At 68.5% G+C, this 55,573-nt stretch carries 53 protein-coding genes and 1 rRNA gene (1 of these 54 cut by a window edge); 25 read left to right on the top strand and 29 right to left on the bottom strand.

Features of this window, described 5'->3' with window-relative positions:
• Positions 1-358: the 5' portion of a RadC family protein gene (gene radC / locus FG99_RS05930; RefSeq protein WP_009614120.1), read on the bottom strand. 317 nt of this gene lie to the left of the window's left edge; only the first 358 of its 675 coding nucleotides appear in the window; the start codon lies at positions 356-358; the stop codon falls past the left edge of the window.
• A gap of 140 nt (positions 359-498) precedes the next feature.
• On the opposite strand from radC, the gene coaBC reads away from it, so the two are divergent.
• From coaBC to FG99_RS05905, 5 genes are read left to right on the top strand one after another with little or no spacing between them, the layout of a single operon-like run.
• Positions 499-1,707 (top strand): bifunctional phosphopantothenoylcysteine decarboxylase/phosphopantothenate--cysteine ligase CoaBC, encoded by a 1,209-nt coding sequence (gene coaBC / locus FG99_RS05925; RefSeq protein WP_009614121.1) that lies wholly within the window; start codon positions 499-501, stop codon positions 1,705-1,707.
• Positions 1,708-1,714: 7 nt separating this feature from the next.
• Complete coding sequence (gene dut, locus FG99_RS05920) at positions 1,715-2,170, top strand: dUTP diphosphatase (protein WP_009614122.1); 456 nt, start codon at positions 1,715-1,717, stop codon at positions 2,168-2,170.
• A 37-nt stretch (positions 2,171-2,207) separates the two neighbouring features.
• Positions 2,208-4,814 carry a phosphomannomutase/phosphoglucomutase gene (locus FG99_RS05915; protein WP_043268117.1) on the top strand — a complete coding sequence of 869 codons (2,607 nt, stop codon included), beginning with the start codon at positions 2,208-2,210 and terminating at the stop codon, positions 4,812-4,814.
• A gap of 25 nt (positions 4,815-4,839) precedes the next feature.
• The gene (gene argB / locus FG99_RS05910; RefSeq protein ID WP_009614127.1) at positions 4,840-5,748 is read left to right on the top strand and encodes an acetylglutamate kinase; all 909 of its coding nucleotides are present in this window, start codon (positions 4,840-4,842) and stop codon (positions 5,746-5,748) included.
• 57 nt (positions 5,749-5,805) lie between these two features.
• Positions 5,806-6,249 (top strand): acyl-CoA thioesterase, encoded by a 444-nt coding sequence (locus FG99_RS05905; protein ID WP_043268115.1) that lies wholly within the window; start codon positions 5,806-5,808, stop codon positions 6,247-6,249.
• Between the two features lie 4 nt (positions 6,250-6,253).
• Here FG99_RS05905 and FG99_RS05900 read toward each other — a convergent pair whose 3' ends face one another.
• Together FG99_RS05900 and pyrE are read right to left on the bottom strand one after the other, a co-directional pair.
• Entirely contained in the window at positions 6,254-6,892 is a 639-nt protein-coding gene (locus tag FG99_RS05900) for a DUF4124 domain-containing protein (RefSeq protein ID WP_141766245.1), read from the bottom strand.
• 19 nt (positions 6,893-6,911) lie between these two features.
• Complete coding sequence (pyrE, locus tag FG99_RS05895) at positions 6,912-7,553, bottom strand: orotate phosphoribosyltransferase (protein WP_009614134.1); 642 nt, start codon at positions 7,551-7,553, stop codon at positions 6,912-6,914.
• Between the two features lie 82 nt (positions 7,554-7,635).
• Between pyrE and FG99_RS05890 the strand changes: the two genes are divergently transcribed.
• Positions 7,636-8,415, top strand: a complete 780-nt coding sequence (locus FG99_RS05890) for an exodeoxyribonuclease III (protein ID WP_009614136.1) — start codon at positions 7,636-7,638, stop codon at positions 8,413-8,415.
• A gap of 62 nt (positions 8,416-8,477) precedes the next feature.
• Here the strand turns inward: FG99_RS05890 and FG99_RS05885 are convergent, their stop codons facing one another.
• Both FG99_RS05885 and rph read right to left on the bottom strand, forming a co-directional pair.
• Positions 8,478-8,840: a DUF4870 domain-containing protein gene (locus tag FG99_RS05885; protein ID WP_043268113.1), complete on the bottom strand. Its 363-nt coding sequence runs from the start codon at positions 8,838-8,840 to the stop codon at positions 8,478-8,480.
• A gap of 16 nt (positions 8,841-8,856) precedes the next feature.
• On the bottom strand, positions 8,857-9,576 hold the full coding sequence (rph, locus tag FG99_RS05880) for a ribonuclease PH (RefSeq protein ID WP_009614139.1): 720 nt from the start codon (positions 9,574-9,576) through the stop codon (positions 8,857-8,859).
• A gap of 164 nt (positions 9,577-9,740) precedes the next feature.
• Between rph and FG99_RS05875 the strand changes: the two genes are divergently transcribed.
• From FG99_RS05875 to FG99_RS05850, 6 genes are all read left to right on the top strand, one after another.
• Entirely contained in the window at positions 9,741-10,604 is an 864-nt protein-coding gene (locus FG99_RS05875) for a YicC/YloC family endoribonuclease (RefSeq protein WP_009614141.1), read from the top strand.
• 41 nt (positions 10,605-10,645) lie between these two features.
• Complete coding sequence (gene gmk / locus FG99_RS05870) at positions 10,646-11,266, top strand: guanylate kinase (RefSeq protein WP_009614143.1); 621 nt, start codon at positions 10,646-10,648, stop codon at positions 11,264-11,266.
• 89 nt (positions 11,267-11,355) lie between these two features.
• Positions 11,356-11,622 (top strand): DNA-directed RNA polymerase subunit omega, encoded by a 267-nt coding sequence (gene rpoZ / locus FG99_RS05865; RefSeq protein WP_009614145.1) that lies wholly within the window; start codon positions 11,356-11,358, stop codon positions 11,620-11,622.
• Positions 11,623-11,676: 54 nt separating this feature from the next.
• Positions 11,677-13,788, top strand: a complete 2,112-nt coding sequence (gene spoT, locus FG99_RS05860) for a bifunctional GTP diphosphokinase/guanosine-3',5'-bis pyrophosphate 3'-pyrophosphohydrolase (RefSeq protein WP_043268111.1) — start codon at positions 11,677-11,679, stop codon at positions 13,786-13,788.
• 24 nt (positions 13,789-13,812) lie between these two features.
• Complete coding sequence (locus FG99_RS05855) at positions 13,813-14,193, top strand: RidA family protein (RefSeq protein WP_009614149.1); 381 nt, start codon at positions 13,813-13,815, stop codon at positions 14,191-14,193.
• A 70-nt stretch (positions 14,194-14,263) separates the two neighbouring features.
• Entirely contained in the window at positions 14,264-14,995 is a 732-nt protein-coding gene (locus FG99_RS05850) for a hypothetical protein (RefSeq protein ID WP_043268109.1), read from the top strand.
• 28 nt (positions 14,996-15,023) lie between these two features.
• On the opposite strand, the gene FG99_RS05845 is transcribed toward FG99_RS05850, so the two are convergent.
• The 3 genes from FG99_RS05845 to FG99_RS05835 form a co-directional block, all read right to left on the bottom strand.
• On the bottom strand, positions 15,024-15,647 hold the full coding sequence (locus FG99_RS05845) for a LysE family translocator (RefSeq protein WP_043268107.1): 624 nt from the start codon (positions 15,645-15,647) through the stop codon (positions 15,024-15,026).
• Positions 15,648-15,714: 67 nt separating this feature from the next.
• Complete coding sequence (locus FG99_RS05840; protein WP_009614155.1) at positions 15,715-16,515, bottom strand: helix-turn-helix transcriptional regulator; 801 nt, start codon at positions 16,513-16,515, stop codon at positions 15,715-15,717.
• Between the two features lies 1 nt (position 16,516).
• Positions 16,517-17,374 (bottom strand): NAD-dependent epimerase/dehydratase family protein, encoded by an 858-nt coding sequence (locus tag FG99_RS05835; RefSeq protein ID WP_043268105.1) that lies wholly within the window; start codon positions 17,372-17,374, stop codon positions 16,517-16,519.
• 94 nt (positions 17,375-17,468) lie between these two features.
• Between FG99_RS05835 and FG99_RS05830 the strand changes: the two genes are divergently transcribed.
• The 3 genes from FG99_RS05830 (at position 17,469) to FG99_RS05820 (ending at position 21,967) form a co-directional block, all read left to right on the top strand.
• Entirely contained in the window at positions 17,469-18,401 is a 933-nt protein-coding gene (locus tag FG99_RS05830) for a hydrogen peroxide-inducible genes activator (protein ID WP_009614159.1), read from the top strand.
• Positions 18,398-20,473 (top strand): ATP-dependent DNA helicase RecG, encoded by a 2,076-nt coding sequence (gene recG / locus FG99_RS05825; RefSeq protein ID WP_043268103.1) that lies wholly within the window; start codon positions 18,398-18,400, stop codon positions 20,471-20,473. The genes FG99_RS05830 and recG overlap by 4 nt, the downstream gene beginning before the upstream one ends.
• A gap of 93 nt (positions 20,474-20,566) precedes the next feature.
• Positions 20,567-21,967, top strand: coding sequence for an aminoacyl-tRNA deacylase and HDOD domain-containing protein (locus FG99_RS05820; protein ID WP_009614164.1), 1,401 nt, complete (start codon positions 20,567-20,569; stop codon positions 21,965-21,967).
• Positions 21,968-22,376: 409 nt separating this feature from the next.
• On the opposite strand, the gene FG99_RS05815 is transcribed toward FG99_RS05820, so the two are convergent.
• The 10 genes from FG99_RS05815 to glcD all read right to left on the bottom strand — a co-directional run bounded on the left by FG99_RS05815 (position 22,377) and on the right by glcD (position 31,999).
• Positions 22,377-22,781 carry a helicase gene (locus tag FG99_RS05815; RefSeq protein WP_043268101.1) on the bottom strand — a complete coding sequence of 135 codons (405 nt, stop codon included), beginning with the start codon at positions 22,779-22,781 and terminating at the stop codon, positions 22,377-22,379.
• Positions 22,782-22,917: 136 nt separating this feature from the next.
• Positions 22,918-23,190 (bottom strand): HU family DNA-binding protein, encoded by a 273-nt coding sequence (locus FG99_RS05810; protein ID WP_009614168.1) that lies wholly within the window; start codon positions 23,188-23,190, stop codon positions 22,918-22,920.
• Between the two features lie 197 nt (positions 23,191-23,387).
• On the bottom strand, positions 23,388-24,542 hold the full coding sequence (locus FG99_RS05805; RefSeq protein ID WP_043268099.1) for an NAD(P)/FAD-dependent oxidoreductase: 1,155 nt from the start codon (positions 24,540-24,542) through the stop codon (positions 23,388-23,390).
• A 71-nt stretch (positions 24,543-24,613) separates the two neighbouring features.
• Positions 24,614-24,781 carry a rubredoxin gene (locus tag FG99_RS05800; protein WP_009614171.1) on the bottom strand — a complete coding sequence of 56 codons (168 nt, stop codon included), beginning with the start codon at positions 24,779-24,781 and terminating at the stop codon, positions 24,614-24,616.
• Positions 24,782-24,955: 174 nt separating this feature from the next.
• Complete coding sequence (locus FG99_RS05795) at positions 24,956-25,123, bottom strand: rubredoxin (RefSeq protein WP_009614173.1); 168 nt, start codon at positions 25,121-25,123, stop codon at positions 24,956-24,958.
• Between the two features lie 443 nt (positions 25,124-25,566).
• On the bottom strand, positions 25,567-27,744 hold the full coding sequence (locus FG99_RS05790; protein ID WP_043268097.1) for a malate synthase G: 2,178 nt from the start codon (positions 27,742-27,744) through the stop codon (positions 25,567-25,569).
• Between the two features lie 30 nt (positions 27,745-27,774).
• Positions 27,775-28,176: a heme-binding protein gene (locus tag FG99_RS05785; RefSeq protein WP_043268095.1), complete on the bottom strand. Its 402-nt coding sequence runs from the start codon at positions 28,174-28,176 to the stop codon at positions 27,775-27,777.
• A 4-nt stretch (positions 28,177-28,180) separates the two neighbouring features.
• Positions 28,181-29,407 (bottom strand): glycolate oxidase subunit GlcF, encoded by a 1,227-nt coding sequence (gene glcF / locus FG99_RS05780; RefSeq protein ID WP_043268093.1) that lies wholly within the window; start codon positions 29,405-29,407, stop codon positions 28,181-28,183.
• A gap of 13 nt (positions 29,408-29,420) precedes the next feature.
• On the bottom strand, positions 29,421-30,500 hold the full coding sequence (gene glcE / locus FG99_RS05775) for a glycolate oxidase subunit GlcE (RefSeq protein WP_043268091.1): 1,080 nt from the start codon (positions 30,498-30,500) through the stop codon (positions 29,421-29,423).
• Entirely contained in the window at positions 30,500-31,999 is a 1,500-nt protein-coding gene (gene glcD / locus FG99_RS05770; RefSeq protein WP_043268089.1) for a glycolate oxidase subunit GlcD, read from the bottom strand. The genes glcE and glcD overlap by 1 nt, the downstream gene beginning before the upstream one ends.
• A gap of 251 nt (positions 32,000-32,250) precedes the next feature.
• Here glcD and glcC point away from each other — a divergent pair, with 251 nt between their 5' ends.
• The 3 genes from glcC (at position 32,251) to ubiA (ending at position 34,586) form a co-directional block, all read left to right on the top strand.
• Positions 32,251-33,024, top strand: coding sequence for a transcriptional regulator GlcC (gene glcC / locus FG99_RS05765; RefSeq protein ID WP_043268087.1), 774 nt, complete (start codon positions 32,251-32,253; stop codon positions 33,022-33,024).
• Positions 33,025-33,109: 85 nt separating this feature from the next.
• Entirely contained in the window at positions 33,110-33,667 is a 558-nt protein-coding gene (locus FG99_RS05760; protein WP_043268085.1) for a chorismate lyase, read from the top strand.
• 28 nt (positions 33,668-33,695) lie between these two features.
• A complete protein-coding gene (gene ubiA / locus FG99_RS05755; protein WP_009614183.1) occupies positions 33,696-34,586 on the top strand; it encodes a 4-hydroxybenzoate octaprenyltransferase in 891 nt (296 codons plus the stop codon).
• A gap of 100 nt (positions 34,587-34,686) precedes the next feature.
• Here ubiA and FG99_RS05750 read toward each other — a convergent pair whose 3' ends face one another.
• Positions 34,687-35,052, bottom strand: coding sequence for a COG4315 family predicted lipoprotein (locus FG99_RS05750; RefSeq protein WP_009614185.1), 366 nt, complete (start codon positions 35,050-35,052; stop codon positions 34,687-34,689).
• Between the two features lie 246 nt (positions 35,053-35,298).
• Between FG99_RS05750 and phoB the strand changes: the two genes are divergently transcribed.
• The 6 genes from phoB to FG99_RS05720 all read left to right on the top strand — a co-directional run bounded on the left by phoB (position 35,299) and on the right by FG99_RS05720 (position 41,999).
• Positions 35,299-35,988 carry a phosphate regulon transcriptional regulator PhoB gene (gene phoB, locus FG99_RS05745; protein WP_009614187.1) on the top strand — a complete coding sequence of 230 codons (690 nt, stop codon included), beginning with the start codon at positions 35,299-35,301 and terminating at the stop codon, positions 35,986-35,988.
• A 39-nt stretch (positions 35,989-36,027) separates the two neighbouring features.
• Complete coding sequence (gene phoR, locus FG99_RS05740) at positions 36,028-37,323, top strand: phosphate regulon sensor histidine kinase PhoR (protein ID WP_009614188.1); 1,296 nt, start codon at positions 36,028-36,030, stop codon at positions 37,321-37,323.
• 70 nt (positions 37,324-37,393) lie between these two features.
• Positions 37,394-38,734 carry a hemolysin family protein gene (locus FG99_RS05735; protein WP_043268083.1) on the top strand — a complete coding sequence of 447 codons (1,341 nt, stop codon included), beginning with the start codon at positions 37,394-37,396 and terminating at the stop codon, positions 38,732-38,734.
• Positions 38,735-39,220: 486 nt separating this feature from the next.
• On the top strand, positions 39,221-40,534 hold the full coding sequence (locus FG99_RS05730; protein ID WP_043268081.1) for a C4-dicarboxylate transporter DctA: 1,314 nt from the start codon (positions 39,221-39,223) through the stop codon (positions 40,532-40,534).
• Between the two features lie 65 nt (positions 40,535-40,599).
• A complete protein-coding gene (locus tag FG99_RS05725; RefSeq protein ID WP_043268079.1) occupies positions 40,600-41,301 on the top strand; it encodes a FadR/GntR family transcriptional regulator in 702 nt (233 codons plus the stop codon).
• Entirely contained in the window at positions 41,298-41,999 is a 702-nt protein-coding gene (locus FG99_RS05720; RefSeq protein WP_043268077.1) for a GntR family transcriptional regulator, read from the top strand. Before FG99_RS05725 ends, FG99_RS05720 begins: the two co-directional genes overlap by 4 nt.
• On the opposite strand, the gene FG99_RS05715 is transcribed toward FG99_RS05720, so the two are convergent.
• The 4 genes from FG99_RS05715 to FG99_RS05700 form a co-directional block, all read right to left on the bottom strand.
• On the bottom strand, positions 41,989-42,885 hold the full coding sequence (locus tag FG99_RS05715) for a peptidoglycan DD-metalloendopeptidase family protein (protein ID WP_043268075.1): 897 nt from the start codon (positions 42,883-42,885) through the stop codon (positions 41,989-41,991). The two genes, FG99_RS05720 and FG99_RS05715, sit on opposite strands and share 11 nt — an antisense overlap.
• Positions 42,886-42,977: 92 nt before the next feature.
• The gene (locus FG99_RS05710) at positions 42,978-43,883 is read right to left on the bottom strand and encodes a response regulator (RefSeq protein ID WP_043268073.1); all 906 of its coding nucleotides are present in this window, start codon (positions 43,881-43,883) and stop codon (positions 42,978-42,980) included.
• An 89-nt stretch (positions 43,884-43,972) separates the two neighbouring features.
• Positions 43,973-45,283: an MFS transporter gene (locus FG99_RS05705; RefSeq protein WP_009614199.1), complete on the bottom strand. Its 1,311-nt coding sequence runs from the start codon at positions 45,281-45,283 to the stop codon at positions 43,973-43,975.
• Between the two features lie 24 nt (positions 45,284-45,307).
• Complete coding sequence (locus FG99_RS05700; RefSeq protein ID WP_043268071.1) at positions 45,308-46,483, bottom strand: M20 aminoacylase family protein; 1,176 nt, start codon at positions 46,481-46,483, stop codon at positions 45,308-45,310.
• Between the two features lie 156 nt (positions 46,484-46,639).
• Here FG99_RS05700 and FG99_RS05695 point away from each other — a divergent pair, with 156 nt between their 5' ends.
• A complete protein-coding gene (locus FG99_RS05695) occupies positions 46,640-47,590 on the top strand; it encodes a LysR family transcriptional regulator (protein ID WP_043268069.1) in 951 nt (316 codons plus the stop codon).
• Between the two features lie 391 nt (positions 47,591-47,981).
• Here FG99_RS05695 and phoU read toward each other — a convergent pair whose 3' ends face one another.
• From phoU to rrf, 6 genes are all read right to left on the bottom strand, one after another.
• Positions 47,982-48,710 carry a phosphate signaling complex protein PhoU gene (gene phoU / locus FG99_RS05690; protein ID WP_009614205.1) on the bottom strand — a complete coding sequence of 243 codons (729 nt, stop codon included), beginning with the start codon at positions 48,708-48,710 and terminating at the stop codon, positions 47,982-47,984.
• 74 nt (positions 48,711-48,784) lie between these two features.
• Positions 48,785-49,621 carry a phosphate ABC transporter ATP-binding protein PstB gene (gene pstB, locus FG99_RS05685; RefSeq protein WP_043268067.1) on the bottom strand — a complete coding sequence of 279 codons (837 nt, stop codon included), beginning with the start codon at positions 49,619-49,621 and terminating at the stop codon, positions 48,785-48,787.
• Positions 49,622-49,676: 55 nt separating this feature from the next.
• Positions 49,677-51,353: a phosphate ABC transporter permease PstA gene (pstA, locus tag FG99_RS05680; protein WP_043268065.1), complete on the bottom strand. Its 1,677-nt coding sequence runs from the start codon at positions 51,351-51,353 to the stop codon at positions 49,677-49,679.
• 26 nt (positions 51,354-51,379) lie between these two features.
• Positions 51,380-53,356 (bottom strand): ABC transporter permease subunit, encoded by a 1,977-nt coding sequence (locus tag FG99_RS05675; protein WP_371263861.1) that lies wholly within the window; start codon positions 53,354-53,356, stop codon positions 51,380-51,382.
• Between the two features lie 438 nt (positions 53,357-53,794).
• A complete protein-coding gene (locus FG99_RS05670; protein ID WP_043268061.1) occupies positions 53,795-54,766 on the bottom strand; it encodes a phosphate ABC transporter substrate-binding protein PstS in 972 nt (323 codons plus the stop codon).
• Positions 54,767-55,331: 565 nt separating this feature from the next.
• Positions 55,332-55,447, bottom strand: a 5S ribosomal RNA gene (rrf, locus tag FG99_RS05665).
• Positions 55,448-55,573 lie beyond the last annotated feature (126 nt).

Here is a 55,573-nt window from a genome sequence, read left to right as displayed (position 1 = left end):
CGTGGCGCAGCCGCGCCTTGAGGAAGTCGCGCACCGCCTGCGGGCTCTCCAGGGCGGAATCGCGGCGCAGCTGCTCGGCCAGGTGGCGGCGGGCCATCTCCAGCACCGCCTGCAGCTGGGCGTACTTGGCGCGGCCCAGGCCCAGGTGGCTGCTGAAGCTGGCCTGGTCCGCCTCCAGCAGCGCGCGCAGGCTGCCGAACTCGTGGAGCAGGCGCCGCGCCAGCTCCACCGCGCTGCAGCCGACCACGCCGGTGCGCAGGAAGATGGCCAGCAGCTCGGCGTCGCTGAGGCTCGCCGCGCCGCGTTCGAGGAGTTTTTCCCGCGGGCGTTCTGCCGCGGGCCAGTGACGAATGCTCATGCAACCTCCCTGTCGAGCCGCCCGCTGTGCCGGGGCGGGCGCTGTGCTATCTTAGCCCGTCCCTTTCGCGCGACCGGAGGCCTGGGGAGGCGTCTCCGGCCCTGACGCGCGTCATCCAATTCCGAAGATAAGGCGGGCCTATGCAGCGGCTCTATCGAAAACGCATCGTCCTCGGCGTGGGCGGCGGTATTGCGGCCTACAAGAGCGCCGAACTGGTCCGCCGCCTGCGCGACCAGGGCGCGGAAGTCCGCGTGGTGATGACCCAGGGCGGCCGTGAGTTCATCACCCCGCTGACGCTCCAGGCGCTGTCCGGCCACCCGGTGCACCTGGACCTGCTCGACCCCGCCGCCGAAGCGGCCATGGGCCACATCGAGCTGGCCCGCTGGGCCGACCTGGTGCTGATCGCCCCGGCCACCGCCGACGTCATGGCGCGCCTGGCCCAGGGCGTGGCCAACGACCTGCTGACCACCCTGGTGCTGGCCACCGATGCCCAGGTCGCCCTGGCCCCGGCGATGAACCAGGCCATGTGGCGCGACCCGGCCACCCAGGCCAACGCCGAACTGCTGCGTGGCCGCGGCCTGCACTTCTTCGGCCCGGCCGCCGGCAGCCAGGCCTGCGGCGACGTCGGCCCCGGGCGCATGCTCGAGGCCGAGGAGCTGGCCCAGCGCGCCGCCGACTGCTTCCAGTTCCTCTCGCTGACCGGCCAGCACGTGCTGATCACCGCCGGCCCGACCCAGGAAAACATCGACCCGGTGCGCTACATCACCAACCACAGCTCCGGGAAGATGGGCTTCGCCCTGGCCGAGGCCGCCGCCGAAGCCGGCGCGCGGGTGACCCTGGTGACCGGCCCGGTGCACCTGCCGACGCCCGACCGGGTGAGCCGCGTCGACGTGGTCAGCGCCCGCGACATGCTCGCCGCCTGCGAAGCGGCGATGCCGGCCGACCTGCTGATCGCCGCCGCCGCGGTGGCCGACTACCGCCCCGAGCTGGTCGCCACGCAGAAACTGAAGAAGGACCCGACCACGGGCGACGGCCTGCTGCTGCAGCTGGTGCGCAACCCGGATATCCTCGCCACCCTCGCCCAGCGCGCCGACCGGCCGTTCAGCGTGGGCTTCGCCGCGGAGACCGAGAACCTGCTGGAGTACGCCTCGCGCAAGCTCAAGGACAAGAACCTCGACCTGATCGTGGCCAACGACGTGGCCAACCCCTCGATCGGTTTCAACAGCGAAGAGAACGCGATCACCGTGATCGACCGCGAATTGCACGAAACTGCCTTCGCCCAGACCAGCAAGGGCAAGATCGCCCGCCAGCTGATCGCCTTCATCGCCGACCGCCTGAAACGACACTGAGAACCCGATGCATTCCCTGCAAGCCAAGATCCTCGACCCGCGCCTGGGCGCCGAATTCCCCCTGCCGCAGTACGCCACCCCCGGTTCCGCCGGCCTGGACCTGCGCGCCATGCTCAAGCAGGACACCGTCCTCGAACCCGGCCAGACGCTGCTGATCCCCACCGGCCTGTCCATCTACATCGCCGACCCGGGCCTGGCCGCGCTGGTGCTGCCGCGCTCCGGCCTTGGCCACAAGCACGGCGTGGTACTGGGCAACCTGGTCGGGCTGATCGACTCGGACTACCAGGGCGAGCTGATGGTCTCCTGCTGGAACCGCGGCAACACCCCCTTCACCATCGCCATCGGCGAGCGCATCGCCCAGCTGGTGCTGGTGCCGGTGGTGCAGGCGCATTTCGAGCTGGTCGACAGCTTCGACGAAAGCCAGCGTGGCGCCGGCGGTTTCGGGCACTCGGGCAGCCACTGACACAATCCTCCAGGACGATTCGCCGAGGAGATGTTGCATGAAACTTTTCCAACGCAGTGCCAAGGGAACGGCCGACCTGCCGGAAGTCGCCCCGCCGCCGAAGGCTTCGGCAGGCCCGGCGGCCCGGCCGGAACTCAAGTCGCTGCTGCCGGCCCTGGGCGTGGCGACCCTCGGCGTGGCCGCCGCCGGCGCCCTGCTGTGGCTGACGCTGTTCGGCAGCGCCGAGCAGATGCACCGCCAGCAGTTGGCCAGCGCCTGGGGCGAAAGCCAGTCCGGTGTCCTGCGCCAGGCCCTGCTCCAGCTCGCCGCCGATACCCGTAGCGCCGCCGCCAACCCCGCGCTGCTGCCGGCGCTGGCCGATGCCAACAGCGCCCGCTCCCTGGAGGCCACCCTCGCCCACTGGCGCCAGGACGGCCTGGTGGACGTCCATCTCAACGCCAGCGGCCAGGCCAGCCAGGACAACCAGCGCCCCGGCCCGCTGAACTACGCCGCCCTGGACATGCTGCGCCGCGCCGAGAGCGGGCAGAACGTCGCCCCCGAGGCCTACCGCGTCGGCCAGCGCTGGCTGCTCTACAGCGCCACCGCGCTGCGCGGCCCGGACAACGCCATCCAGGGCAGCCTGATGCTGGTCTTCGACCTGCAGCGCCTGCTCAAGGCCCTGCCGGACATGCCCGCCGACACCGGCCAGCTGCAGCTGGCCCAGCAGTTCGGCAGCTCGCCGGCGCAGGTCCTGCTGCAACGCGGCGAGGCCGGCAACGCCGCGCCGCTGAACCTGGCCAGCGGCAACCCGAACTGGAAACTCAGCTTCACCCCCGGCCCGGCCCTGACCGCCGCGCTGTATCCGCCGGCGCTGTTGGGCTGCGCCGCACTGCTGGCGCTGGCCGGCGCGCTGCTCGGCGTGTACCTCGCGCAGAGCGCCCTGCAACGGCGCCTGCGCCAGGACGCCCAGGCCATCGGTCAGTACTTGCAGGAACTCGGTGGCCAGCGCACTGCCAAAGCACCTGAAGTCGGCCTCGCCGCACTGCAACCGCTGGCCCAGGCGCTGGCGCGGCAGCCCAGGCGAAAGGCCGAGCCCCCGGCCCCCGCCAGCCCCGCACCGGCCCCCGAGCCCCGCCCGGTGGCGGCGAAGATCGACAAGCCGGCCAGCGCCGAGACGCAGCTGGTCGACCCACTGTTCCAGAACACCGACATTCTGGACATCGACATTCTTGATGAAGACCAGGACCTCCTGGGATTGGAGCAAACCCCCGCCATGAGCACGCCCAAAGCCCCGCAACTGCCCGCCAGCATCTTCCGCGCCTACGATATCCGCGGCGTGGTCGGCGACACCCTGACCGCCGAGACCGCCTACTGGGTGGGCCGCGCCATCGGTTCCGAGAGCCTGGCCCGCGGCGAGCCCTGCGTCAGCGTCGGCCGCGACGGCCGCCTGTCGGGCCCGGAGCTGGTCCAGCAACTGATCCAGGGCCTGCTCGACTGCGGCTGCCAGGTCACCGACATCGGCATGGTGCCGACCCCGGTGCTGTACTACGCGGCCAACGTCCTGGAAGGCAAGTCGGGCGTGATGCTCACCGGCAGCCACAACCCGCCGGACTACAACGGCTTCAAGATCGTCGTCGCCGGCGAGACCCTGGCCAACGAGCAGATTCAGGCCCTGCGCGAGCGCATCGAGAACAACGACCTCGCCAGCGGCGTGGGCAAGGTGCAGCAGGTGGACATCCTGCCGCGCTACTTCCAGCAGATCCGCGACGACATCGCCCTGGCCAAGCCGCTGAAAGTGGTGGTGGACTGCGGCAACGGCGTCGCCGGGGTGATCGCCCCGCAGCTGATCGAGGCCCTGGGCTGCACCGTCATCCCGCTGTACTGCGATGTCGACGGCACCTTCCCCAACCACCACCCGGACCCGGGCAAGCCGGAGAACCTCGAAGACCTGATCGCCAAGGTCAGGGAAACCGGCGCCGACCTCGGCCTGGCCTTCGACGGCGACGGCGACCGCGTGGGCGTGGTGACCAACGAAGGCACCATCATCTACCCCGACCGCCTGCTGATGCTGTTCGCCAAGGACGTGGTCTCGCGCAACCCGGGCGCCGACATCATCTTCGACGTCAAGTGCACCCGCCGCCTGATCTCCCTCATCAGCGGCTACGGCGGCCGCCCGGTGATGTGGAAGACCGGCCACTCGTTGATCAAGAAGAAGATGAAGGAGACCGGCGCGCTGCTGGCCGGCGAGATGAGCGGCCACATCTTCTTCAAGGAGCGCTGGTACGGCTTCGACGACGGCATCTACAGCGCCGCCCGCCTGCTGGAGATCATCAGCCTCGACAAACGCGACAGCGAGCATGTGTTCTCGGCCTTCCCGCTGGACGTCTCAACACCGGAAATCAACATCACCGTCACCGACGAGAGCAAGTTCGCCCTGATCGAAGCGCTGCAGCGCGACGGCCAGTGGGGCGAGGCCAACCTCACCACCCTCGACGGCGTGCGTGTCGATTATCCCAAGGGCTGGGGCCTGGTACGCGCCTCCAACACCACGCCGGTGCTGGTGCTGCGCTTCGAGGCGGATTCCGAAGCCGAACTGGAACGCATCAAGGACGTGTTCCGCAACCAGCTCAAGGCGGTCGACCCCGCCCTGACCATCCCCTTCTGACCTGACCATGCCGGAGCCCAGCACCATGTCCCAGAGCCGCGATGACGCAGCCCAGGTAGCCCGCGTCCTTGCCGAAGCGCTTCCCTACATCCGCCGTTTCGTCGGCAAGACGCTGGTCATCAAGTACGGCGGCAACGCCATGGAGACCGACGAGCTGAAGAACAGCTTCGCCCGCGACGTGGTGCTGATGAAGGCGGTCGGCATCAACCCGGTGGTGGTGCACGGCGGCGGCCCGCAGATCGGCGACCTGCTCAACCGCCTGTCCATCGAGAGCCACTTCATCGACGGCATGCGCGTCACCGACGCGCAGACCATGGACGTGGTGGAGATGGTCCTCGGCGGCCAGGTGAACAAGGACATCGTCAACCTGATCAACCGCCACGGCGGCAGCGCCATCGGCCTGACCGGCAAGGACGCCGAGCTGATCCGCGCGAAGAAGCTCACCGTCACCCGCCAGACGCCGGAGATGACCAAGCCGGAAATCATCGACATCGGCCACGTCGGCGAGGTCACCGGGGTCAACACCGACCTGCTGAACATGCTGGTCAGGGGCGACTTCATCCCGGTGATCGCGCCCATCGGCGTGGGCGCCAACGGCGAGTCGTACAACATCAACGCCGACCTGGTCGCCGGCAAGGTGGCCGAGGCGCTGAAGGCCGAGAAGCTGATGCTGCTGACCAACATCGCCGGCCTGATGGACAAGCAGGGCCAGGTGCTCACCGGCCTGACCACCGAGCAGGTGGACAGCCTGATCGCCGACGGCACCATCTACGGCGGCATGCTGCCGAAGATCCGCTGCGCCCTGGAAGCGGTGCAGGGCGGCGTGACCAGCGCGCACATCATCGATGGCCGCGTGCCCAACGCCGTGCTGCTGGAAATCTTCACCGACAGCGGCGTCGGCACCCTGATCAGCAACCGCAAGCCGCGCCACTGAGCACTACCCGCCACGGCGCCCGCCGTGGCGGTTCCCCTCTGCCTCCCGGAGGCCGCAATGCCTTCAGCCTTTCCCGAACGCCACGAGTTCCGCTTCTTCCACGGCCTGCGCGTGCGCTGGTCGGAGGTCGACCCGCAGGGCATCGTCTTCAACGGCAACTACCTGACCTACGCGGACGTCGCCACCACCGAGTACTACCGCAACCTGGAGATCCGCTACCCGGCCGACCTGCTGCGCGGCGGCGGCGACTTGTTCGCGGTGAAGAGCAGCCTGGAGTACTTCGCTCCGGCGCGCTACGACGACTGGCTGGACATGGGCGTGCGCGTCGCGCGCCTGGGGCGCAGCAGCCTGACCTTCCAGGTGGCGATCTGGTGCGAGGAGCAACCGCTGACCCTCGGCGAGCTGATCTACGCCTACGCCAACGACCAGCGGCAGAGCCAGCCCCTGCCGGGCTGGCTGCGCGAGCGCATCGCGAAATTCGAGCACCTGCCCGTCGACTGACGGACTAGCGGGAGGCGCCGAGCAATTGCGCGAGGCGCGCGCGGTCCGCCTCGAAGGCGGCCTTGGCCTGGGCGCGCAGCTGCTGGTAGTGGGCGATGTCGCGCAGCAGGCGCTGCTCCTCGTCCTTCAGGTTGGCCAACTGCTCGACCAGTTGCTGCGGCACCTGGCGCCCGGCGCGCTCGGCGTCGGCGGCCTGGGCCTGCAGGTTGCCCTGCTGCGTCTTCAGCGACTGCAGGTTGCCCCGCGCCACGCTGCTCAGGCCATCCAGCTCGGACAGCTTGCGCTCGCGGGCGCGGTCGACGTCCTCGACGCTGGTATACAGGCGCAGCAGCTGGGCATCGGAACTGGCCTGGGCGGCAGCGGCCTTGCGCTGCTGGATTTCCTCCGCGGTCGGCGCCGGCGGCACCACGCGGATCACCCGCCCCTGCTCGTTGAGCACCTCGTAGCCCTTGCCGATGTACTGCGACGGTACGCCCAGGCGATCGATGACGGTCACACCCTTGTCGTTGACGTAGCGGTACATCTCGACGGCGCCGCCAGACGAGGGTTTGCCGGCGGAATTCGCCGCCAGCGCCGGCCCGGCCAGTCCGAAGGCCAGCAACCCCATCAATGCACCACGGCGTAAAGCACCCTGCTTGGCCATGCCGGACACCCTGTTCTGGTTAGATTCCGTACTGCGCGCGATAGGCCTCGACCGCCGGCAGGTGACGCTTGAGCTCGGCGTCGCCGGCCAGGTATTCGAGGACCTGCTCCAGGGACACGATGCTGACCACCGGCATGCCGAAGTCGCGCTCCACTTCCTGGATCGCCGACAGCTCGCCGCGGCCTCGCTCCTGGCGGTTCAGCGCGATCAACGTGCCGGCGGCCCTGGCGCCCTGGGCCTCGATGATCTGCATGACCTCGCGGATCGCGGTGCCGGCGGTGATCACGTCGTCGACGATCAGCACCCGGCCGGCCAGCGGCGCGCCCACCAGGGTGCCGCCTTCGCCGTGATCCTTGGCTTCCTTGCGGTTGAAGCACCAGGGCAGGTCGCGCCCGTGCTGCTCGGCCAGCGCCACCGCTGTAGCGGCCGCCAGCGGGATTCCTTTATAGGCCGGGCCGAACAGGACATCGAAATCGATGCCGCTGTCGACGACCGCGGCGGCGTAGAAGCGCCCCAGCTTGGCCAACGCCAGGCCACTGTTGAATAGGCCGGCATTGAAGAAATAAGGGCTGGTGCGCCCGGACTTGAGGGTGAATTCGCCGAAGCGCAGTACGCCGCGCTCGATGGCGAAACGGATGAAATCGCGTTGATATGCCTGCATGGGAATAGAACCGGCCGGTATGAATTTAGCTAAACCGTTTGAGCTCGGGTATCATACACACACGTGATTTTGGGGGCCATTTATGCGGATCATCAGTGTGAACGTGAATGGTATTCAGGCTGCAGCCGAGCGGGGATTGCTCAGCTGGTTGCAAGCCCAGAATGCCGACGTGATCTGCTTGCAGGATACCCGCGCCTCCGCTTTCGATCTGGACGACCCGTCCTACCAGCTGGACGGCTACTTCCTGTACGCCTGCGACGCCGAAGTGCCCAGCCAGGGTGGCGTCGCAATCTATAGTCGTCTGCAACCCAAGGCCGTCATAAGCGGGCTGGGTTTCGAGATGGCCGATCGTTACGGGCGCTACCTGCAAGCCGATTTCGATAAGGTGAGTATTGCCAGCATTCTTCTGCCGAGCGGGCAGGAGGGTGACGAGAACCTGAACCAGAAGTTCAAGTTCATGGAAGACTTCGCCGCCTACCTGAACAAGCAGCGCCGCAAGCGCCGCGAGTACATCTATTGTGGGTCGCTGTACCTGGCCCACAACAAGCTGGACGTGAAGAACTGGCGCGAATGCCAGCAGATGCCCGGCTTCCTCGCGCCCGAGCGCGGCTGGATGGACGAGGTGTTCGGCAACATGGGCTACGTCGATGCCCTGCGCGAGGTCAACCGCGAAGGCGACCAGTACAGCTGGTGGCCGGACAGCGAGCAGGCCGAGATGCTGAACCTGGGCTGGCGCTTCGACTACCAGATCCTCACCCCGGGTCTGCGCCGCTTCGTGCGCAGCGCCAAGCTGCCGCGGCAGCCGCGCTTCTCGCGCCACGCGCCGCTGATCATCGACTACGACTGGACGCTCAGTATTTGAGAGCTGGAAGCTAGAAGCCTGAAGCTGGAAGCAAAAGCCGCCACGCTTCCAGCTTCTAGCAGCTACTTCAACGGCCGCCAGGTGAACGGATAGCGGTAGTCGCGGCCCTCGTTGGCCTTGACCCCGGCGATCACGGTCAGCACCAGGGCGCCGGCGCAGACCAGCGCCAGCAGCAGGAAGCCGATCACCAGCAGGCAGAGGAAGAAGCTGACCAGCATCGCCAGGCTGACGGTGATCTGGAAGTTCAGCGCTTCCTTGCCCTGGCTGTCGACGAAGGGATCGGACTCGCGCTTGATCTGCCAGACGATCAGCGGCCCCAGCAGATTGCCGAAGGGAAAGACCAGCCCGAGGAAGGCGGAGAAGTGGCAGAACATCGCCCACTGCCGGGCTTCCTGGCTCGGTCGCGCTTGCAGTTCGTCGTTCATCCCCGCCCCTCCCGCGTCAGTCGGCCAGCGCGGCGCGCTGCAGTTCGAAGATTTCCTGCATGCCCTGCTGCGCCAGTTCCAGCATGGCGTTCAGCTCGGCCGGCTTGAACGGCTCGCCTTCGGCAGTGCCCTGCACCTCGATGAAGCCGCCGGCGTCGGTCATCACCACGTTCAGGTCGGTCTCGGCGGCGGAATCCTCCAGGTAGTCCAGGTCGAGCACCGGCACGCCCTGGTAGATGCCCACGGAGACCGCGGCGACCATCTGCTTGAGCGGGTTGCCCTTGAGCGCGCCGCGCTTCTTCAGCACCGCCAGGGCGTCGATCAGCGCCACGGTGGCGCCGGTGATGGACGCGGTGCGGGTGCCGCCGTCTGCCTGGATCACGTCGCAGTCGATGTACAGGGTGTTCTCGCCCAGTTTGGTCAGGTCCAGCGCGGCGCGCAGCGAACGGCCGATCAGGCGCTGGATCTCCAGGGTGCGGCCGCCCTGCTTGCCGCGGCTGGCCTCGCGGGCATTCCGCTCGCCGGTGGAGCGCGGCAGCATGCCGTACTCGGCGGTCAGCCAGCCCTGCCCCTGGCCCTTGAGGAAGCGCGGCACGCCGCTCTCGGCGCTCACAGTGCAGATCACCTTGGTGTCGCCGAACTCCACCAGAACCGAACCCTCGGCATGCTTGGTGTAGTGGCGGGTGATGCGGATCGGGCGCAACTGGTCGGCGGCGCGGCCACTGGGACGGTTCATCGAGACTTCCTATGCGAGATTGAATCGGATACTGGCCGCCATTATAGAGGCCCCGGCAGCCAGGCAACCACCGCCGGCGTGCGGCGGCCGGCCCCGCTGGGGTACAATTGCCGGTTCACGATGACATTTCATCGCTTTCAGCCGAATCACAGCGAGGTAGCCCCATGGTTCACAGCATGACCGCCTTCGCCCGCGTCGAACGGGCCGGGACCAATGGGACCCTGAGCTGGGAACTGCGCTCGGTGAACCACCGCTACCTGGAACCGAACCTGCGCCTGCCGGAAACCTTCCGCGACCTCGAAGGGCCGGTGCGCGAGGCGCTGCGCCAGGGCCTGTCGCGCGGCAAGGTGGAATGCACCCTGCGCTTCAACGAGGACACCGCCGGCAAGCCGCTGCAGGTCGACCGCGAGCGCGCCGCGCAACTGGTGGCCGCCGCCGAGGGCGTGGCCGCGCTGATCAGGCAGCCGGCGCCGATCGATCCGCTGGCCGTGCTGGCCTGGCCGGGCGTGCTGGTGGGCGACGCCGCCGACCCGCAGGCGCTCAACGCCGAGGCCATGACCGCCTTCAACCAGGCGCTGGACGAGCTCAAGGCCGGCCGCGCCCGCGAAGGCGCGGAGCTGGCGCGGATCATCGACGAGCGCCTGGGCGCCATGCAGGAAGAAGTGGCCAACCTGCGCGAGCTGGTGCCGCAGATGCTCGGCAACCAGCGGCAGAAGATCCTCGACCGCTTCGCCGAACTGAAGCTGGAAGCCGACCCGCAGCGCCTGGAGCAGGAAATGGTCCTGCTGGCGCAGAAGAGCGACGTCGCCGAGGAACTCGACCGCCTGAGCACCCACGTCGCCGAGGTGCGGCGCGTGCTCAAGGCCGGTGGCGCCGCCGGCCGCCGCCTGGATTTCCTCATGCAGGAACTCAACCGCGAGGCCAACACCCTCGGCTCCAAGGCCTTCGACCCGCGCTCGACCCAGGCCGCGGTGAACCTCAAGGTGCTCATCGAACAGATGCGCGAGCAGGTCCAGAATATCGAGTGAGCCGCGCGCTCGCTTTCCACCCATAGCCCCAGGATTCAGTCATGTCCGGCACCCTCTACATCGTTTCCGCGCCTTCCGGCGCCGGCAAGACCAGCCTGGTGAAGTCGCTGCTCGAGGCGATGCCCAGCGTGCGCGTCTCGGTCTCCCACACCACCCGCGGCATGCGCCCGGGCGAGGTGGACGGGGTGAACTACCACTTCGTCGGCCGCGACACCTTCACCGCCATGCTCGAACGCGACGAATTCCTCGAGCACGCCGAAGTCTTCGGCAACCTCTACGGCACCTCGCAGCGCTGGGTGGAAAAGACCCTCGCCGAAGGCCTCGACCTGATCCTCGAGATCGACTGGCAGGGCGCCCAGCAGGTGCGCCGGCTGATGCCCCACGCACAGTCGATCTTCATCCTGCCGCCGAGCCAGCACGCCCTGCGCCAGCGCCTGACCAACCGCGGCCAGGACAGCGACGAGGTGATCGAGCGGCGCATGCGCGAGGCGGTCAACGAAATGAGTCACTACGTCGAATACGATCACCTGGTGATCAACGACGATTTCGCCCATGCTCTGGAAGACCTCAAGTCGATCTTCCGTGCCCGCCAGCTGCGCCAGGACGCCCAGCAGAAGCGCCACGAGCGGTTGCTCGAGGAGCTGTTGCAGCCGTCGGCATAACAAACGGCCCTTCCATAAAGATTGGCGATTTTTTAGACTATTCAGTCCGCCCGGAAACCCGGGCTCCATTTTCCGCAACGAGGAACACCATGGCCCGCGTCACCGTCGAAGACTGCCTGGACAACGTCGATAACCGTTTCGAGCTGGTCATGCTCGCCACCAAGCGCGCGCGCCAGCTGGCCACCGGCGGCAAGGAGCCGAAGGTAGCCTGGGAAAACGACAAGCCCACCGTGGTCGCCCTGCGCGAGATCGCTTCCGGCCTGGTCGATGCTGAAGTCGTTCAGCAGGAGGACGTGGTTGAAGAAGAACCGCTGTTCGCCGCCTTCGAAGACGAGGCCAACAACGAGGCCCTGTAATTCGATGACCGGCCGACGACCACAGGCGCCGTCCACTCGACAGGGGGTGATGCCTTGCCGAGCATAGACGCCTTCGCCGACCGGCTCTCGAGCTATCTCGGTCCGGACCAGGTCAACCTGGTCCGCCGTGCCTACTACTACGCCGAGCAGGCCCACGACGGGCAGCGCCGCCGCAGCGGCGAGGCCTACGTCACCCATCCGCTCGCCGTCGCCAACATCCTCGCCGACATGCACATGGACCATCAGAGCCTGATGGCGGCCATGCTGCACGACGTGATCGAGGACACCGGCATCGCCAAGGAAGCGCTCACCGCGCAGTTCGGCGAAACCGTCTCGGAACTGGTGGACGGGGTCAGCAAGCTGACCCAGATGAACTTCGAGTCCAAGGCCGAGGCCCAGGCCGAGAACTTCCAGAAGATGGCCATGGCCATGGCCCGCGACATCCGCGTGATCCTGGTCAAGCTGGCCGACCGCCTGCACAACATGCGCACCCTGGAAGTGCTGTCCGGCGAGAAGCGCCGGCGCATCGCCAAGGAAACCCTGGAAATCTACGCACCCATCGCCAACCGCCTGGGCATGCACAGCATGCGCGTGGAATTCGAGGACCTGGGCTTCAAGGCCATGCACCCGATGCGCTCCGAGCGCATCCGCCAGGCGGTGAAGAAGGCCCGCGGCAACCGCCGCGAGATCGTCGGCAAGATCCAGGAATCGCTGGTCAACTGCCTGGCCCGCGAGGGCATGGAAGGCCAGGTGCTGGGCCGCGAGAAGCACCTGTTCAGCATCTACAAGAAGATGCGCGGCAAGCGCAAGGCGTTCAACGAGATCATGGACGTCTACGCCTTCCGCATCATCGTCGACAAGGTCGACACCTGCTACCGCGTGCTCGGCGCCGTGCACAACCTGTACAAGCCGTTCCCCGGCCGCTTCAAGGACTACATCGCGATTCCCAAGGCCAACGGCTACCAGTCGCTGCACACCACCCTGTTCGGCATGCACGGCGTGCCCATCGAGATCCAGATCCGCACCCGCGAGATGGAAGAGATGGCCAACCACGGCATCGCCGCGCACTGGCTGTACAAGTCCAACGAGGACGAGGTGCAGAAAGGCACCCACGCCCGCGCCCGCCAATGGGTCAAGGGCATCCTCGAACTGCAGCAGCGCGCCGGCAACTCGCTGGAATTCATCGAGAACGTGAAGATCGACCTGTTCCCGGACGAGGTCTACATCTTCACGCCCAAGGGCCGCATCATGGAGCTGCCCAAGGGCTCCACGGCGGTGGACTTCGCCTACGCGGTGCACACCGACGTGGGCAACAGTTGCATCGCCTGCCGCATCAACCGCCGCCTGGCGCCGCTGTCCGAACCGCTGCAGAGCGGCCAGACGGTGGAAATCGTCACCGCGCCGGGCACCCGGCCGAACCCGGCCTGGCTCAACTTCGTGGTCACCGGCAAGGCGCGCACGCACATCCGCCACGCCCTCAAGCAGCAGCGCCGCTCCGAGTCCATCAGCCTCGGCGAGCGCCTGCTGAACAAGACCCTCGCCGGCTTCGACAGCCACCTGGAGAAAATCCCCGCCGAACGCATACAGGGCGTGCTCAACGAGTACCGCATGGAAGTCTTCGAGGACCTGCTCGAGGAAATCGGCCTGGGCAACCGCATGGCCTACGTGGTCGCCCGCCGCCTGCTCTCCAGCGAAGGCGACGCCGCCGCCACCAACGCCGAGGGGCCGCTGGCGATCCGCGGCACCGAGGGCCTGGTGCTGAGCTACGCCAAGTGCTGCACGCCGATCCCCGGCGACCCCATCGTCGGCCACCTGTCGGCCGGCAAGGGCATGGTGGTGCACCTGGAAAGCTGCAGGAACATCAGCGAAATCCGCAACAACCCGGAAAAATGCATCCAGCTCAGCTGGGCCAAGGATGTCACCGGCGAGTTCAACGTCGAGCTGCGCGTCGAGCTGGAACACCAGCGCGGCCTGATCGCCCTGCTGGCGACCAGCGTCAACGCCGCCGACGGCAACATCGAGAAGATCAGCATGGACGAGCGCGACGGTCGCGTCAGCGTGGTCCAATTGGTGGTCAGCGTGCACGACCGCGTGCACCTGGCCCGCGTCATCAAGAAGCTGCGCGCGCTCAAGGGGGTGGTCCGGATCACCCGCGTGCGCAGCTGATCCCACCCCTCGCAAGGAGTCGACATGACCAAGACCGTTATCCACACCGACAAGGCCCCCGCGGCCATCGGCACCTACTCCCAGGCGATCAAGGCCGGCAACACCGTCTACGTCTCCGGGCAGATCCCGCTGAACCCGCAGACCATGGAGCTGGTCGAGGGCTTCGAGGAGCAAGTCGTCCAGGTGTTCGAGAACCTCAAGGCGGTGATCGAGGCTTCCGGCGGCTACCTGCACGACGTGGCCAAGCTGAACATCTTCCTCACCGATCTGTCGCACTTCGCCAAGGTCAACGAGATCATGGGCCGCTACTTCACCCAGCCCTACCCGGCGCGCGCCGCCATCGGCGTGGCCGCCCTGCCCAAGGGCGCCCAGGTCGAGATGGACGCCATCGTCGTCCTGGAGTAAGCCTCCACTCCCGAACGGGGCCCTCGCGGCCCCGTTCGTTTTTCCCCGTTCGTCCGCAAGGAGCACCCGCATGCGTCGCGCCCTCGTCCTGAGCGCCCTGCTTGGCCTGCTGACCGGCTGCGCCGGCACCCCCGATCCGTCCGGCACCTGGATCAACCAGGCCGCCATCGACGCCGCCAGCAAGAGCGGCAAGCTGCGCGAGGCGCTGCTGGCCTACGGGCCCAACCTGGAATGGCGGCTCGACACCAAGAGCCAGCAAGCCACCTTCAGCAACGGCTTCGAACAGGGCGAAGGCCAGCTGAGCCAGGACCCGGCGGACAAGAAGCACTGGCAGGTGGCCTTCTACGGCAGCAAGCAGGAAGAGCTGGCGGTGGACGGCAAGCAACTGGTGCAGGTGGGCAGCGAGAACTGGCCGGAACAGCGCTTCGCCCGTCCCGAACAGCAGGGCCCGGCACCCATCGGCGCCAGCTTCCAGCGCGCCCTGTACGGCAGCTTCCTCAAGGGCACCTGGGTGATCCAGGAAGGCCCGGGCCAGGGCAGCAAGGTGACCTTCCAGGCCGACGGCCGCGTGGAGGGCATGCCCAGCGCCGACCGCTACGCCCTGTGCCTGGCCGGCGACTGCGCGGCCATGAGCGGCGACAGCGACAGCATCTGGCTGCAACAGGGCCGCCAGGGTCGCGAATACCTGTTCCAGCGCGAGGACGACAAGCTGGAACTCTTCGAAGCGGTGAACCGCGCCCAGGCCGACGAAATGCCCGAATACGCCCCGGGCAAGCGCGTCTGGCTGCTGGAACGCGACTGAGCCGCCGGCGCCGCCCCGCGCGGCGCCTTCAGCGCACGCCCAGCCAGAGCAACCAGCCGCCCAGCGCCAGCAGCAGGGCGCCGCAGGTACGATCCAGCGCGCGCACCCGGCGTTGTAGCCAGCCGCGCCAGCGCCGCCGATTGAGCAGGCGCACCAGGGCCAGGTCCCAGAACAGCACCACCGCGCCCATCCACAGCACGCAGGCGCCCAGCGCCCAGCCCGGCAGGTGGAAGGGCCCCAGCACGCCGAACAGCCCGGTGTAGAAGATCGGCAGCTTGGGGTTCAGGCTGCTGGCCAGGAAGCCTTCGCGCAGGCCGTGGAAGAAACCTCCCGCACGCTGCCCGGCGCTTTCCCCGGGAATCTCCAGTTCGCGCCGCGCCAGCACGGCCTGGGCGCCCAGCCAGACGAAGTAGGCCCCGCCCAGCAGCTGCACCACCCGCAGGCCGTGGTTCGCCAGGTCGGGCAGTTGGCCGAGGACCAGCAGCACCAGCCCCATGCTCGCCAGGTTGGCCAGGGCGATGCCGCTGGCGCAGCCGTCGGCATGGCGGCGACCGCGCAGCAAGGCGGCGCGGATCAGCAGGAAGAAGTCCGGCCCCGGCGACAGCAGGGCGGCGAAATGGGTGCTGGCGACCAGCGCGAAAGCGGCGAACATGGCGTTCTCCCGGAAGTGGCGGGAGGCCAGTCTGGCCAGACGGCGCGGCGGCGGTCTTGTAGGAAACTCAGGTGCGCGTGGCGCTGCGGAAACGCCCCGGGGTCACGCCGGTGAAGCGGCGGAAGGTGCCGGAGAAATGCGCCTGGTCGCAGAAGCCCAGCTCCAACGCCGCCTCGATGGGCGTGGCGCCCTCCACCAGCAGGCGTTTGGCCTCGCGCACCCGGCGCTGCAGCAGGTAGGTGTGCGGCGGCACGCCGTAGGCGCGGCGGAAGCTCTCGATCAGGTGACGCGGGTGGCGCTGCACCAGGGCGGCCAGTTGCTCCAGGCTCACCGCCTCGCGGTAATGGCTTTCCAGGTAGTCGCGCAGCCGCGCGGTGACGCCGCCGTCGCGGCTCGCCGAAGCCGCCGGGCGCATGCCGCCGTGGCGCACGAAGACCAGCTCCAGCAGCGCCAGCAGCTCGCTTTCCAGGCCCAACGCGTCGTTGCGCTCGAATTCGCCGGCCACCCGCGCCAGGGCTTGCGCGACCAAGCCATCGTCGCCCGGGTTCAATTCCTGGAAGCCGCGCGGCAACTGCTTGCGGCCCAGCAGCGGTAGCAAACGCGATTCCTCGATGTAGAGCATGCGGTAGACCAGCCGCTCGCTCTCGGCGTTGCCGGTGTGCGGCTCCTCCGGATTCATCAGCGACAAGGTGCCGGCCGGCAGCACGTGGCGCGCGCCCCGGCACTGGTAGCCGCCGGCGCCGTGGAGGATGGCGCCGATGGCGAAGGCGTCGTGGCTATGGCGGCCGAACGGCTGGCCGGAGAAGTCCGCATGGAACAGCTCCACCCCGGGCAGCCAGGGGCGCGCCAGCAGCCGGTTGGCGTCCACTTCAGTCCTCGCGCCCGGCGAGGATGGCGGCGTAGCCCTCGCGGTAGCTGGGGTAGCGCGGCACCCAGCCCAGCGCCCTGGCGCGGGCATTGCTGCAGCGCTTGCTGCCGGTGCGGCGCACGCTCTGCTCGTCCGCCCAGTGGCTGACGCCCATGAGCTCGCGCAGGTAGCCCACCACCTCGGCCAGCGGCGCCGGCGCGTCGTCCACGCCGATATAGCAGTCTTCCAGCGGCTTGCCCTCGGCATCGGCACGCAGCAGGCAGGCCAGCAACCCGGCGGCGTCCTCGGCGTGGATGCGGTTGGCGTACAGCGGCGGCTCGACGGCCACCCGGTAGCCTTCGCGCACCTGCTTGAGCAGCCACTCGCGGCCGGGGCCGTAGATGCCGGTCAAGCGCACCACGGTAGCGGGGATGCCACTGTCCAGCGCCACGCGCTCGGCGTCGAGCATGATCCGTCCGGAATACTGCCGGGCCTCGGCGGGCGAGGTCTCGTCGATCCACTCGCCGTCCGCCTGGGCGTAGACGCCACTGCTGGAGACGAACAGCACACGCTTGGGCCGCTGCCCGCGCTGCTGCAGCCAGCCCAGGCAGTGGCGCAGGCCCTCGACGTAGGCGGCGCGGTAGCCGGCCTCGTCGTGCTGGGTCGCGGCGGCGGCGTACACCAGGTAGTCCAGTTCACCCTCGGGCCAGGCCGGCGGGCACTCGGCGCTGCCCAGGTCGCCGGCCACCGGCAGGATGCCCGCGGGCAGCGCGGCGGTATCACGGCGCAGCCCATACACGCGCCAACCTTCAGCGGCCAACTGGCGGCCGAGACGGCTGCCGACGTCGCCGCAACCGGCGATCAGAACATTCGCAGGCATCTTCGCCTCCTAAAGACAGGGCCCCGGAGTTTAGCGCGGTTGGTTCGCAACCGCGCAGCCGCTATGCTTGGCCCAACTCAACGGATTAGTCGCCATGACCCTCACCGAACTGCGCTACATCGTCACGCTCGCCCAGGAGCAGCATTTCGGCCGCGCCGCCGAGCGCTGCCACGTCAGCCAGCCGACCCTGTCGGTCGGCGTGAAGAAGCTGGAGGACGAGCTCGGCGTGCTGATCTTCGAGCGCAGCAAGAGCGCGGTGCGCCTGACCCCGGTGGGCGAAGGCATCGTGGCCCAGGCGCAGAAGGTGCTGGAGCAGGCCCAGGGCATCCGCGAGCTGGCCCAGGCCGGCAAGAACCAGTTGACCTCGCCGCTGAAGGTCGGCGCCATCTACACCATCGGCCCCTACCTGTTCCCGCACCTGATCCCGCAGCTGCACCGGGTGGCGCCGCAGATGCCGCTGTACATCGAAGAGAACTTCACCCACATCCTGCGCGACAAGCTGCGCACCGGCGAGCTGGACGCGATCATCATCGCCCTGCCGTTCCAGGAGGCCGACGTCCTCACCCTGCCGCTGTTCGACGAGCCCTTCTACGTGCTGATGCCGGCCGACCACCCCTGGACCGCCCGGCAGACCATCGACGCCGAGATGCTCAACGACAAGAGCCTGCTGCTGCTCGGCGAGGGCCACTGCTTCCGCGACCAGGTGCTGGAAGCCTGCCCGACCACCCGCAGGGGCGAGGAAAACCGCCACACCACCGTGGAATCCAGTTCGCTGGAGACCATCCGCCACATGGTCGCCTCCGGCCTGGGCGTATCGGTGCTGCCGTTCTCGGCGGTGGACAGCCACCACTACGCCCCCGGGGTGATCGAGATCCGCCCGTTCACCCCGCCGGCGCCGCTGCGCACCGTGGCCATCGCCTGGCGCGCCAGCTTCCCGCGGCCGCGCGCCATCGAGGTGCTGGCCGATTCCATCCGCCTGTGCTCGGTGGCCCGGCCGACCGCCAAGGGCGACGCCCAACCGGCATGACCGAGCTGGCCAACGTCCCGGTCACGACGCTCAAGGGCGTCGGCGCCGCGCTGGAGGAAAAGCTGGCGCGGGTGGGCCTGGAGAACCTCCAGGACATCCTCTTCCACCTGCCGCTGCGCTACCAGGACCGCACCCGCGTCACCCCCATAGGCGCGCTGCGCCCGGGCCAGGACGCGGTGGTCGAGGGCGTGGTGTCCGGCGCCGACGTGGTCATGGGCAAGCGCCGCAGCCTGCTGGTGCGCCTGCAGGACGGCAGCGGCACCCTGAGCCTGCGCTTCTACCACTTCAGCCAGGCGCAGAAGGAAGGCCTCAAGCGCGGCACCCACCTGCGCTGCTACGGCGAGGCCCGCCCCGGCGCCTCGGGCCTGGAGATCTACCACCCCGAGTACCGCGCGCTGAACGACGCCGCGCCGGCCCCGGTGGAGCAGACCCTCACGCCCATCTACCCGACCACCGAAGGCCTCACCCAGCAGCGCCTGCGCACCCTCAGCCAGCAGGCCCTGGCGCGCCTGGGGCCGAACAGCCTGCCCGACTGGCTGCCCGAGGAGCTGGCCCGCGACTACCGCCTGGCGCCGCTCGACGAAGCCATCCGCTACCTGCACCGGCCACCGCCGGACGCCAACCTCGAAGAGCTCGCCGAGGGCCGCCACTGGGCCCAGCACCGCCTGGCCTTCGAGGAACTGCTGACGCACCAGCTGTCGCTGCAGCGCCTGCGCGAGAGCCTGCGCGCCCAGCACGCGCCCGAATTGCCGCCGGCGAAGAAACTGCCGCAGCGCTTCCTGAAGAACCTCGGCTTCGCTCCTACCGGCGCGCAGCAGCGCGTGGGCGCGGAGATCGCCTACGACCTGGCGCAGCCCGAACCCATGCTGCGCCTGGTGCAGGGCGACGTCGGCGCCGGCAAGACGGTGGTCGCTGCCCTGGCCGCGTTGCAGGCCCTGGAGGCCGGCTACCAGGTGGCGCTGATGGCGCCCACGGAAATCCTCGCCGAACAGCACTACCTCAACTTCAGCAAGTGGATGCAGCCGCTGGGCATCGAGGTCGCCTGGCTGGCCGGCAAGCTCAAGGGCAAGGCGCGCGCCGCCGCACTGGAGCAGATCGCCGCCGGCGTGCCCATGGTGGTCGGCACCCACGCGCTGTTCCAGGACGAGGTGAAGTTCAAGCGCCTGGCCCTGGTGATCATCGACGAGCAGCACCGCTTCGGCGTGCAGCAGCGCCTGGCCCTGCGCCAGAAGGGCGTCGACGGCCGGCTCTGCCCGCACCAACTGATCATGACCGCCACGCCCATCCCGCGGACCCTGGCGATGAGCGCCTACGCCGACCTGGACACCTCGATCCTCGACGAGCTGCCGCCCGGGCGCACCCCGGTGAACACCGTGCTGGTCGCCGACAGCCGCCGCATCGAGGTGATCGAGCGCGTCCGCGCCGCCTGCCGCGAAGGCCGCCAGGCCTACTGGGTGTGCACGCTGATCGAAGAATCCGAAGAACTCACCTGCCAGGCCGCCGAGACCACCTACGAGGAACTCGCCGCGGCCCTGGGCGAATTGCGCGTGGGCCTGATCCACGGGCGGATGAAGCCGGCGGAGAAGGCCACGGTGATGGAGGCCTTCAAGGAAGGCCTGCTGCAACTGCTGGTGGCGACCACGGTGATCGAGGTCGGCGTGGACGTGCCCAACGCCAGCCTGATGATCATCGAGAACCCCGAGCGCCTCGGCCTGGCCCAGCTGCACCAGCTGCGCGGGCGCGTCGGCCGCGGCAGCGCGGCGAGCCACTGCGTGCTGCTCTACCACCCGCCGCTGTCGCAGATCGGCCGCGAGCGCCTGGCGATCATGCGCGAGACCTGCGACGGCTTCGTCATCGCCGAGCGCGACCTGGAACTGCGCGGCCCCGGCGAGATGCTCGGGACGCGGCAGACCGGTCTGCTACAGTTCAAGGTCGCGGACCTGATGCGCGACGCCGACCTGCTGCCGGCGGTGCGCGACGCCGCCCAGGCCCTGCTGGCGCGCTGGCCGCAGCACGTCGGCCCGCTGCTGGAGCGTTGGCTCCGACATGGCCAGCAATACGGTCAAGTGTGACCTGCTTCAATTTCACCGGTCGGATGACTGGCCAGTCACGAATAGCCGCTGGGTATACTCCCGGCTGCAGTTGCTAACCGGATCACAAAGCCCATGAGCGAAGCCGCACTCGCCGAAGCCCTCCCCGCCCCATCGGTCATCCTCCAGCTGCTCGGCCGCCTCGGCGTGCCCTGCCGCGAGCTGCCCGACGACGACCAGCTGCCCAGCGCCCGCCGCGTGCAGGCGAGCCTGCTGGAAGACTCGGTGGGCACCCTGCTGGTGCTCTTCCCGCAGAACCAGCTGCTGGACCTCAACCGCCTGACCGAGCTGACCGGGCGCAAGCTGCTGGCGATCAAGCCGGAGCGCCTGGAGCGCATGCTCGGCAAGCACCAGCTCAGCCGCCTGCCGGCGCTGCCGCCGCTGACCAGCTCGCCCTGCCTGTACGACGAGCGCCTGCTGCAGGAGCCGCAGCTGCTGATCGAATCCGGCAACCCCGGCACCCTGCTGGAGATCGCCACCGGCGACTTCCGCCAGGTGCTGGAGAAGGCCAGCGCGGCGCGCTTCGGCGTGCCCCTGGAGCAGATCCGGCCGAACCTCGACCGCCCCAACGACGATCGCGCCGAGATCACCCAGGCGGTGCAGGCCTTCACCGCGCGGCGCATCCAGCAGCGCCTGGAAGAGACCATCGAGATCCCGCCGCTGCCCAAGACCGCGCAGAAGATCATCAAGCTGCGGGTGGACCCCAACGCCACCGTGGACGACATCACCGGCGTGGTCGAGACCGACCCGGCACTGGCCGCCCAGGTGGTCAGCTGGGCCGCCTCGCCCTACTACGCCGCGCCCGGCAAGATCCGCTCGGTGGAAGACGCCATCGTCCGCGTGCTGGGCTTCGACCTGGTGATCAACCTGGCCCTCGGCCTGGCCCTGGGCAAGACCCTGAGCCTGCCCAAGGACCAGCCGCAGCACGCCACGCCCTACTGGCAGCAGGCGATCTACACCGCCGCGGTGATCGAGGGCCTGACCCGCGCCGTGCCCCGCGCCGAGCGCCCGGAAGCCGGCCTGACCTACCTCGGCGGGCTGCTGCACAGCATCGGCTACCTGGTCCTGGCGCACATCTTCCCGCCGCACTTCTCGCTGATCTGCCGCCACCTGGAGGTCAACCCGCACGTGCCGCACAACCTCGTCGAGCAGCACCTGCTGGGCATCACCCGCGAGCAGATCGGCGCCTGGCTGATGCGCGCATGGGACATGCCCGAGGAGATCTACACCGCGCTGCGCTTCCAGCACGACCCGGACTACGCCGGCCCCAACGCCGCCTACGCCAACCTGGTGTGCCTGGCCACCCGCCTGCTGCGCCAGAACGGCATCGGCAGCGGCCCGCAGCAGGGCGTGCCGCAAGCCCTGCTCGACCGCCTGGACATCCCCCGGGAAAGGGCCGAGGACGCGGTGCGCAAGGTACTGGACGCCGAAGCCGTGCTGCGCGAGCTGGCTTCGCAGATGAACAGCCCGCACTGATCTGGCTGCGGACAGACCTGTAGGAGCGGGCCCTGCGTGCGAAATCGCGGGCAGGGCCTGCTACGCCCTCCGGCAAACACAAGACCCGTAGGATGGCGTTGAGCGAAGCGATACCCATCGCCACGACCGCATGGGTTTCGCCAAAGCTCAACCCATCCTACGAAAAGCGCCTTGGCGCAGCCGGCAAGACAGGGAATGCCGCGGGTGGCGCAGCGTAGGAGCGGATCTCATCCGCGAATCGCGCCGATATGTCCGGCTATCGCGGACAAGGTCCGCTCCTACAGGGGGAATGCCGTGCATCCCAGCGAACTGTAGGAGCGGGCCCTGCCCGCGATTTCGCGCGCAGGGCGCGCTCCTACATGGGGAATGCCGCGCCTCGCGGTGAACGGAGGAGCGGACAAGGGCAGCCTCAGGCCGCTTCCTTCTCCACCGCCTTGGCCGCGGCCTTCTTCTTCGGCTTGAGGTACTTCACCAGGCCCTGGAACCAGATCACCAGCGCCGGGTTGCCCTGGATCTGGATGTCCTTGTTCTGGATGCCCTGCATGAAGGCCAGTTGCGGGTTCTTCGAGGTCAGGGTGGCGAAGCCGTAGGCGCTGTCGCGGAAGCCGATGGCGAAGGCCGGCTGCGGGTGCACGCCGCGGCGGGCGCTGACGCGTTGGTCACGGACGATGTAGTGGCGGGCGACCTTGCCGTCCAGGCTGTGCAGCTGGAACACCAGGTCCTTGCCTTCGAGCTGCTGGCGGAAGGCCGGGTTGTCGCGCGAGGACTTGGCCATCATACGGCCGAGGAACCACAACAGAAGACGGAATTTCATGCACAGACCTCGGCGTTCGAGACAAATGACTGCGCATTGTAGCGATTAGCCGAAAGGACTACATCCGTACTTTCGAAGGGAAATGTAACGGCGGGAGTAGCCCGGAGCCGCTCTGGCTCCGGGGCTGGGAACAGCCTTAGTTGACGGCGTCCTTCAGGGCCTTGCCCGGCTTGAAGGCAACGGTGTTGCTGGCCTTGATCTTCACCGGCTGGCCGGTCTGCGGGTTCTTGCCGGTGCGGGCGCCGCGGTGGCGCTGGATGAAGGTGCCGAAACCAACGAGGGTGACGCTGTCTTTGCGGTTCAGCGCGCCGGTGATCTCATCCAGCAGCGCGTTCAGCACCTTGTTGGCTTGTTCTTTGGTGAGGTCGGCCTTCTCGGCGATCGCGGCGGCGAGTTCTGGTTTACGCATAGATGCCTCTTTGACGGTTTGTTGTTTTTGTGTCCGTGCTGTCTTCCCAACAGCGCCTAAGGCACCGCGGCCCAGGCCCTACAGGCTCTAGGCTGCGGCAGACGGGGGGAGGATGGCACGCCGCAGGCTGGTACGCCAGTATCGTCTGACAATTTGCGGATACATTCCCACGACAGAAGCGCCATAACCAAGGACTTTCAAGCCATAAGTGCCGGCAACTCCTTGTTCAGCGAGAGTTTTTCGCTGACCGCCGCGCCGGTCAGGGCGTAGCCGAGCAAGCGACCGGCGGTATCCCGGCACAGCACCTTGAGGTCCGCGCCAGAGCCTTCCACGAGCCATTGGCCATCGCTGCCGCGGGGCGGCGGCGAGACCACCAGCGGGCACACCGGGGTCTTCACGGTGACCGGCATGGGGCCGTAGGACACCGCTGTCGGCTTGCCCGCCAGGGTCTGGGCCAGGGCGCGGGCGCAGCTCATCAGCGGCATCACGTACAGCAGGTTGAGACCGTCGACCTCGGCGCAGTCGCCCAGGGCGTAGATGTTGGCGTGGGAGGTGCGCAGCTCGCGGTTCACCACCACGCCGCGGTTGACCTCCAGGCCCGACTCGGCGGCCAGGTCGATGCGCGGGCGCAGGCCGACGGCCGAGACCACCAGGTCGCAGGGGATCACCTGGCCATCCGACAGGTGCGCCTCCAGGCTCTCGCCGGCGCGCTCCAGGCGGTTGAGCACCGGGCCCAGGTGGAAGCGCACGCCCAGGCCTTCCAGGCCGGCCTGCACGGCCGCCGCGGCGGCGGGGTGCAGCAGGCCGGGCATGACCTGCTCGCAGGGAGCGACCACGTCGATCCGGTAGCCGCCGGCGGACAGGTCGTTGGCGAACTCGCAACCGATCAGGCCGGCGCCCAGCAGCAGCACGCGGCGCTTGCCGGCAGCCGCGGCGCGGAAGCGCGCGTAGTCCTCCAGGTCGTTGATCGGGAAGATGGCGTCCAGGGCGTCGCCCTGCACCGGCACGCGGATCGTCTCGGCGCCCCAGGCCAGCACCAGGTCGCGGTACTCGACCTGCTCCTCGCCGATCCAGATGCGCTTGTGCCCCGGGTCGATGCCGGTGACGCGGGTGTGGGTGAGGATGCGCGCCTTCAGTTGCTCGGCCATGGCGCCGGGCTCGGCCATGGCCAGGCCGTCGGCGTCCTTGTCCTTGGAGAAGCCGGTGGAGAGCATCGGCTTGGAATAGGAGCGGCCGTCGTCGGCGGTGATCAGCAGCAGCGGGCTTTGCGCGTCCAGCTTGCGCCATTCGCGCGCCAGGTTGTAGCCGGCCAGGCCGGTGCCGATGATCACCAGCGGTGCGTTCTCGCTCATTGGATTCTCCACATCGAACGGGACCGAGCGGCTTGGCCGGCTCGGTGGAATTCAGGGTTTCGCGGGGCCTGTCAGGCGATTTCGATCATTTCGAAGTCGATCTTGCCCACGCCGCAGTCGGGGCAGACCCAGTCGGCGGGAATGTCTTCCCAGCGGGTGCCGGGGGCGATGCCCTCCTCGGGCAGGCCGAGGGCCTCGTCGTAGATGAAGCCACAGACCACGCATTGCCATTTGCGCATCGTCGAACCTCCTGCGGGTTGCCAGGGCAACCTAGCGCACTTTTCCGCCCCCCGCCAAGGGCAGGGTTGCCGGCGCCCGGCGGCAGCCCGGCCAAGCGCGCGAAGCGCTCAAGCACGGGGCCGGACACGAAAACGGCGGCCACTGGCCGCCGCTCGCAGGGATGCCGGGACGGCTCAGCCGATTTCGATCATCTCGAAGTCCAGCTTGCCGACGCCGCAGTCCGGGCACAGCCAGTCCTCGGGCACGTCTTCCCAGCGGGTGCCCGCTGCGATGCCCTCTTCCGGCCAGCCTTGGGATTCGTCATAGATGAGTCCGCAGACTACGCATTGCCACTTTTTCATTGTCTACCCCTCGGGCGGGTTACCACGGTTGCGGCCGCACGCTAACGCAATTCCCGGCGTGCGCCAAGACGCCATCGGGCGGTTGGGCGGGCGTTGGGGGCCAACCAAAGATGGGTGGTGCGGGGGTGGGGGTTGGCTTTTCGTAGGAGCGGGCTTGCTCGCGAACGACGCTCATCTGAAATGTCGGTGTTTTGGTGTGGCACCGCACCCTCTCCCTAACCCTCTCCCTGAAGGGAGAGGGGACCGTTCGGCGTGCTCGGATATTTCAGAGTCAGCCGGCAGCTCTGCAGTTTCCGGCTGAAACCATTCCTTCTCTCGGCACGGGCTAGCCCCCTCTCCCTTCAGGGAGAGGGCTGGGGAGAGGGGCTCTTCAGGACGCGCACCGACCCCAGCCGGCAAAACTCCGTTCGCGAGCAAGCTCGCTCCTACACCCAGGGGCGAACTCAGTGCTGCGCCTTGTACCGCAAGCGCCAGGCATGCAGCAGCGGCTCGGTATAGCCGCTGGGCTGCTCGCGGCCCTTGAAGACCAGGTCGCTGGCCGCCTGGAACGCCGCCGAACCCTGGTAGTCCGTGGCCATCGGGCGGTAAGCCGGATCCCCCGCGTTCTGCTGGTCGACCACCTTGGCCATGCGCTCCAGGGTCTCGCGCACCTGGGCCTCGCCGACCACGCCGTGGTGCAGCCAGTTGGCGATGTGCTGGCTGGAGATGCGCAGCGTTGCGCGGTCTTCCATCAGGCCGACGTCATGGATGTCCGGCACCTTGGAGCAGCCCACACCCTGTTCGACCCAGCGCACCACGTAGCCGAGGATGCCCTGGCAGTTGTTGTCCAGCTCTTCCTGGCGCGCCTCGGCGCTCCAGTCGGCGGACGCGGCCACTGGAATCGTCAGCAAGTCGTCGAGCAGTTCGTCGCGCACGCTGGCCAGGTCGACCTTCTGCAGCTCGCCCTGTACCGCCTGCACGTCCACCTGGTGGTAGTGCAGGGCGTGCAGGGTGGCGGCGGTGGGCGACGGCACCCAGGCGGTGGTGGCGCCGGATTTCGGGTGGCCGATCTTCTGTTCCAGCATGGCCGCCATCAGGTCCGGCATGGCCCACATGCCCTTGCCGATCTGCGCCCGGCCGCGCAGGCCGCAGGCCAGGCCGACCAGCACGTTGTTGCGCTCGTAGGCGGCGATCCACTTCGTGCCCTTCATGTCGCCCTTGCGCAGCATCGGGCCGGCTTCCATGGCGCTGTGCATCTCGTCGCCGGTGCGGTCGAGGAAGCCGGTGTTGATGAACACCACCCGCGCCGCGGCGGCGCCGATGCAGGCCTGGAGGTTGACGCTGGTGCGCCGCTCCTCGTCCATGATGCCCATCTTCAGGGTGTGGCGCGGCAGGCCGAGGACGTCCTCGACGCGGCCGAACAGCTCGTCGGCGAAGGCCACTTCGGCCGGGCCGTGCATCTTCGGCTTGACGATATAGACGCTGCCGGTGCGCGAGTTGCCCTTGCGCTGCAGGTCGTGGATGGCGACCAGGCCGGTGAGCACCGCGTCCATGATGCCCTCGGGGATTTCCGCGCCGCTCTCGTCGAGGATCGCCGGAGTGGTCATCAGGTGGCCGACGTTGCGGATGAACAGCAGCGAGCGGCCGTGCAGGGTCAGGCTGGAGCCGTCGGCGGCGGTGTACTGGCGGTCCGCGCTCATGCGCCGGACGAAGCTCTGGCCGCCCTTCTCCACCGCTTCGCTGAGGTCGCCCTTCATCAGGCCCAGCAGGTTGCGGTAGACCAGGGTCTTGTCCTCGGCATCCACCGCGGCCACCGAGTCCTCGCAGTCGAGGATGGTGCTCAGCGCGGCCTCGACCAGCACGTCCTTCACCCCGGCGGCGTCGGTCTGGCCGATGGGGCTGGTGGGGTCGATCTGGATCTCGAAGTGCAGGCCGTTGTTCTTCAGCAGCACGGCCTTGGGCGACAGCGGCTCGCCCTGGTAGCCGGCGAATTTCGCCGGCTCGGCCAGGCCGCTGACGCTGCCGTCCTCCAGGGTCACGCGCAGCTGGCCCTGCTCGATACGGTAGGCGCTGGCGTCGGCGTGGCTGCCCTGGGCCAGCGGCGCGGCCTGGTCGAGGAAGGCGCGGGCGAAGGCGATGACCTTCTCGCCGCGGCGCGGGTTGTAGCCCTTGCCCTTCTCGGCGCCGTCGTCCTCGCTGATGGCGTCGGTGCCGTAGAGCGCGTCGTACAGCGAGCCCCAGCGGGCGTTGGCGGCGTTCAGCGCGTAGCGGGCGTTCATCACCGGCACCACCAGCTGCGGGCCGGCCTGCTGGGTGATCTCGCTGTCGACGTTGGCGGTCGTGGCCTGTACCGAGGCGGGCGCCGGCAGCAGGTAGCCGATGGATTCGAGGAAGGCGCGGTAGGCCGGCATGTCCTGGATCGGGCCCGGGTGGGCGCGGTGCCAGTTGTCCAGCTCGGTCTGCAGGCGGTCGCGCTCGGCGAGCAGTGCGCGGTTCTTCGGCGCCAGCTCGTGGACCAGGGCGTCGAAGCCCTTCCAGAAGGCCTCGGCCTGCACGCCGGTGCCCGGCAGGGCTTCTTCCTCGATGAAGCGTTGCAGCACGTCGGCGACCTGTAGGCGCTGGCGGGTGATTCGTTGGGTCATCGCAAGGTTCTCCTGTGTTTCGTCGAGTGCTTAGAGCGCGGCCACGCCGGCCTTGGCCACCTGGGCATCCTGCGCGGCCTGCACGCCGGAGACACCCACCGCGCCGACCACCTGGCCGTCATGGATGACCGGCACGCCGCCTTCCAGGGTGCCCTGCAGCACGGGGGCGGAGAGGAAGGCGGTGCGGCCGTTGTTGATCATTTCTTCGTACAGGCGCGTTTCGCGGCGACCCAGGGCGGCGCTGCGGGCCTTCTCGGTGGCGATGTAGGCGCCGACCGGCGCACAGCCATCCAGGCGCTCCAGGGCCAGCGGGTGGCCGCCGTCGTCCACCACCACTATGGCCACTGCCCATTGGTTGGCCTGGGCCTCGGCGCGGGCGGCGGCGAGGATGCGGGTGACTTCCTGCTGGGTGAGTACGGCTTTGCTTTGCATGGCGTCAGTTTCCGGTGCTGAGGGCGTGGTCGACCAGTTCGATCCAGTGCCGGACGGGGGTGCGTCCGGCACCGTCGAGGTGGGTCTGGCAGCCGATGTTGGCGGTAGCGATCAGGTCGGGCCGACCGCTTTCCAGGGCGTCCAGCTTGTTGTCGCGCAGCTTGTGCGAGAGTTCCGGCTGGGTCAGTGAATAGGTACCGGCCGAGCCGCAGCAGAGGTGGCTGTCCGGCACCGCGGTGAGGTTGAAGCCCAGGCGCTTGAGCACCGCCTCGACGGCGCCGCCGAGCTTCTGCGCGTGCTGCAGGGTGCAGGGGCAGTGGAAGGCGAGGGTCTGGTCGCAGTTCAGGCCGAGGCTTTCCAGCGGTTCGGCGCGGATCACTTCCACCAGGTCCTTGGCCAGCTCGCTGACGCGCCTGGCCTTGGCCGCGTACTGCGGGTCGTCGCGCAGCAGGTAGCCGTATTCCTTGACGAAGGCGCCGCAGCCGCTGGCCGTCTGCACGATGGCCTCGGCGCCGTTCTCGATGGCCGGCCACCAGGCGTCGATGTTGCGCCGGGCGCGGTCGAGGCCGGTGTCCTGGGCGTTGAGGTGGTAGTCCACGGCGCCGCAGCAGCCAGCCTGGGCCGCCGCGGTGATGCTGATGCCGAGGCGGTCCAGCACCCGCGCGGTGGCCGAGTTGGTGTTGGGCGACAGCGCCGGCTGCACGCAGCCTTCGAGCATCAGCACGCGGCGCTGGTGGCGCTGGGCCGGGCGCACGCCGGCCGGGGCGATGGCCCGCGGCAAGTGGCTGCGCAGGGCCACGGGAAGGATCGGCCGCAACGCCTCGCCGGTGTTCACCAGCGCCTTGAACAGCGCCGGGCGCGGCACTATGGCGCGCAGGCCGCCACGCAGCAGGCGCTCGCCCAGCGGGCGCGGCACGCGGACTTCGATGGCGGCGCGGCCGATGTCCAGCAGCTTGTGGTACTCCACGCCGGAGGGGCAGGTGGTTTCGCAGTTGCGGCAGGTCAGGCAGCGATCCAGGTGTTCCTGGGTCTTCTCGCTGACCTGGTCCTGTTCGAGGAACTGCTTGATCAGGTAGATGCGCCCGCGCGGGCCGTCCAGTTCGTCGCCCAGCTCCTGGTAGGTCGGGCAGGTGGCGTTGCAGAAGCCGCAGTGCACGCAACTGCGCAGGATGCGTTCGGCTTCCTCGGCGTGGGCCAGGCGTTTGGCCGCTTCGCTCAGGTTGGTCTGCATAGGTCTATCCGCGTCAGAAGTCGGCGTACATGCGCCCGGGGTTGAAGATGCCCTGCGGGTCGAGCTGGCGCTTCAGCGAGCGGTGCAGCTTGAGCAGGGGCGCCGGCAGCGGGTGCAGCGGCTCGTCGACGTGGCCCGGGGTGAAGCAGCTGGCGTGGCCGCCGACGGCGCTCACGGCCTGGCGGATTTCCGTGGCGCTGGCCTCGGACTTCAGCCAGCGCTGCGCGCCGCCCCAGTCCAGCAGCTGCTCGCCGGGCAGCGCCAGCGGCGCGCTGAGCGCCGGCAGCGACAGGCGCCAGAGCGGCCGCGGGTCGCGGAAGAAGTCCAGACGCTGTTCGCGCAGGTCGTCCCACCAGGCGTCGTCCAGGGCGTCGCCGCCGATGCGGTCGCAGGCGGCGCGCACCGAACCTTCGTTGCCTTCGAAGCGCAGGTACAGGTGCTCGCCGTCGTGGGCGGCGGCGCTCAGCGGCAGCGGCTGCTGGCCCCATTCGCCGAGGCGCAGCAGGGCGCGCTCCAGCGGGATGGCCTGGCGCAGGCTGATGCGGCAGCGTGGCTTGGGCAGGACCTTGAACGAGGCCTCGGTGATCACGCCCAGGCAACCGAAGCTGCCGGCCAGCAGGCGCGACAGGTCGTAGCCGGCGACGTTCTTCATCACCTCGCCGCCGAAGCGCAGGTGGGTGCCCAGGCCACTGATCAGCCGGGTGCCGAGGACGAAGTCGCGCACCGCGCCAGCCCAGGGCCGGCGCGGGCCGGACAGCCCGGCGGCGAGCATGCCGCCGACCGTGGCGTTTTCGCCGAAGCAGGGCGCCTCGCAGGCGAGCATCTGCCCGGCGCTATCCAGCGCGGCGTTCAGCTCGCGCAGCGGGGTACCGGCGCGGGCGGTGATCACCAGTTCGGTGGGGTCGTAGGAGACGATGCCGGTGTGCCCGGCCACGTCCAGCGGGCGGGCTTCCACCCAGCGGCCGAGGAAGGCCTTGCTGGAGCCGCCGCGGATGGCCAGGGCGGTCTTTTCCGCCAGGGCCTGGCGCACCTGTTCGAGCAGCTCGGCGCTGCGGTCGTGGCCGGCCCGGGGGTCGAAGTGCTGTTTGTCCATCAGAAGCGCTCCAGTTCCGGGAACGGCAGCTGGCCGTGGTGGATGTGCATGGCGCCGAACTCGGCGCAGCGGTGCAGGGTCGGGATGTTCTTGCCCGGGTTGAGCAGGCCCTGCGGGTCGAAGGCGGCCTTCACCGCGTGGAACAGGGTCAGCTCGTCGCTGTTGAACTGGGCGCACATCTGGTTGATCTTCTCGCGGCCCACGCCGTGCTCGCCGGTGATGCTGCCGCCCACCGCCACGCAGAGTTCGAGGATCTTCCCGCCCAGGGCTTCGGCGCGCTCCAGCTCGCCGGGGACGTTGGCATCGAAGAGGATCAGCGGGTGCATGTTGCCGTCGCCGGCGTGGAACACGTTGGCCACCCGCAGGCCGTATTCGTCGGACAGCTCGGCGATGCCGTTGAGCACCCGCGGCAGCTCGCGGCGCGGGATGGTGCCGTCCATGCAGTAGTAGTCCGGCGAGATGCGCCCCACCGCCGGGAAGGCGTTCTTGCGCCCGGCCCAGAACTTGGCGCGTTCTTCCTCGTCGCGGGCCAGGCGCACGTCGGTGGCGCCGGCCTTGCGCAGCACGGCGTCGACGCGCTCGCAGTCCTCGTGCACGTCGGACTCCACGCCGTCCAGCTCGCACAGCAGGATGGCCGCGGCGTCCACCGGGTAGCCGGCGTGGATGAAGTCCTCGGCGGCGCGGATCGACAGGTTGTCCATCATCTCCAGGCCACCGGGGATGATGCCCTCGGCGATGATGTCGCCCACCGCGCGGCCGGCCTTCTCGACGTCGTCGAAGCTGGCCATCAGCACCTTGGCCACCTGCGGCTTGGGCAGCAGCTTGACGGTCACCTCGACCACCACGCCGAGCATGCCCTCGGAGCCGGTGAACAGCGCCAGCAGGTCGAAGCCGGGGCTGTCGAGGGCGTCGGAGCCGAGGGTCAGGCGCTCGCCTTCGACGGTGAGGATTTCCACCTTGAGCAGGTTGTGCACGGTCAGCCCGTACTTCAGGCAGTGCACGCCGCCGGCGTTCTCGGCGACGTTGCCGCCGATGGAACAGGCGATCTGCGACGACGGGTCCGGCGCGTAGTACAGGCCGTGGGGCGCGGCGGCCAGGGAGATGGCCAGGTTGCGCACGCCGGGCTGCACCCGGGCGTAGCGGCCTTCGGGGTTCACTTCGAGGATGCGCTTGAAGCGCGCCATCACCAGCAGCACGCCTTGCTCCAGCGGCAGCGCGCCGCCGGACAGCCCGGTGCCGGCGCCGCGGGCGACCACCGGCACCTGCATGCGGTGGCACAGGCGCAGCAGGGCCTGCACCTGCTCGACGTGTTCGGGCAGCACCACCAGCATCGGCGTGCTGCGGTAGGCGGAGAGGCCGTCGCACTCGTAGGGGCGCAGGTCCTCGGCCTCGTGGAGGATCTCCAGGTCCGGCAGCGCGGCGCGCAGTTCGGCGAGCAGCGCGGCCTTGTCCACCTTCGGCAGTGCGCCGTCGAGGCGCTCATCGTAGAGGATGTTCATCGGGTCTCACACGGTGGTTTTTCTTATGGGTGGCGCCGCCCGGCGGGCCGGACGGCTGCTGGACTGACGGGTCTCAGGTCGGCGCAGACTGGACCGCCGGGCGGCCCTGCGTCCAGTTGCCGCAGCACTGGTCCTACCAGTTTAGTCCCTGGGCTTTTGGCCAAGATGCCGTTCAGCGGCCTTATCAAAGCGCTCCTGGTGGTCTACAGTGGCGCCAGACATTCGAACTGGTAGGACCAGTTGGAGGACGAATGGAAGGCGAAAGCACGGCCACCCGCGCCCGGGTGGCCGACCAGGTGGCCGAGCGCATCGAGCGGCTGATCGTCGACGGCGTGCTCAAGGTCGGCCAGGCGCTGCCCTCGGAGCGGCGCCTGGTGGACAAGCTCGGCTGCTCGCGTTCGGCGCTGCGCGAGGGCCTGCGCATCCTCCGCGGGCGCGGCATCATCGACACCGAGCAGGGCCGCGGCTCCTTCGTCGCCGACCTCAGCCGGGCCAACGACGCCACGCCGCTGATGCACCTGTTCGCCTCGCAGCCACGCACCCTCTACGACCTGCTGGAGGTGCGCGCCCTGCTGGAGGGCGAATCCGCGCGCCTGGCCGCGCTGCGCGCCACTGACGCCGACCTGATCCTGCTCAAGCGCCGCTACGAGGAAATGCTCCTGGCGCAGAGCGAGACGCCGCCGCCGGACCCGCGCGAACACGCCCGCCGCGACCACGCCTTCCACCGCGCCATCAGCGAGGCCTCGCACAACCCGGTGCTGGTGCACACCCTGCAGTCGCTCAGCGAACTGATGCTCAGCACCGTGTTCGCCTCGGTGAACAACCTCTACCACCGGCCGGTGCAGAAGCGGCAGATCGACCGCCAGCACACGCGCCTGTACAACGCCATCGTCGAACGCCTGCCGGACCAGGCCCAGCGCGCCGCCCGCGAACATATCCACAGCATCCGCGACAACCTGCGCGAGATCGAGCAGGAGGAGCAGCGCCTGGTCCGCGCCACCATGCGCCTGCAGGGCTGGGAATGAGCCGCGGGCGGCGCTCGGGGCGATAGGTCGCAGGCTAACGATCGGCGTTCCGTGGTACCCTGCGGCGGTCCTACGTCAGCGTTGAATTCCCGTGTCCGACCTTTCCGTACCTCTGCCGAACTGGCTCAACGAAGACCAGTTGCCGGCCAACGTCGAGCCCGCCGTGCACGACTGGCTGTTCGACCAGGGCTCCCTGACCCGCCGCCTCACCGCCCTCGCCGAAGGCGCCTTCAGCGTCGAACCGCTGGCCGAGGGCTGGCAGGTGCTGCGCGACGACGAATGCAAGGCGCTGGGCGTGCCCAGCCACAGCCAGGGCTGGGTGCGCGAGGTCTACCTGCGCGGCCACGGCCAGCCGTGGGTCTTCGCCCGCAGCGTGGCGCCGCGCTCGGCCCTGGAGGCCTCGGGCTTCGACCTGGCGCAGCTCGGCAGCCGCTCCCTGGGCGAGCTGCTGTTCAGCGACAGCGCCTTCCGCCGCGACGTCATCGAGGTGTGCCTGTACCCCGCGCCCTTCCTGCCGCTGGAGGTGCGCCGCGCGCTGCTCTGGGGCCGCCGCTCGTGCTTCCGCCGCGAGCGCCTGGGCGTGCTGGTGGCCGAGGTGTTCCTGCCGCGCCTGTGGCGCGCAGCCGGAATCGAGGCCGTATAATCCCTCCGGTCGACCGCCGGAGCCCGCCATGTTCGCCGCCCTGATCAAACCCCTCGCCCGCCTGCACCCCCGCGCCTGGGACTTCATCCTGCTGACGCGCATGGACAAGCCCATCGGCATCTACCTGCTGCTGTGGCCGACGCTGTGGGCGCTGTGGATGGCCAGCGGCGGCCTGCCCAGCCTGAAGAACCTGGTGATCTTCGTCCTCGGCACCGTGCTGATGCGCGCCGCCGGCTGCGTGATCAACGACTTCGCCGACCGCGACTTCGACGGCCACGTGGCGCGCACCAAGGCGCGGCCCCTGGCCACCGGCAAGATCAGCGTGAGCGAGGCCTGGATCGCCTTCTTCGCCCTGCTGGCCAGCAGCTTCGTGCTGGTGCTGTGCACCAACGAGCAGACCATCTGGCTGTCCTTCGGCGGCGCCGCCATCGCCGCGCTCTATCCCTTCATGAAGCGCTACACCTACTACCCGCAGGTGGTGCTGGGCGCGGCCTTCTCCTGGGGCATCCCCATGGCCTTCACCGCCGCCAGCGGCACGCTGCCGGCCGCGGCCTGGCTGCTGTTCTTCGCCAACGTGCTATGGACGGTGGCCTACGACACCTACTACGCCATGACCGACCGCGAGGACGACCTGAAGATCGGGGTGAAGTCCACCGCCATCCTCTTCGGCGACGCCGACCGGGTGATCAACCTGACGCTGCAGGGCCTGATGCTCCTGCTGCTGGTGCTGGCCGCCGGCAAGCTGCACATGGGCCTGTGGTTCTACGCCGGCCTGGCGGTGGCCGCCGGCTGCTTCGCCTGGGAATTCCACTCCACCCGCGACCGCGACCCGCAGGCCTGCTTCAAGGCCTTCCTGCACAACCACTGGGCGGGCCTGGCGATCTTCGTCGGCACCGTGGTGGATTACGCGCTGCGCTGATCCGGGCGCCTACCCTACGGGCAAGAAACGGCTCCCTGCAGGAGCGCGCCCTGCGCGCGAATCGCGGGCAGGGCCCGCTCCTACACGGATCCCTTCCGTATCACGGCTTGGCGATGTGCCAGGCGTTCATCTTGCCGTCGCCCTTCGCTTCGCCCGCGGCCTTGTCCTGGACGAAGGTGTACAGCGGCTTGCCCTTGTAGGCCCACTGCTGGGTGCCGTCGTCGCGGGTGATCACGCTCCAGTCGCCGCTGGCCATGGCGCCGGTCTCGGCGGCCAGGGGCGGCCAGTTCTGCGCGCACTTGTCGTTGCACACCGACTTGCCGCCGCTGTCCTTGTCGAAGGTGTACAGCGTCATGCCCTTGGCATCGACCAGCATGCCGTTCTTGGTCATCGCCGGTTCCGCCGCCTGCGCCGCCAGGGCCGGCAGCGCCAGGCCCAGGGCCAGCGCCAGGTGTTTGCAGTTCATCGTGAATCTCCTCTTCTGAGGTAGGACTCGCAAGGAAGGCGCGGCGGGAACGGCGGCAGGTCGGGCAGGCCGTCACAACGGCCCCGGTGGCGCGCATGGGGCCGCCCGGAACAGGGCGGTCACGACAGCATAGTAGAGCGCCCCGTTCCCCGCCGGGCGCCTGCCTCGGCTAACATGCCCGCGTCACATCGCTGTAATAATTCCGTTATCTAATGCGGCGCAGTACAGAATTCCCGAGGCAAGACCATGGTTGGCAAGACAATCCTCATCGTTGACGACGAAGCGCCGATCCGCGAGATGATCGCCGTGGCCCTGGAGATGGCCGGCTACGAATGCCTGGAGGCGGAAAACGCCCAGCAGGCCCACGCCACCATCGTCGACCGCAAGCCGGACCTGATCCTGCTCGACTGGATGCTGCCGGGCACCTCCGGCATCGAGCTGGCGCGGCGCCTGAAGCGCGACGAGATGACCCAGGGCATCCCGATCATCATGCTCACCGCCAAGGGCGAGGAGGACAACAAGATCCAGGGTCTTGAGGTCGGCGCCGACGACTACATCACCAAGCCCTTCTCGCCGCGCGAGCTGGTGGCCCGGCTGAAGGCCGTGCTGCGCCGCACCGGCGCCGGCGACAGCGAGACGCCGATCGAGGTCGGCGGCCTGCTGCTCGACCCCATCAGCCACCGCGTCACCATCGACGGCAAGCCGGCCGAGATGGGCCCCACCGAGTACCGCCTGCTGCAGTTCTTCATGACCCACCAGGAACGCGCCTACACCCGCGGCCAGTTGCTGGACCAGGTGTGGGGCGGCAACGTCTACGTGGAGGAACGCACCGTCGACGTGCATATCCGCCGCCTGCGCAAGGCCCTGGGCGAGGTCTACGAGAACCTGGTGCAGACGGTCCGCGGAACCGGCTATCGTTTCTCCACCAAGAGCTGACCGCGCCCCCGCGCCTGATATTCACAAGGAAAGGACCTGGTGAACCAAGACTGGCGTGGCGCCCTGATCCGCCATCTGCTGTTGTTGATAGTCGCCGCCGCGCTGATCGGCGCGGTGAGCGGGCAATACGGTTGGGCCCTGGCAGGCTGCCTGGGCGTCTACCTCGGCTGGACCCTCTGGCAGGTGCTGCGCCTGCACAAATGGCTGAAGAACCACCGCGAGGACGAACCGCCGCCGGACGGCTACGGCCTGTGGGGCGAGGTGTTCGACAGCATCTACCACCTGCAGCGGCGCAACCAGCGCGCCCGCGGGCGCCTGCAGGCGGTGATCGACCGCATGCAGGAATCCACCGCGGCGCTGCGCGATGCGGTGGTCATGCTCGACGCCGACGGCAACCTGGAGTGGTGGAACCTCGCCGCCGAACGCCTGCTCGGCCTGAAGAGCCCGCAGGACGGCGGCCAGGCGGTGACCAACCTGATCCGCAACCCGCGCTTCAAGGAATACTTCGCCCGCGGCGACTACCAGGAGCCGCTGGACATGCCCTCGCCGGTGGACGACAAGCTGCTGCTGCAGTTCCAGATCACCCTCTACGGCAACGGCGAGCACCTGATGCTGGTCCGCGACGTGACCCGCGTGCAGCGTCTGGAACAGATGCGCAAGGACTTCGTCGCCAACGTCTCCCACGAGCTGCGCACGCCGCTGACGGTGATCGCCGGCTACCTGGAGACCTTCCTCGACAACGCCGAGAACATCAACCCGCGCTGGGCCCGCGCCCTGCAGCAGATGCAGCAGCAGGCCGCGCGCATGCAGGGCCTGCTCAACGACCTGCTGCTGCTGGCCAAGCTGGAAGCCACCGACTACCCGGCGGACAACAAGCCGGTGGCGGTGGACCTGATGCTGCTGGCCATCCGCAACGACGCCCAGGCGCTGTCCGGCGCCCGCGAGCACCGCATCAGCCTGGAGGCCGACCCCAGGGTGAAACTCAAGGGCAGCGAGGCCGAGCTGCGCAGCGCCTTCTCCAACCTGGTGTTCAACGCGGTCAAGTACACCCCCGAGGGCGGCGAGATCCGCATCCGCTGGTGGGGCGACGAGCAGGGCGCGCACCTGTCGGTGCAGGACAGCGGCATCGGCATCGACCCCAAGCACCTGCCGCGCCTGACCGAGCGCTTCTACCGCGTGGACTCCAGCCGCAACGCCAGCACCGGCGGCACCGGCCTGGGCCTGGCCATCGTCAAGCACGTGCTGATCCGCCACCGCGCCACCCTGGACATCAGCAGCGTGCCGGGCAAGGGCAGCAGCTTCGTCTGCCACTTCCCGCGGCAGCAGGTCGCCTGAACCAAGGTCATCTTGCCAGCGCCGCACGCTGCCGCCATGCTTACCCGCTCATTCATCAGCCAACAGAACCATGGACCCTTCCCCCAGTAGCGAATTGCTGACCTATTTCGCCGATTTCGGCCTCGTACTCTTCGCCCTTCTCCTCGTCCTGCTCAACGGCTTCTTCGTCGCCGCCGAGTTCGCCATGGTCAAGCTGCGCGCCACCCGCGTGGAGACCATCGCCAAGCAGCACGGCTGGCGCGGCAGCATCCTGCGCAAGGTGCACAACCAGCTCGACGCCTACCTCTCCGCCTGCCAGCTGGGCATCACCCTGGCCTCCCTGGGCCTGGGCTGGGTCGGCGAGCCGGCCTTCGCCGAGCTGCTGGAGCCGCTGCTGGCCGCGGTGGGCGTGCACTCCGAGGAAATCATCCGCGGCGTATCCTTCTTCAGCGCCTTCTTCATCATCTCCTACCTGCACATCGTGGTCGGCGAGCTGGCGCCCAAGAGCTGGGCGATCCGCAAGCCGGAGCTGCTGTCGCTGTGGACCGCGGTGCCGCTGTACCTGTTCTACTGGGCGATGTACCCGGCCATCTGGCTGCTCAACGCCAGCGCCAACACCATCCTCAAGATCGCCGGCCAGGGCGAGCCGGGGCCGCACCACGAGCACCACTACAGCCGCGAGGAGCTCAAGCTGATCCTGCACTCCAGCCGCGGCCAGGACCCCAGCGACCAGGGCATGCGCGTGCTGGCCTCGGCGGTGGAACTGGGCGAGCTGGAAGTGGTGGACTGGGCCAACTCCCGCGAAGACCTGGTCTACCTGGAGCGCCACGCGCCGCTGGCCGACGTGCTGGCGACCATCCGCCGGCACAAGTACAGCCGCTACCCGGTGTTCGACGCCGAGAAGGGCGAGTTCACCGGCCTGCTGCACATCAAGGACCTGCTGCTGGAGCTGGCGACCACCGACAGCCAGCCGGAAACCATCGACCTGGACGAACTGGCCCACCCGCTGGAACTGGTGACCAAGCACATGCCGCTGTCGCGCCTGCTGGAGCAGTTCCGCCAGGGCGGCGCGCACTTCGCCCTGGTGGAGGAAGCCGACCACAAGGTGATCGGCTACCTGACCATGGAAGACGTGCTGGAAGTGCTGGTCGGCGACATCCAGGACGAGCACCGCAAGACCGAGCGCGGCATCCTCGCCTACCAGCCGGGCAAGCTGCTGGTGCGCGGCGACACCCCGCTGTTCAAGCTGGAGCGCCTGCTGGGCATCGACCTCGACCACATCGAGGCGGACACCCTCGCCGGCCTGGTCTACGAGACCCTGAAGCGCGTGCCGGAAGAGGAAGAAGTGCTGGAAGCCGAAGGCCTGCGCATCATCGTGAAGAAGATGAAGGGTCCGAAGATCGTATTGGCCAAGGTGGTCAAGCTGGACTGACGCGGCTGCCAGCTGCGCCGAGGCGCCTTTCGTAGGAGCGACCGTCTTGTCCACTGCACCGGGGCGCTTTTCGTAGGATGGGTTGAGCTTGCGAAACCCATGCTGTTGCGGTGATGGGTATCGCTTCGCTCAACCCATCCTACGGGTGTTGGGTTTGTCGGAAGGTGTAGGAGCGGACTCCGTCCGCGATCGGGATGGCCTACACACCGGCCTGACCAGTTGCGTTCCACCCACATGCCCTCTCCCATCGCCCGCTAAAAAATCCCCACCCCCAGCAGCCCGTTGGAAGCTCCGTCCTAGAGCTTCCACGCCCTACTCAAAAGCCACTCCCCAAAACCACTCGTCGCCCCATCGCCGCATTCGCTCTTGCCAGCGGCGCCACATGGGCATAAGTTGCACTGGTCTGACCGGTAATACCAGAACAATAACTGCGCGCCTCAGCCCTCCCCCGTGGATGCGGACGGGCGCAGACAACGGAGACCTTCAATGCTCATCCACCGCTGTTCCCGCTCGATCTTCCTGCAAGTGGTGCTCGGCCTGGCCCTCGGCGTGCTGTTCGGTGTCGGCCTGCCGGAGCTTTCGTCCCAGCTCAAGCCCCTGGGCGACGGCTTCATCAAGCTGATCAAGATGCTCATCGCGCTCATCGTGTTCTGCGTGGTGGTCAACGGCATCTCCGGCGCCGGCGACCTGAAGAAGGTCGGGCGCATCGGCCTGAAGTCGGTGGTCTACTTCGAGATCCTCACCACCATCGCCCTGCTCCTCGGCCTGCTGGTGGCCTACGGCAGCGGCCTGGGCAACGGCGCCAACATCGACCTGAACGGCCTCTCCGCCGGCGATGCCGCGACCTACGCCGCGCACACCAAGGACATTCACGGGCCGGTGGACTTCATCATGGGGCTGATTCCCACTTCGGTGTTCAGTGCCTTCGCCAACAACGACATCCTCCAGGTGCTGGTGTTCGCCGTGCTGTTCGGCAGCGCCCTGAACCTGGTGGGCGAGCAGGCCAGCGGCGTGGCGCGGCTGGTCAACGAGTTCAGCCACGTGGTCTTCCGCATCATGGGCATGATCGTGCGCCTGGCGCCGCTGGGCGTGTTCGGCGCCGTGGCCTTCACCACCAGCCGCTACGGCCTGGAGTCGCTGAGCCACCTGGGCGCGCTGGTGCTGGTGTTCTACCTCACCTGCATCCTCTTCGTATGCCTGGTGCTGGGCACCGTGCTGCGCCTGAGCGGCGTGCGTCTGCGGCCGTTCCTGCGCTACTTCCGCGAGGAACTGCTGATCGTCCTCGGCACCGCCTCTTCCGACGCCGTGCTGCCGCAGGTGATGCGCAAGCTGGAGAACATGGGCATCCGCGGCTCCACCGTGGGCCTGGTGATTCCCACCGGCTACTCCTTCAACCTCGACGGCTTCTCCATCTACCTGACCCTGGCGGTGGTGTTCATCGCCCATGCCACCGGCACGCCGCTGGCCATCAGCGACCTGCTGACCATCCTGCTGGTGTCGCTGGTGACCTCCAAGGGCGCCCACGGCATCCCCGGCTCGGCCCTGGTGATCCTCGCCGCCACCCTCGCCGCGGTGCCGGCGATTCCCGCCGCGGGCCTGGTGCTGGTGCTCTCGGTGGACTGGTTCATGGGCATCGGCCGGGCGCTGACCAACCTGATCGGCAACTGCGTCGCCACCGTGGTCATCGCCCGCTGGGAAAACGACATCGACCTGCAACGCACACGTTCGGTACTCAACGGCGAACCCGGGGCGAACAAGACCCTGGTCGCCACGCCCGGCAAGGGCGAACTGCGCGGCTGACGACAGCCGCCGCGCGCGCCGCTCCAACAGGCGCGGCGCGCGCCTTAACTGCCTCAGGAGCAACCATGTTTTCCTCATCCAAACTGGTCAATTCAGTGGTTCAGAAACTGCTCGAGACCATAGAGCAAGGGCGCTGGGCGGCCGGCCAGATGCTGCCGGGCCAGCGCGAACTGGCCGAGCAGCTGGAAATCAGCCGGCCCAGCCTGCGCGAAGCCATCACCGTGCTGGAGACCCTCGGCGTGGTGCGCTCGCTGCCCGGCAAGGGCGTGATGGTGCTGCAGCGTGACGAAAACGCCCTGCGCGAGATCCGCGCCCCGGCCACGGCCACCCTGGAAGACGTGCTGCAACTGCGCTACGCCCTGGAACCCTTCATCGCCGGGCTGGTGGCGCAGAGCATCGACGGCGACTCCCTCGGCCGCCTGCGCCTGCTGCTGCTGGACATGCGCGAAGCGGTGGAGGACGGCCGCGCCGCCGCCGTGGTCGAGGCCTACAACAGCTTCCACCGCAAGCTGGTGGCGCTGACCTCCAACCCGATCTTCCTCAGCGTCTCGCAACAGATCGCCGGCGCCCTGGAGCAAAGCGACCACCTCATCCAGCGCAACGCCGCCCACGCCGAGGAACTGCTGGCCGAGCACGAGGCCATCGTCCGCGCCATCCGCCAGCATGACAGCGACGGCGCCAGCCAGGCCATGCGCCAGCACATCCTCAACGAAGGCCTGCGCCTGAACCTGGCGCTGCGCGTGCCGGAAGCGGGGACCGGGCGATGAACGGCGAAACCGGCCCGCGCCGCCGCGGCCAGGCCCAGCGGATCTACGAGGACCTGCACGCCGCCATCCTCGCGCGGCGCCTGCGGCCGGCCGCGCCGCTCAGCCAGGAAACCCTCGGGCGGATCTTCCACGCCGGCCCCAGCAGCGTGCGTCGCGCCCTGCAGCGCCTGGCCCGGGAAGGCGCGGTAGAACTGGCGCCACGGCGCATCGCCAGCGTCGCCCGCGCCGATCCGCAGCGCCTGCGCCAACTGCTGGAAACCCGCCTGCTGCTGGAAAGCGACATGCTCCGGCGCCTGGCCGGAAGGCTGGACGGGCAAAACCTGGCGGAACTGCGGGAAATGCTCGCCACCCAGCGCCGCTGCCTGGCAGCGGACGACGCGCTGGGCGCCCAGGAATGGGCCCGGAACCTGCACCTGCGCCTGGCCCAGCTGTCGGCCAATCCCCTGTTGCCCGACCTGCTGGGCCCGCTGCTGGAGCGCCTGGCCGTGAGCATTGCCCTGGGCCGCGGCCAGGCCCATACCGCGGACAGCTGCCGGCAACAGGCCGAGATGCTCGAAGCCCTGGCTGAAGGCGACGCGGAGCGCGCCTGCGCCTGCCTGGAAAGCTACCTGCGCGGCGTGGGCGAGCGCCTGCGCTTCGCCCCGCCGCCGACCACCGACCTGCGCGCGGCCTTCGCCGGGAAGCTGGCTATTCCTTGACCACCGCGAAGTTCGGCAGGGTACCCACCGGCTGGGCGAAGTCGTAGGGGATGGATTCCAGCGCCAGGCCGACGTTGCGCTGCACCACGAAGTGCAGGTGCGGGCCGCTGCTGTTGCCGGTGTTGCCCGAGCGCGCCAGGGGCGTGCCGACGCCGACGCGCTGGCCCTCGCTGACCAGCACCGAGCCGCGCATCAGGTGCAGGTAGACGCCCATGGTGCCGTCGTCGTGGAGGATGCGCACGAAGTTGCCGGAGGGGTTGTTGCCGCGCCCGCTCTGGGCGTTCTCCACCTTCACCACGGTGCCGCCGCGGGCGGCCACGATGGGCGTGCCCTCGGGCATGGCGATGTCCAGCGCGTAGCGGCTCTTGGGGGTGAAGTGGCTGTACTTGCCGTTGGCGCCCTGGCTCAGGCGGAAGGGCCCGCCGCGCCAGGGCAGCGGATAGTCGTAGGGCACCGGTTGCAGGCGCGGGTCGCCCAGGGCGTAGCGCAGCTTGGGCTTGTACTGCATCGGCCGCGACGCGTCGCGCGGGCTCAGCGTGGCCAGGCGGATGGCGCTGCGCGGCGCCAGCACCCAGCGGATCGGCTTCTCCGGCACGCCCACGGCGTTCTGCGCGGCGTTCACGCTCAGCTCCACTTCCACCGGGGCGTAGAGGTCGTTGCGCACCTGCAGGGTTTCGAAGCCGTCGTGCCTGAGCGTCTGCAGCTTCACCTGCTGCTCCAGGTGCTCGACCATGCGGTCGCGGAAGACGAACACCTGCGCACCCGCCACGGCCTTGTCCGTGTAGGTGACCACGCCATTGGCGTCGACGTACTTGTAGATGGTCACGGCCGCAGCCGGCCCCGCAGCCATCCATAGACTGCAGAGGAAGAAAAAGCGCCCTAGCATGTCGACTCTGGTTATAGGTATTCGACGCCAGCAAGACTAGCAGCCGAGACCGGCAGCGGCGAGCCGCCGGCCGTCGGGCTGTGAAGCAGGCCTCAGGCGCCGGGGACGTAGTGCTTCTGGGTGCTGCCGCGGGCGATCAGGCGCGACAGGTAGTCGAGCTTCTGCGGGTCGCGGTCGACGAAGCGCAGCAACAGCAGCAGCCACTCGCTGTCGGGCTTGGGCTCCAGCGCCGCCACCGAGTGCAGGTAGCCGTTCAGGCGCGCCACCTCGTTGTCTTCCTCCAGGTCGAGCACCGCGGTTTCCAGCACCTGCGGCAACACCTGGCCGCGCTTCACCACCAGCTGCGCCTCCTTCAGGCTGAGCCCGCGGATCACGCAGGGCAGGCTGGCATTGGGCAGGCGCAACTGCCCCTGGCCCTTGCCCTGGGCGCCACTGCGCGCAGGCGCGGGGGCCGGCGCGGCAGCAGGAGCCGGACGGGCGGGCGCCGGGGCCGCGGCTGGAGCAGCCGGGGTACGCACCACCTCGGCCTTGCCGCCGGTGAGGGCGGCGAGAGAGTCGTTCGGCGGGCCGCTGGCCAGGCTGCGCTGCGGCGCCGAGGCCAGCAGCGCATCGAGCTTGCCGGCGCGGCTCAGGGCCTTGCGCACCTTGCTCACCAACTGGTCGTTGGAGAAGGGCTTGCCGATGTAGTCCGACACCCCGGCCTGGATGGCCTGGACCACGTTCTCCTTGTCGCCGCGGCTGGTCACCATGATGAAGGGCACGTCCTTCAGCGGCGCCTGGGCGCGGCACCAGCCGAGCAGTTCGATGCCGGACATCTCCGGCATCTCCCAGTCGCAGAGGATCAGGTCGACCGCGTGGCGGGCGAGGTGCTGCTGGGCCTTGCGGCCGTTCACCGCCTCCTCGATGCGCAACCCCGGAAAATGGTCGCGCAATCCCTTCTTCACCAGGTCGCGGATGAAAGGTGCATCATCCACCACCAGAACACTGACCTTGCTCATCGTCGACTCCCTGGAACGCCAAGGCGAAGGATAGCCTCGGGCACTGGCAGGATGCCATGCCGACGTGACCGGTCGGACACATCCGTCAATCAATCCAGCGTTCGCCCTACGGTTTCCGGAGCCATCCGCAACCCGGCCAGGCATAGCAGGATGGCGCCCACCAGGTACCAGGCCGGCGCGTTCGGGCTGCCGGTGAGGTCGATCAGCCCGGCGGCGAAGAACTGCGCGAAGCCGCCGAACAGCGCGACGCCGACGCAGTAGGTGACCGACAGGCCGGTGGCGCGGATCGCCGCCGGGAACAGCTCCGGCAGGATCGCCAGGGACGCCACCATGCCGTATGTCAGCGGGATGTTGAGCAGCCCCACGATCAGCAGCAGCAGGCCGATGCTGGGCCATTGGTTGAGCAGCAGGAACGCCGGGTAGGTCGCCAGCAACAGGATCGGCAGCGGCCAGAAGATCGAGCGGCGCCGGCCGATGCGGTCGCTCAGGCGCCCGGCGTGGGGCGCCAGCAGCAGCGACGGCAGGCTGCTCACCACCGCGGCCCAGGTGGCGACGCCCAGCGGCATGCCCAGCACGCTGATGGCGTGGTTGGCCAGGTAGAACTGGGTGATGTAGACCGGCACCGAGACGCCGATCACCAGCAGCACGCCGGTGAGCAGCTGCCGCGGGTGCCGGCACAGCAGCGCCAGGCCGCCTTCCCGCGCCTGCCGGCTGTCGCCCTGGGCGGCGGCCGGCAGGGTTTCCTCCAGGCGGTGGCGGATGTATTCGCTGACCGGGATGGCCAGGATGCCCACCGCGAAGACCGCCCGCCAGCCCCAGCTGTCCATGGCCTCGGGGCTCAGCAGGTTGCTCAGCGTCAGCACCACCAGCGCGCCCATGATGGTGCCCAGGCTCTGGCTGAACACCTGCCAGCTGCAGTAGTAGGCCCGCGAGCCCGAGCCGGCGTATTCCATCAGAATGGTGGTGGCGGTGCCCACCTGCCCGCCGACGGCGAAGCCCTGCAGCAGGCGCGCGACTATGATCACCAGCGGCCCGACCAGCCCGGCCTGGGCATAGGTCGGCGCCACGGTGAACAGCAGCGCGCCCAGGGCCATCAGCCACAGCGTCAGGCGCATGGCCGCCTTGCGCCCGGCGCGGTCGGCGTACAGGCCGATCAGCAGGCCGCCGAGCGGGCGCATGACGAAGCCGGTGCCGAACACCGCGAAGGACAGCATCAGCGAAGTCAGCGGGTTTTCCCCGAAGGGGAAGAACAGCCGCGCCATCAGCGTGGCGAGCAGGCTGTAGACGAGGAAGTCGTAGAACTCCAGGGCGTTGCCCAGGCACACCGCGGCGATGGCGCGGGTGCGCCCGGCACGGGAAGGTTCGGCGCTCGCAGCGAAGGATGTCGTTCTTGTTGTCATGCTGGGATTCCCCGCGGGAAGGATTCAGGCCAGGAAGCGCTGCGTCAGGCGGACCCAGAAGGTCGCGCCCAGCGGCAGGATGCGGTCGTTGAAGTCGTACCCGGGGTTGTGCACCGCGCAGCCGCCCTCGCCGTCGCCATTGCCGATCATCAGGTAGCAGCCGGGCGCCTGCTCCAGCCAGAAGGCGAAGTCCTCGCTGGCATGGATGGGCCGCGGCTCGGGCTCCAGGCCCTCGTCGCCGAGCCAGTCGAGCACCAGCTCGCGGACCAGCCCCGCGCAGCCGGGGTCGTTGACCAGCACCGGGTAGCCATCCGCCGCCACCAGGACTTCGGCGCGAGCGCCAAAACTGGCGGCCAGCTGCTGCGCCAGTTCATGGATGCGCCGCAGCAGCAGCTCGCGCACCTGCGGGCTCAGCGCGCGCACGCTCAGGCGCAGTTCGGCGCTGTCGGGGATGACGTTGCTGGCGTCGCCGGCGAGGAAGGCGCCCACGGTCAGCACCGCCGCCTCGGACGGCGGCACGTTGCGCGACACCAGGCTCTGCAGGGCGCCGACCAGCGCCGCGCCGGCGAGGATCGGGTCCACTGTCTGCTCGGGCATGGCGCCGTGGCCGCCGCGGCCGTGGATGAGGATGGTCACGTCGTCGGCCGAGGCCATGCACGGCCCCGGCATGACCATGAAGCGCCCCTCGGCCAGGCCGGGCAGGTTGTGCATGGCGAACAGGGCGTCGCAGGGGAAACGCTGCAGCAGGCCCTCGTCGAGCATGCGCTTGGCCCCGGAGCCGCCATGGCCTTCCTCGGCGGGCTGGAAGAACAGGTGCAGGGTGCCGCGCCAGCTGCGCTCGCGGGCCAGCTCGCAGGCCGCGGCCAGGAGCATGGCGGTGTGCCCGTCGTGGCCGCAGGCGTGCATCTTGCCGGGCACCCGGCTGCTCCAGGGCAGCCCGCTCTGCTCGTGGATCGGCAGCGCATCCAGCTCGGCGCGCAGGCCCAGCACCGGGCCGGGGCCATTGCGCAGGGTGGCGATCACCCCGGTGCCGGCCATCTCGGCGATCTCGTAGCCCCAGGCGCGCAGCCGTTCGATGACCCGCTCGCGGGTGGAGTACTCTTCGAAGCCCAGCTCGGGTTCGGCGTGGATGGCCCGGCGCAGTTCGACCATTTCCGGGACGATGGCGGCTATGCCCGGCGCTATGCAGGCTCTGTTCATCGGCTCGCTCCTGTTTTTCTTGTGGGATTGGACTGGATCGATGCCCGTGACCGGCCGGTATGCTGGGCGTGGATTACCCTAGCGTCGGCGCCGCATGCGCATAAGCCAAAAAAATGTTGTCGTGACGACCTCCGGTGTTCGGAGGGGAGGCGAGCGTTGAAACTGCATCAGTTGCAGGCTTTGATAGCCGTGGCCGACGGCGGCGGCATCCGTGCCGCGGCCCGTGGCCTGGGCCTCAGCCAGGCCGCGGTGACCCGTGCCCTGCGCGAGCTGGAGGAGGAACAGGGGCTGCCGCTGCTGATGCGTCACGCCGGCGGCGCCCGGCTGACCACCGCCGGGCAGGTGCTGCTGCCCCGCGCCCGGCAGATCGCCACCCAGCTCGACAGCGCCCGCCAGGAACTGGCCGCCCTGCGCGGCGAAGGCGCGGCGACGCTGTGCGTCGGCGTCACCCCCTGGTTCGGCCAGACCTTGCTGGGCAACGCCCTGCAGGCCTTCCGCAGGGACATGCCGCAGGTCCACCTGGAGCTGTACGAGGGGCTGCAGGCGGTGATCCTGCCGCTGCTGCGCACGGGCCGCATGCAGTTCGCCCTGGGCCCGGCGGGCATCCTCCAGGGCGCGGACTTCGTGCACCAGCCGCTGGCGCACTACCGCATGCAGGTGGTAGCCCGCAACGGCCACCCGCTGGCCTCGGCGCGCTCGCTGAGGCAGTTGCTGGAGCACGACTGGACGATGAACTTCACCGCCGACCGCTACGCCGAGACCACCCATGAACTGTTCGGCCAGCATGGCCTGCAGATCGCCCGCGAACGCATCGTCTGCGCCCATTCCGCGGGCATGCTCAGCAGCCTGATCGTCGACGCCGGCCTGCTCGGCTACGCGCCGCAGCCGATGATGCTCTGCGAACCGCTGCGCAGCGGCGCACGGGCCCTGGCGCTGGAGGAACCATTGCCGGACGGGGACATCAGCATCATCCGCCTGCGTGACCAGGGGCTGGACGCGACCTCCCGGCACTTCATCCACTGCCTGCAGCAGGCGCTGAAGGACAACAGCCGAGCCCGCGATCCCGCGGGCCGGCAGTTGGCGGAGATGGTGAGGTTGAGTTTCTGAGGGAGGGGCCAAGACCGATTTCGTAGCGGGCCCTGCCCGCGAATCGCGCGCAGGGCGCGCTCCTACATGGGAATGGCGCGGGTGGGGCAGCGTAGCGGGCCCTGCCCGCGATTTCGCGCGCAGGGCGCGCTCCTACAGGGGAATGGCGCGGGTGGGGCAGCGTAGGCGGATCTCATCCGCGAATCGCGCCGGGACGCCCGGCTATCGCGGACAAGGTCCGCTCCTACCCCCTACGGACGGGCACGGCCCCTCGTAGGATGGTGTTGAGCGAAGCGATACCCATCGCCACCACCGCATCATGGGTTTCGCAGGCTCAACCCATCCTACGAAAAGCGGCTCGGCGCAGCAGGGTTGGCGTTTCGGCGAGCACTGCCATGAGCCCAGGTGCGGCTCAGCTATCGGACTTGCCCTGCACTTCTTCCTTCATGCGCGTCAGGCCGATGTGGCGGACGTCGGTGCCACGCACCAGGTAGATCACCAGTTCGGCGATGTTGCGCGCGTGGTCGCCGATGCGTTCCAGCGAGCGCAGGGCCCAGATGACGTTGAGCACCCGGGAGATGGCCCGCGGGTCTTCCATCATGTAGGTCACCAGTTCGCGCAGGGCGGTCTTGTACTCGCGGTCGACGGTCTTGTCGTACTGCGCCACCGACAGCGCCAGGTCGGCGTCGAAACGGGCGAAGGCGTCCAGCGCCTCCTGCACCATCTTGCGCACCTGGCCGCCGATGTGGCGCACCTCGACGTAGCCGCGCGGCGACTCGCCTTCTTCGCACAGCTGGATGGCGCGGCGGGCGATCTTCGAGGCTTCGTCGCCGATGCGCTCGAGGTCGATCACCGACTTGGAGATGCTGATGATCAGGCGCAGGTCGGAGGCCGCCGGCTGGCGACGGGCGAGGATGCGCAGGCATTCCTCGTCGATGTTGCGCTCCATCTGGTTGATCTGGTCGTCGATCTCGCGCACCTGCTGGGCCAGGCCCGAGTCGGCGTCGATCAGCGCGGTGACCGCGTCGTTGACCTGTTTCTCCACCAGCCCGCCCATGGCCAGGAGGTGGCTGCGCACGTCTTCCAGCTCGGCGTTGAACTGCTGGGAGATGTGATGGCTGAGACTTTCTTTGTTGATCATGTGGTTTCGCTCCGCGAAAGCTGCAGGCTACGCTCCGAAGGTTGCAGATTTATGATGCGACCGCCGCCCGACCCTTAGCCGTAGCGCCCGGTGATGTAGTCCTCGGTCTGCTTCTTCGCCGGGTTGGTGAAGAGCGTGTCGGTGTCGCCGAACTCGATCAGCTTGCCCATGTACATGAACGCCGTGTAGTCGGAGACCCGCGCGGCCTGCTGCATGTTGTGGGTGACTATCACGATGGTGAACTTGGATTTCAGTTCGTAGATCAGTTCCTCGATCTTCAGCGTGGAGATCGGGTCCAGCGCCGAGCAGGGCTCGTCGAGCAGCAGCACTTCCGGCTCCACCGCGATGGTCCGGGCGATCACCAGGCGCTGCTGCTGGCCGCCAGACAGGCCCAGGGCCGACTCGTGCAGGCGGTCCTTCACTTCGTCCCACAATGCCGCGCCCTTGAGCGCCCATTCCACGGCCTCGTCGAGGGTGCGCTTCTTGTTCACACCCTGGATACGCAAGCCGTAGACCACGTTCTCGTAGATGGTCTTGGGGAAGGGGTTGGGCTTCTGGAACACCATGCCGACGCGGCGGCGCAGCTCGGCCACGTCCACGCCGCGGGCGAAGATGTCGTGGCCGTCGAGACGGATCTCGCCTTCCACGCGGCAGTCGTCGACCAGGTCGTTCATGCGGTTGAAGCAGCGCAGCAGGGTCGACTTGCCGCAGCCGGACGGGCCGATGAAGGCGGTCACGCGCTGTTTGGGAATCTGCATGGCGACGTCGAACAGCGCCTGCTTCTGGCCGTAGAACAGGTTCAGGCCGGGCACTTCCAGGGCCACGGTCTCCTTGTCCAGGCGCATGCCCTCGCGGATCGGCCGGCCGAGGGCGGCGAGGTCGATGCCATGGCGATGGGGTTCTTGTTGCATCTCGTCTCTCCCGTTGGAGGCTCGGGCCGCCGCCTGCGCGGGCGGCGGCCGCGGATCAGTTTTCCAGCGCCTTGTACTTCTCGCGCAGGCGGTTGCGGATGGCGATGGCGGAGAAGTTCAGCAGGGCGATCACCAGCACCAGCAGCAGCGCGGTGGCGTACACCAGCGGCCGCGCGGCCTCGACGTTGGGGCTCTGGAAGCCGACGTCGTAGATGTGGAAGCCCAGGTGCATGATCTTCTGGTCCAGGTGCACGTAGGGGTAGTTGCCGTCCACCGGCAGCGACGGCGCCAGTTTCACCACGCCCACCAGCATCAGCGGCGCCACTTCGCCGGCGGCGCGGGCCACGGCGAGGATCAGGCCGGTCATCATGGCCGGGCTGGCCATGGGCAGGACGATCTTCCACAGCGTCTCGGCCTTGGTCGCGCCCAGGGCCAGGGAGCCCTCGCGGATCGCCCGCGGGATGCGCGACAGGCCTTCCTCGGTGGCCACGATCACCACCGGCACGGCGAGGATCGCCAGGGTCAGCGAGGCCCAGAACAGCCCCGGGGTGCCGAAGGTCGGCGCCGGCAGCGCCTCGGGGAAGAACAGCCGGTCGATCGAGCCGCCCAGCACGTAGACGAAGAAGCCCAGGCCGAACACGCCGTAGACGATGGCCGGGACCCCGGCGAGGTTGTTCACGGCGATGCGGATCACCCGCGTCAGCAGGCCCTGGCGCGCGTACTCGCGCAGGTAGACCGCGGCGATGACGCCGAACGGGGTGACGATCACCGCCATCACCAGGGTCATCATCACGGTGCCGAAGATCGCCGGGAAGATGCCGCCCTCGGTATTGGCCTCGCGCGGGTCCTCGCTGAGGAACTCCCAGAGCTTCTTGAAGTAGAACGACAGCTTGGCGCCGAAGCCCATGGCGTTGGGCTGGTAGGCATGGACCAGCTTGCCGAGGCTGATCTCGGTCTCGCGGCCGCCGGCCTCGCGCATCACCACGCTGTCGCGGTTGAACTGCTGGCGCAGCTCGCCCAGCCGGTCTTCGTACTCGCGGTAGCGCCCCTGCAGCTCGGCGCGGGCGGCGGCGAGGTCGGCCTGGGCGGTGGCATCCAGCTCGCCGTGCAGTTGCAGGCGGCGCTCCTTCAGGCGCAGGCGCTCCAGCTCGTGGTTGATGCTGCCGATGTCCTTCTTCTCCAGCTGGTAGAGCTGGTCGTACAACCCTTCCACCCGCCGCAGGCGCTGCTGCAGTTCAGGCATGGCGCCGGCGCCCTGGGCCACCACCTGGCCGTCCTGTTTCACGCTGACCAGGTAGCCGTAGTAGTTGCCCCACTCGCGGCGCTCCAGGGTCACCAGCTCCTGCGGCCAGCGCCGCTCGGCGAGCCAGTCGCCGATCACCCAGGAGAAGTCGCTGCCGTAGAGGTCGCGGTTGCCCAGCTTGAGCAGCTCGCGGGTCATGAATTCGGGGCCTTCGGCCGGTACCGGCAGGCCGGCGCCGCGCAGGCGTTCGCGCGGCACTTCCTCGACCTGCACTTCTTCGCCGATCAGCACCTTCGCTTCCTGCCCGGGCACGCTGTAGCGCGCCTCCAGCACGTCGGCCGGCCAGAAGTGGCCGAGGCCGCGCACGGCGATGACGGCCAGCAGGCCGAGGGTCATGATCACCGCGATGGAAACCGCGCCGGCGTTCATCCACACCCAGGGAGAACCGCTGGCGAACCAGGCTTTCAGCGTTTCCTGCTTCTGTTTCACTTGGAAAGTGCCTCTTCAGACGCCGCTCAGAGCGACGCGTATTTCTTCCGCAGCCGCTGACGGATCAGCTCGGCCAGGGTGTTCATCACGAAGGTGAAGGTCAGCAGCACCAGCGCCGAAAGGAACAGCACGCGGTAGTGGGTGCCGCCCACCTCCGACTCGGGCATTTCCACCGCCACGTTCGCCGCCAGGGTGCGCATGCCCTGGAAGATGTTCATGTCCATCACCGGGGTGTTGCCGGTGGCCATCAGCACGATCATGGTCTCGCCCACGGCGCGGCCCATGCCGATCATCAGCGCCGAGAAGATGCCCGGGCTGGCAGTGAGGATCACCACGCGGGTCAGCGTCTGCCAGGGCGTGGCGCCCAGGGCCAGGGAGCCGTAGGTGAGGCTGCGGGGCACGCTGAAGATGGCGTCCTCGGCGATGGAGAAGATGTTCGGGATCACCGCGAAGCCCATGGCCAGGCCGACGATCAGGGCGTTGCGCTGGTCGTAGGTGATGCCCAGGTCGTGGCTTATCCACAGGCGCATGTCGCCGCCGAAGAAGGCGGTTTCCAGGTGCGGGCTGAGCCACAGGGCGAAGGCGCCGACGCCGAGCACCACGGGAATCAGGATCGCCGCTTCCCAGCCGCCCGGCAGCGCCAGGCGGATGCGCTCGGGCAGGCGGCTCCAGAGCAGGCCGGCGAGCAGAATGCCCAGCGGGGTGAGCAGCAGCAGGCTGAAGATGCCCGGCAGGTGGCCTTCGACGTAGGGCGCGAGGAACAGGCCGGCGAAGAAGCCGAGGATCACCGTCGGCAACGCCTCCATCAGCTCGATCACCGGCTTGACCTTGCGGCGCATCGCCGGGGCCATGAAGTAGGCGGTGTAGACGGCCGCGGCGATGGCCAGCGGGGCGGCCAGGATCATTGCGTAGAAGGCCGCCTTGAGGGTGCCGAAGGTCAGCGGCGCCAGGCTCAGCTTGGGCTCGAAGTCGGTGGTGGCGGCGGTGGACTGCCAGACGTACTGCGGCTTGTCGTAGCTTTCGTACCAGACCTTGCCCCAGAGCGCGCTCCAGGAAACCTCCGGGTGCGGGTTGCTCAGGTCGAAGCCGCGCAGTTGGCCACCCTGCTCCAGCAACAGGCGGTTGGCCCGCGGCGACAGGGCCAGCACACCGCTGCCCGGCGCCACTTGCTGCTCCAGCAAAGTGCGGTGCGCGGTGCTGTGGAACACGCCGAGTTCGCCGGCGCTGTCCAGGGCGACGAAGCCCTTGCGACGCTGCTCGGGAACGATGGCGGTGATCGGCTTGCTGCCCAGCTGGAAGTCGCGCACGTGCGCCAGGCGCGGTTCGCCGTCGGTGTCGCGGGCCATGAACCACTGGCTGATGCCGCCGTCGGAGTTGCCGATCATCAACGAAATGCCGCCCAGCAACTGGGCGCTGGCGGTGACCTCGCGGTTGGCATGGTCGAGCAGCTTGTAGCGGCCGTTGAGTTGGCGGGTGCGCAGGTCGAAGACGTCGGCCTGGGCGCGGCCGTTGATGACGTACAGCCACTGCTTGCGCGGGTCGATGTAGATCGCCTTCACCGGGTCGGCGATCTGCGGCAGGTTCACGGCCTCCTGCTCCAGGGTGGTCTCGCCGGTGAGCATGTTTTCCTGGCTGGTCAGGCTCAGCAGCAGCATCTGGCTGCCGCTGGAGCCGGCCAGCAGCAGGCCGTCGTCGTCCGAGGCCAGGGCCACGTGTTCCAGCGCGCGGCCCTGCGGGTCGAGGCTGATGGGCGCCTCGCCGTAGGGGTAGTCGATCTGCGGGGTGATGGTCTTGCGGTTGTCCGGGTAGGTGACCTGGTAGGCGTGGCGGAACACCAGCGCCTGGCCGTTGGACAGGCCCAGCGCCACCATCGGGTGCCCCGGCTGGTCCTCGGCGATGGACACCACCTGGCTGCCGGCCGGCAGCTTGAGCGCCTGGCGGCTGAGTTCGGCGCCGCTGTCCAGGTCGAAGAACAGCACCTGGCCGTCGGCGGCCACGCGCATGGCCACCTGGTTCTGCTCCTCGATGCTCAGCAGCAGGGGCGCCTGTACTTCCTTCAGCCAGGCCGGGGCCAGGGGCGCGCGGGCGTCCAGCTCGGCGCCGCGGAACAGCGGCAGCACCACATAGGCCAGGTAGAAGAAGATGAGGGTGATGGCCACCAGCACGGACAGGCCGCCGACCAGCACGTACCAGCGCGTCAGGCGGTCCTTGAGGGCGCGCATGCGACGTTTGCGACGCAGGGTCGGGGTATTGAAATCGATCCGCTCGGGGGTGGAATTACTCATCGACGAAGTGGCCAGGTCATTCATGGGGGCGACACGCTTGCGGCAGTCTATGACAGAAACATGACACAGAGATGACGAGACGAAGCCCGTCGGCAGTTGCCTGCCAACGGGCCGGGTCACCTACCGCTCAGCCCATGGGGCCGGCGGGGGCGCTACCTAGAGTCCCAGTTCCTTGACCGCCTTCGCCGCGACCTTGGCCGGCAGCGGGATGTAGCCGTCCTTGACCACGACTTCCTGGCCGGTCTTGGACAGCACCATCTTCAGGAACTGGGCTTCCAACGGGTCCAGCGGCTTGTTCGGCGCCTTGTTCACGTAGACGTAGAGGAAGCGCGCCAGCGGGTAGGTGCCGTTCAGGGCGTTCTGCTCGTTGTCCTCGACGTAGGGGTCGCCCTGCTTCTTGGCCAGGGCCACGGTCCTCACGCTGGCGGTCTTGTAGCCGATGCCGGAGTAGCCGATGCCATTGAGCGACTGGCTGATGGACTGCACCACCGAAGCGGAACCCGGCTGCTCGTTGACGTTGGGCTTGAAGTCGCCCTTGCACAGGGCCTCTTCCTTGAAATAGCCGTAGGTACCGGACACCGAGTTGCGGCCGAACAGCTGCACCGGCTTGTTGGCCCAGTCGCCGCCCAGGCCCAGGTCGCTCCAGGTCTTCACGTCCTGCTTGGCGCCGCACAGGCGGGTGGCGGAGAAGATGGCGTCGACCTGCTGCATGGTCAGGCCCTTGATGGGGTTGTCCTTGTGCACGAAGACGGCCAGGGCGTCGACCGCGACGGGCACGGCGGTGGGCTTGTAGCCGTACTTCTGCTCGAAGGCCTGCAGCTCGACGTCCTTCATCTTGCGGCTCATCGGGCCGAGGTTGGCGGTGCCCTCGGTGAGCGCCGGCGGCGCGGTGGAGGAGCCCGCGGCCTGGATCTGCACGTTCACGCTCGGGTACAGGCGCTTGTACTCCTCGGCCCACAGCGTCATGAGGTTGGCCAGGGTATCGGAGCCCACGCTGGAGAGGTTGCCAGAGACGCCGCTGGTCTTCTGGTAGTCCGGCAGCGCCGGGTCGATCGCGGCGAAAGCGCTGGCAGCGCCCACGCCGGCGGCGGCGAAGGTCAGCGCCGCCATCAAACGCTTGAGTTTCATGCCTTGCTCCTTGGGGAAAGGCCGACTGGCTGGAATTCGGCGCCGCTCTCATGGGGCGCGAGCAGACTCTATGAAAGCAATGTGACAGCCAGATGAAAACCGACAGGCTCGGAGAAGAAATGTGACGGTATTTATTACGGAATATTTCAATCGCAACGAGCGCCGAAGAAACGCCCCGTAGGATGGGTTTCGAGGCCTGAACCCACCTGTAGGAGCGGGCCCTGCCCGCGATTTCGCGCGCAGGGCGCGCTCCTACAGGGGAATGGCGCAGGTGGGGCGGCGTAGGAGCGGATCTCATCCGCGAATCGCGCCGGGACCGCCGGCTATCGCGGACAAGGTCCGCTCCTACGGGTGCAGGACGTACCCTCGTAGGATGGCGTTGAGCGAAGCGATACCCATCGCCATGGCCATGCCTCACGTGTAGGAGCGGGCCCTGCCCGCGATTCGCGCGCAGGGCGCGCTCCTACAAGGGGAATGCAATGGCGTGGATGGGATCACCCCGGCTTTCCGCGCCCCAAAGCAAAACCCCCGACCAGCCAGGCTGATCGGGGGTTTTGGGATAGGTGCTTGACGATGACCTACTCTCACATGGGGAAACCCCACACTACCATCGGCGATGCGTCGTTTCACTGCTGAGTTCGGGATGGGATCAGGTGGTTCCAACGCTCTATGGTCGTCAAGCAATTCTTTCGGATGCTCGTGGCTTGCGCTCACGTTCACCCTGATTCGGGTATGTGACAGGTATTCTTTGCGGTTCACACGAACTTTCGGTTCGTCGACTTCACCGTCTAACACACAAATTGTTTG

This window comes from Pseudomonas sp. AAC (genome assembly GCF_000725445.1).
Taxonomy (GTDB): domain Bacteria; phylum Pseudomonadota; class Gammaproteobacteria; order Pseudomonadales; family Pseudomonadaceae; genus Pseudomonas; species Pseudomonas citronellolis.
This window is presented reverse-complemented; position numbering and strand designations above follow the sequence as displayed.

Bases quoted from the DNA above. Each gene is read 5' to 3' on its own strand.
- FG99_RS05715 (WP_043268075.1), bottom strand. From the start codon at position 42,885: ATGCTAGGGCGCTTTTTCTTCCTCTGCAGTCTATGGATGGCTGCGGGG.
- argB (WP_009614127.1), top strand. From the start codon at position 4,840: ATGTCCCAGAGCCGCGATGACGCAGCCCAGGTAGCCCGCGTCCTTGCC.
- FG99_RS05885 (WP_043268113.1), bottom strand. From the start codon at position 8,840: ATGAACGACGAACTGCAAGCGCGACCGAGCCAGGAAGCCCGGCAGTGG.
- rpoZ (WP_009614145.1), top strand. From the start codon at position 11,356: ATGGCCCGCGTCACCGTCGAAGACTGCCTGGACAACGTCGATAACCGT.
- FG99_RS05705 (WP_009614199.1), bottom strand. From the start codon at position 45,283: ATGACAACAAGAACGACATCCTTCGCTGCGAGCGCCGAACCTTCCCGT.
- coaBC (WP_009614121.1), top strand. From the start codon at position 499: ATGCAGCGGCTCTATCGAAAACGCATCGTCCTCGGCGTGGGCGGCGGT.
- FG99_RS05735 (WP_043268083.1), top strand. From the start codon at position 37,394: ATGGACCCTTCCCCCAGTAGCGAATTGCTGACCTATTTCGCCGATTTC.
- ubiA (WP_009614183.1), top strand. From the start codon at position 33,696: ATGTTCGCCGCCCTGATCAAACCCCTCGCCCGCCTGCACCCCCGCGCC.
- pyrE (WP_009614134.1), bottom strand. From the start codon at position 7,553: ATGCAGGCATATCAACGCGATTTCATCCGTTTCGCCATCGAGCGCGGC.
- FG99_RS05815 (WP_043268101.1), bottom strand. From the start codon at position 22,781: ATGAAATTCCGTCTTCTGTTGTGGTTCCTCGGCCGTATGATGGCCAAG.
- gmk (WP_009614143.1), top strand. From the start codon at position 10,646: ATGTCCGGCACCCTCTACATCGTTTCCGCGCCTTCCGGCGCCGGCAAG.
- FG99_RS05700 (WP_043268071.1), bottom strand. From the start codon at position 46,483: ATGAACAGAGCCTGCATAGCGCCGGGCATAGCCGCCATCGTCCCGGAA.
- FG99_RS05670 (WP_043268061.1), bottom strand. From the start codon at position 54,766: ATGAAACTCAAGCGTTTGATGGCGGCGCTGACCTTCGCCGCCGCCGGC.
- FG99_RS05835 (WP_043268105.1), bottom strand. From the start codon at position 17,374: ATGCCTGCGAATGTTCTGATCGCCGGTTGCGGCGACGTCGGCAGCCGT.
- FG99_RS05730 (WP_043268081.1), top strand. From the start codon at position 39,221: ATGCTCATCCACCGCTGTTCCCGCTCGATCTTCCTGCAAGTGGTGCTC.
- FG99_RS05800 (WP_009614171.1), bottom strand. From the start codon at position 24,781: ATGCGCAAATGGCAATGCGTGGTCTGTGGCTTCATCTACGACGAGGCC.
- FG99_RS05675 (WP_371263861.1), bottom strand. From the start codon at position 53,356: ATGCGCGTGGCCGCCGACGGCCAGGTGCTGTTCTTCGACCTGGACAGC.
- FG99_RS05750 (WP_009614185.1), bottom strand. From the start codon at position 35,052: ATGAACTGCAAACACCTGGCGCTGGCCCTGGGCCTGGCGCTGCCGGCC.
- glcC (WP_043268087.1), top strand. From the start codon at position 32,251: ATGGAAGGCGAAAGCACGGCCACCCGCGCCCGGGTGGCCGACCAGGTG.
- FG99_RS05850 (WP_043268109.1), top strand. From the start codon at position 14,264: ATGCGTCGCGCCCTCGTCCTGAGCGCCCTGCTTGGCCTGCTGACCGGC.
- rph (WP_009614139.1), bottom strand. From the start codon at position 9,576: ATGAACCGTCCCAGTGGCCGCGCCGCCGACCAGTTGCGCCCGATCCGC.
- FG99_RS05845 (WP_043268107.1), bottom strand. From the start codon at position 15,647: ATGTTCGCCGCTTTCGCGCTGGTCGCCAGCACCCATTTCGCCGCCCTG.
- recG (WP_043268103.1), top strand. From the start codon at position 18,398: ATGACCGAGCTGGCCAACGTCCCGGTCACGACGCTCAAGGGCGTCGGC.
- glcF (WP_043268093.1), bottom strand. From the start codon at position 29,407: ATGCAGACCAACCTGAGCGAAGCGGCCAAACGCCTGGCCCACGCCGAG.
- glcE (WP_043268091.1), bottom strand. From the start codon at position 30,500: ATGGACAAACAGCACTTCGACCCCCGGGCCGGCCACGACCGCAGCGCC.
- phoU (WP_009614205.1), bottom strand. From the start codon at position 48,710: ATGATCAACAAAGAAAGTCTCAGCCATCACATCTCCCAGCAGTTCAAC.
- dut (WP_009614122.1), top strand. From the start codon at position 1,715: ATGCATTCCCTGCAAGCCAAGATCCTCGACCCGCGCCTGGGCGCCGAA.
- FG99_RS05795 (WP_009614173.1), bottom strand. From the start codon at position 25,123: ATGAAAAAGTGGCAATGCGTAGTCTGCGGACTCATCTATGACGAATCC.
- pstB (WP_043268067.1), bottom strand. From the start codon at position 49,621: ATGCAACAAGAACCCCATCGCCATGGCATCGACCTCGCCGCCCTCGGC.
- FG99_RS05875 (WP_009614141.1), top strand. From the start codon at position 9,741: ATGGTTCACAGCATGACCGCCTTCGCCCGCGTCGAACGGGCCGGGACC.
- FG99_RS05710 (WP_043268073.1), bottom strand. From the start codon at position 43,883: ATGAGCAAGGTCAGTGTTCTGGTGGTGGATGATGCACCTTTCATCCGC.
- phoB (WP_009614187.1), top strand. From the start codon at position 35,299: ATGGTTGGCAAGACAATCCTCATCGTTGACGACGAAGCGCCGATCCGC.
- FG99_RS05905 (WP_043268115.1), top strand. From the start codon at position 5,806: ATGCCTTCAGCCTTTCCCGAACGCCACGAGTTCCGCTTCTTCCACGGC.
- FG99_RS05785 (WP_043268095.1), bottom strand. From the start codon at position 28,176: ATGCAAAGCAAAGCCGTACTCACCCAGCAGGAAGTCACCCGCATCCTC.
- FG99_RS05855 (WP_009614149.1), top strand. From the start codon at position 13,813: ATGACCAAGACCGTTATCCACACCGACAAGGCCCCCGCGGCCATCGGC.
- FG99_RS05915 (WP_043268117.1), top strand. From the start codon at position 2,208: ATGAAACTTTTCCAACGCAGTGCCAAGGGAACGGCCGACCTGCCGGAA.
- FG99_RS05810 (WP_009614168.1), bottom strand. From the start codon at position 23,190: ATGCGTAAACCAGAACTCGCCGCCGCGATCGCCGAGAAGGCCGACCTC.
- FG99_RS05890 (WP_009614136.1), top strand. From the start codon at position 7,636: ATGCGGATCATCAGTGTGAACGTGAATGGTATTCAGGCTGCAGCCGAG.
- FG99_RS05720 (WP_043268077.1), top strand. From the start codon at position 41,298: ATGAACGGCGAAACCGGCCCGCGCCGCCGCGGCCAGGCCCAGCGGATC.
- FG99_RS05820 (WP_009614164.1), top strand. From the start codon at position 20,567: ATGAGCGAAGCCGCACTCGCCGAAGCCCTCCCCGCCCCATCGGTCATC.
- FG99_RS05790 (WP_043268097.1), bottom strand. From the start codon at position 27,744: ATGACCCAACGAATCACCCGCCAGCGCCTACAGGTCGCCGACGTGCTG.
- FG99_RS05830 (WP_009614159.1), top strand. From the start codon at position 17,469: ATGACCCTCACCGAACTGCGCTACATCGTCACGCTCGCCCAGGAGCAG.
- FG99_RS05805 (WP_043268099.1), bottom strand. From the start codon at position 24,542: ATGAGCGAGAACGCACCGCTGGTGATCATCGGCACCGGCCTGGCCGGC.
- glcD (WP_043268089.1), bottom strand. From the start codon at position 31,999: ATGAACATCCTCTACGATGAGCGCCTCGACGGCGCACTGCCGAAGGTG.
- FG99_RS05900 (WP_141766245.1), bottom strand. From the start codon at position 6,892: ATGGCCAAGCAGGGTGCTTTACGCCGTGGTGCATTGATGGGGTTGCTG.
- FG99_RS05725 (WP_043268079.1), top strand. From the start codon at position 40,600: ATGTTTTCCTCATCCAAACTGGTCAATTCAGTGGTTCAGAAACTGCTC.